This window comes from Diaphorobacter sp. MNS-0, assembly GCF_019602835.1.
GTDB lineage: Bacteria > Pseudomonadota > Gammaproteobacteria > Burkholderiales > Burkholderiaceae_C > Diaphorobacter > Diaphorobacter nitroreducens.
In genome coordinates this window covers 2,672,199-2,726,399 of record NZ_CP080761.1, presented here as the reverse complement: position 1 = coordinate 2,726,399, position 54,201 = coordinate 2,672,199, and the positions used below count along the sequence as shown (strand labels likewise).

The 54,201-nt window shown below is 63.8% G+C and carries 54 protein-coding genes and 11 pseudogenes (2 of these 65 running past the window's edge); 39 read left to right on the top strand and 26 right to left on the bottom strand.

Annotated features, from left to right (window positions below; all coding sequences use genetic code 11):
* A protein-coding gene (gene folK, locus K2L43_RS13025) for a 2-amino-4-hydroxy-6-hydroxymethyldihydropteridine diphosphokinase (protein WP_253940027.1) crosses the window boundary here: on the top strand, positions 1-401 show its 3' portion. 118 nt of this gene lie to the left of the window's left edge; only the last 401 of its 519 coding nucleotides appear in the window; the start codon falls outside the window, past its left edge; its stop codon occupies positions 399-401.
* 263 nt (positions 402-664) lie between these two features.
* On the opposite strand, the gene K2L43_RS13020 is transcribed toward folK, so the two are convergent.
* Entirely contained in the window at positions 665-1,636 is a 972-nt protein-coding gene (locus K2L43_RS13020; protein WP_015913806.1) for a tripartite tricarboxylate transporter substrate binding protein, read from the bottom strand.
* Between the two features lie 132 nt (positions 1,637-1,768).
* On the opposite strand from K2L43_RS13020, the gene K2L43_RS13015 reads away from it, so the two are divergent.
* On the top strand, positions 1,769-2,119 hold the full coding sequence (locus tag K2L43_RS13015; RefSeq protein ID WP_103738818.1) for a four-helix bundle copper-binding protein: 351 nt from the start codon (positions 1,769-1,771) through the stop codon (positions 2,117-2,119).
* Between the two features lie 187 nt (positions 2,120-2,306).
* Here the strand turns inward: K2L43_RS13015 and K2L43_RS13010 are convergent, their stop codons facing one another.
* Positions 2,307-3,359, bottom strand: a complete 1,053-nt coding sequence (locus tag K2L43_RS13010; protein WP_220637714.1) for a CDP-6-deoxy-delta-3,4-glucoseen reductase — start codon at positions 3,357-3,359, stop codon at positions 2,307-2,309.
* Between the two features lie 45 nt (positions 3,360-3,404).
* On the opposite strand from K2L43_RS13010, the gene K2L43_RS13005 reads away from it, so the two are divergent.
* A complete protein-coding gene (locus tag K2L43_RS13005) occupies positions 3,405-4,361 on the top strand; it encodes an SDR family oxidoreductase (RefSeq protein WP_220637713.1) in 957 nt (318 codons plus the stop codon).
* Here K2L43_RS13005 and K2L43_RS13000 read toward each other — a convergent pair.
* From K2L43_RS13000 to K2L43_RS12990, 3 genes and pseudogenes are all read right to left on the bottom strand, one after another.
* The gene (locus K2L43_RS13000) at positions 4,358-5,005 is read right to left on the bottom strand and encodes a DUF4124 domain-containing protein (protein WP_011806126.1); all 648 of its coding nucleotides are present in this window, start codon (positions 5,003-5,005) and stop codon (positions 4,358-4,360) included. The genes K2L43_RS13005 and K2L43_RS13000 overlap by 4 nt on opposite strands.
* A gap of 9 nt (positions 5,006-5,014) precedes the next feature.
* Positions 5,015-5,614 carry a hypothetical protein gene (locus K2L43_RS12995; RefSeq protein WP_220637712.1) on the bottom strand — a complete coding sequence of 200 codons (600 nt, stop codon included), beginning with the start codon at positions 5,612-5,614 and terminating at the stop codon, positions 5,015-5,017.
* Between the two features lie 247 nt (positions 5,615-5,861).
* Positions 5,862-6,644: pseudogene (locus K2L43_RS12990) on the bottom strand (methyl-accepting chemotaxis protein); the annotation flags it as partial.
* A 338-nt stretch (positions 6,645-6,982) separates the two neighbouring features.
* Here K2L43_RS12990 and K2L43_RS12985 point away from each other — a divergent pair.
* A complete protein-coding gene (locus K2L43_RS12985) occupies positions 6,983-7,945 on the top strand; it encodes an IS110 family transposase (RefSeq protein WP_370632952.1) in 963 nt (320 codons plus the stop codon).
* A gap of 16 nt (positions 7,946-7,961) precedes the next feature.
* On the opposite strand, the gene K2L43_RS12980 is transcribed toward K2L43_RS12985, so the two are convergent.
* From K2L43_RS12980 to K2L43_RS12970, 3 genes are all read right to left on the bottom strand, one after another.
* Positions 7,962-8,930: a tripartite tricarboxylate transporter substrate binding protein BugE gene (locus K2L43_RS12980; RefSeq protein ID WP_015913802.1), complete on the bottom strand. Its 969-nt coding sequence runs from the start codon at positions 8,928-8,930 to the stop codon at positions 7,962-7,964.
* Positions 8,931-9,020: 90 nt separating this feature from the next.
* Positions 9,021-10,280: a CaiB/BaiF CoA-transferase family protein gene (locus K2L43_RS12975; protein WP_220637711.1), complete on the bottom strand. Its 1,260-nt coding sequence runs from the start codon at positions 10,278-10,280 to the stop codon at positions 9,021-9,023.
* 136 nt (positions 10,281-10,416) lie between these two features.
* Positions 10,417-11,613, bottom strand: a complete 1,197-nt coding sequence (locus K2L43_RS12970) for an acyl-CoA dehydrogenase (RefSeq protein WP_047350724.1) — start codon at positions 11,611-11,613, stop codon at positions 10,417-10,419.
* A gap of 164 nt (positions 11,614-11,777) precedes the next feature.
* On the opposite strand from K2L43_RS12970, the gene K2L43_RS12965 reads away from it, so the two are divergent.
* Positions 11,778-12,731 (top strand): LysR substrate-binding domain-containing protein, encoded by a 954-nt coding sequence (locus tag K2L43_RS12965; RefSeq protein WP_123676005.1) that lies wholly within the window; start codon positions 11,778-11,780, stop codon positions 12,729-12,731.
* A 21-nt stretch (positions 12,732-12,752) separates the two neighbouring features.
* On the opposite strand, the gene K2L43_RS12960 is transcribed toward K2L43_RS12965, so the two are convergent.
* Together K2L43_RS12960 and K2L43_RS12955 are read right to left on the bottom strand one after the other, a co-directional pair.
* The gene (locus tag K2L43_RS12960; RefSeq protein WP_370633114.1) at positions 12,753-13,442 is read right to left on the bottom strand and encodes an LrgB family protein; all 690 of its coding nucleotides are present in this window, start codon (positions 13,440-13,442) and stop codon (positions 12,753-12,755) included.
* Between the two features lie 32 nt (positions 13,443-13,474).
* Entirely contained in the window at positions 13,475-13,849 is a 375-nt protein-coding gene (locus tag K2L43_RS12955) for a CidA/LrgA family protein (protein WP_220637709.1), read from the bottom strand.
* A 225-nt stretch (positions 13,850-14,074) separates the two neighbouring features.
* Here K2L43_RS12955 and K2L43_RS12950 point away from each other — a divergent pair, with 225 nt between their 5' ends.
* The 3 genes from K2L43_RS12950 to K2L43_RS12945 all read left to right on the top strand — a co-directional run bounded on the left by K2L43_RS12950 (position 14,075) and on the right by K2L43_RS12945 (position 15,491).
* The gene (locus tag K2L43_RS12950; protein ID WP_220637708.1) at positions 14,075-14,302 is read left to right on the top strand and encodes a hypothetical protein; all 228 of its coding nucleotides are present in this window, start codon (positions 14,075-14,077) and stop codon (positions 14,300-14,302) included.
* A gap of 613 nt (positions 14,303-14,915) precedes the next feature.
* Positions 14,916-15,050 carry a hypothetical protein gene (locus tag K2L43_RS19115; RefSeq protein ID WP_255580449.1) on the top strand — a complete coding sequence of 45 codons (135 nt, stop codon included), beginning with the start codon at positions 14,916-14,918 and terminating at the stop codon, positions 15,048-15,050.
* 111 nt (positions 15,051-15,161) lie between these two features.
* Positions 15,162-15,491, top strand: coding sequence for a hypothetical protein (locus K2L43_RS12945; protein WP_220637707.1), 330 nt, complete (start codon positions 15,162-15,164; stop codon positions 15,489-15,491).
* 130 nt (positions 15,492-15,621) lie between these two features.
* Here the strand turns inward: K2L43_RS12945 and K2L43_RS12940 are convergent, their stop codons facing one another.
* On the bottom strand, positions 15,622-16,230 hold the full coding sequence (locus K2L43_RS12940) for a lipocalin family protein (RefSeq protein ID WP_011806116.1): 609 nt from the start codon (positions 16,228-16,230) through the stop codon (positions 15,622-15,624).
* A 25-nt stretch (positions 16,231-16,255) separates the two neighbouring features.
* Positions 16,256-17,206 carry a cobalamin-dependent protein gene (locus K2L43_RS12935; RefSeq protein WP_220637706.1) on the bottom strand — a complete coding sequence of 317 codons (951 nt, stop codon included), beginning with the start codon at positions 17,204-17,206 and terminating at the stop codon, positions 16,256-16,258.
* 168 nt (positions 17,207-17,374) lie between these two features.
* Between K2L43_RS12935 and K2L43_RS12930 the strand changes: the two genes are divergently transcribed.
* The 9 genes from K2L43_RS12930 to K2L43_RS12890 all read left to right on the top strand — a co-directional run bounded on the left by K2L43_RS12930 (position 17,375) and on the right by K2L43_RS12890 (position 26,227).
* Positions 17,375-18,679: an NAD(P)/FAD-dependent oxidoreductase gene (locus tag K2L43_RS12930; protein ID WP_220637705.1), complete on the top strand. Its 1,305-nt coding sequence runs from the start codon at positions 17,375-17,377 to the stop codon at positions 18,677-18,679.
* Positions 18,676-19,494, top strand: a complete 819-nt coding sequence (locus K2L43_RS12925) for a DUF1365 domain-containing protein (RefSeq protein ID WP_011806113.1) — start codon at positions 18,676-18,678, stop codon at positions 19,492-19,494. Before K2L43_RS12930 ends, K2L43_RS12925 begins: the two co-directional genes overlap by 4 nt.
* A 2-nt stretch (positions 19,495-19,496) precedes the next feature.
* On the top strand, positions 19,497-20,717 hold the full coding sequence (locus K2L43_RS12920) for a cyclopropane-fatty-acyl-phospholipid synthase family protein (RefSeq protein ID WP_103738829.1): 1,221 nt from the start codon (positions 19,497-19,499) through the stop codon (positions 20,715-20,717).
* A 74-nt stretch (positions 20,718-20,791) separates the two neighbouring features.
* Positions 20,792-22,468 (top strand): methyl-accepting chemotaxis protein, encoded by a 1,677-nt coding sequence (locus K2L43_RS12915; RefSeq protein ID WP_220637704.1) that lies wholly within the window; start codon positions 20,792-20,794, stop codon positions 22,466-22,468.
* 27 nt (positions 22,469-22,495) lie between these two features.
* Positions 22,496-23,092 carry a chalcone isomerase family protein gene (locus tag K2L43_RS12910; protein WP_220637703.1) on the top strand — a complete coding sequence of 199 codons (597 nt, stop codon included), beginning with the start codon at positions 22,496-22,498 and terminating at the stop codon, positions 23,090-23,092.
* Positions 23,089-24,408 carry an MFS transporter gene (locus K2L43_RS12905; RefSeq protein WP_220637702.1) on the top strand — a complete coding sequence of 440 codons (1,320 nt, stop codon included), beginning with the start codon at positions 23,089-23,091 and terminating at the stop codon, positions 24,406-24,408. The genes K2L43_RS12910 and K2L43_RS12905 overlap by 4 nt, the downstream gene beginning before the upstream one ends.
* A complete protein-coding gene (locus K2L43_RS12900; RefSeq protein WP_011806108.1) occupies positions 24,405-24,941 on the top strand; it encodes a DUF3833 domain-containing protein in 537 nt (178 codons plus the stop codon). Before K2L43_RS12905 ends, K2L43_RS12900 begins: the two co-directional genes overlap by 4 nt.
* A gap of 11 nt (positions 24,942-24,952) precedes the next feature.
* Positions 24,953-25,735: an SDR family NAD(P)-dependent oxidoreductase gene (locus K2L43_RS12895; RefSeq protein ID WP_220637701.1), complete on the top strand. Its 783-nt coding sequence runs from the start codon at positions 24,953-24,955 to the stop codon at positions 25,733-25,735.
* A gap of 3 nt (positions 25,736-25,738) precedes the next feature.
* The gene (locus tag K2L43_RS12890) at positions 25,739-26,227 is read left to right on the top strand and encodes a nuclear transport factor 2 family protein (RefSeq protein ID WP_220637700.1); all 489 of its coding nucleotides are present in this window, start codon (positions 25,739-25,741) and stop codon (positions 26,225-26,227) included.
* Between the two features lie 246 nt (positions 26,228-26,473).
* On the opposite strand, the gene K2L43_RS12885 is transcribed toward K2L43_RS12890, so the two are convergent.
* Together K2L43_RS12885 and K2L43_RS19110 are read right to left on the bottom strand one after the other, a co-directional pair.
* Positions 26,474-26,782, bottom strand: coding sequence for an RNA-binding protein (locus K2L43_RS12885; RefSeq protein WP_196995282.1), 309 nt, complete (start codon positions 26,780-26,782; stop codon positions 26,474-26,476).
* Between the two features lie 76 nt (positions 26,783-26,858).
* Positions 26,859-27,002, bottom strand: a pseudogene (locus tag K2L43_RS19110) (translation initiation factor IF-1); the annotation flags it as partial.
* A gap of 57 nt (positions 27,003-27,059) precedes the next feature.
* Between K2L43_RS19110 and K2L43_RS12875 the strand changes: the two are divergent.
* The 6 genes from K2L43_RS12875 (at position 27,060) to K2L43_RS12850 (ending at position 32,489) form a co-directional block, all read left to right on the top strand.
* Positions 27,060-28,286 carry an IS256 family transposase gene (locus K2L43_RS12875; protein ID WP_103738104.1) on the top strand — a complete coding sequence of 409 codons (1,227 nt, stop codon included), beginning with the start codon at positions 27,060-27,062 and terminating at the stop codon, positions 28,284-28,286.
* A 586-nt stretch (positions 28,287-28,872) separates the two neighbouring features.
* Entirely contained in the window at positions 28,873-30,234 is a 1,362-nt protein-coding gene (locus K2L43_RS12870) for a site-specific integrase (RefSeq protein ID WP_086913968.1), read from the top strand.
* Positions 30,235-30,332: 98 nt separating this feature from the next.
* The gene (locus K2L43_RS12865; RefSeq protein ID WP_086911660.1) at positions 30,333-30,692 is read left to right on the top strand and encodes a type II toxin-antitoxin system RelE/ParE family toxin; all 360 of its coding nucleotides are present in this window, start codon (positions 30,333-30,335) and stop codon (positions 30,690-30,692) included.
* 2 nt (positions 30,693-30,694) lie between these two features.
* Entirely contained in the window at positions 30,695-31,015 is a 321-nt protein-coding gene (locus K2L43_RS12860; RefSeq protein WP_086913969.1) for a helix-turn-helix domain-containing protein, read from the top strand.
* 37 nt (positions 31,016-31,052) lie between these two features.
* On the top strand, positions 31,053-31,229 hold the full coding sequence (locus K2L43_RS12855; protein WP_220639024.1) for a hypothetical protein: 177 nt from the start codon (positions 31,053-31,055) through the stop codon (positions 31,227-31,229).
* 61 nt (positions 31,230-31,290) lie between these two features.
* A protein-coding gene (locus K2L43_RS12850; protein ID WP_103738857.1) for an IS3 family transposase occupies positions 31,291-32,489 on the top strand; the annotation gives its coding sequence in 2 pieces (ribosomal slippage) (positions 31,291-31,558 and positions 31,558-32,489; 1,200 coding nt in all).
* 25 nt (positions 32,490-32,514) lie between these two features.
* Here K2L43_RS12850 and K2L43_RS12845 read toward each other — a convergent pair.
* Positions 32,515-33,075: pseudogene (locus K2L43_RS12845) on the bottom strand (IS30 family transposase); the annotation flags it as partial.
* A gap of 54 nt (positions 33,076-33,129) precedes the next feature.
* Here K2L43_RS12845 and K2L43_RS12840 point away from each other — a divergent pair.
* From K2L43_RS12840 to K2L43_RS12830, 3 genes and pseudogenes are all read left to right on the top strand, one after another.
* The gene (locus tag K2L43_RS12840; RefSeq protein ID WP_041835871.1) at positions 33,130-33,537 is read left to right on the top strand and encodes a transposase; all 408 of its coding nucleotides are present in this window, start codon (positions 33,130-33,132) and stop codon (positions 33,535-33,537) included.
* A gap of 20 nt (positions 33,538-33,557) precedes the next feature.
* A complete protein-coding gene (tnpB, locus tag K2L43_RS12835) occupies positions 33,558-33,869 on the top strand; it encodes an IS66 family insertion sequence element accessory protein TnpB (protein WP_011804029.1) in 312 nt (103 codons plus the stop codon).
* Positions 33,870-33,937: 68 nt separating this feature from the next.
* A pseudogene (locus K2L43_RS12830) lies at positions 33,938-35,143 on the top strand (IS66 family transposase); the annotation flags it as partial.
* Between the two features lie 38 nt (positions 35,144-35,181).
* On the opposite strand, the gene K2L43_RS12825 reads toward K2L43_RS12830, so the two are convergent.
* The 4 genes and pseudogenes from K2L43_RS12825 to K2L43_RS12810 all read right to left on the bottom strand — a co-directional run.
* Positions 35,182-36,735 (bottom strand): IS66 family transposase, encoded by a 1,554-nt coding sequence (locus tag K2L43_RS12825; protein ID WP_015913892.1) that lies wholly within the window; start codon positions 36,733-36,735, stop codon positions 35,182-35,184.
* A gap of 80 nt (positions 36,736-36,815) precedes the next feature.
* Complete coding sequence (gene tnpB / locus K2L43_RS12820) at positions 36,816-37,148, bottom strand: IS66 family insertion sequence element accessory protein TnpB (RefSeq protein ID WP_015912732.1); 333 nt, start codon at positions 37,146-37,148, stop codon at positions 36,816-36,818.
* Entirely contained in the window at positions 37,145-37,483 is a 339-nt protein-coding gene (locus K2L43_RS12815) for a transposase (protein ID WP_015912731.1), read from the bottom strand. Before K2L43_RS12815 ends, tnpB (K2L43_RS12820) begins: the two co-directional genes overlap by 4 nt.
* A 99-nt stretch (positions 37,484-37,582) precedes the next feature.
* A pseudogene (locus tag K2L43_RS12810) lies at positions 37,583-37,735 on the bottom strand (helix-turn-helix domain-containing protein); the annotation flags it as partial.
* 320 nt (positions 37,736-38,055) lie between these two features.
* Here K2L43_RS12810 and K2L43_RS12805 point away from each other — a divergent pair.
* From K2L43_RS12805 to K2L43_RS12795, 3 genes and pseudogenes are all read left to right on the top strand, one after another.
* A pseudogene (locus K2L43_RS12805) lies at positions 38,056-39,508 on the top strand (IS5 family transposase).
* Positions 39,509-39,769: 261 nt separating this feature from the next.
* Complete coding sequence (locus K2L43_RS12800; RefSeq protein ID WP_210570766.1) at positions 39,770-39,931, top strand: hypothetical protein; 162 nt, start codon at positions 39,770-39,772, stop codon at positions 39,929-39,931.
* Positions 39,932-40,035: 104 nt separating this feature from the next.
* The gene (locus tag K2L43_RS12795) at positions 40,036-40,938 is read left to right on the top strand and encodes a tripartite tricarboxylate transporter substrate-binding protein (protein ID WP_370632955.1); all 903 of its coding nucleotides are present in this window, start codon (positions 40,036-40,038) and stop codon (positions 40,936-40,938) included.
* Between the two features lie 260 nt (positions 40,939-41,198).
* On the opposite strand, the gene K2L43_RS12790 is transcribed toward K2L43_RS12795, so the two are convergent.
* A complete protein-coding gene (locus K2L43_RS12790) occupies positions 41,199-42,170 on the bottom strand; it encodes an IS481 family transposase (RefSeq protein WP_210570768.1) in 972 nt (323 codons plus the stop codon).
* A 178-nt stretch (positions 42,171-42,348) separates the two neighbouring features.
* Between K2L43_RS12790 and K2L43_RS12785 the strand changes: the two genes are divergently transcribed.
* From K2L43_RS12785 to K2L43_RS12765, 5 genes are all read left to right on the top strand, one after another.
* Positions 42,349-43,275 (top strand): NAD(P)-dependent oxidoreductase, encoded by a 927-nt coding sequence (locus K2L43_RS12785; RefSeq protein WP_086913976.1) that lies wholly within the window; start codon positions 42,349-42,351, stop codon positions 43,273-43,275.
* A gap of 3 nt (positions 43,276-43,278) precedes the next feature.
* Complete coding sequence (locus K2L43_RS12780; protein ID WP_086911698.1) at positions 43,279-44,217, top strand: amidohydrolase family protein; 939 nt, start codon at positions 43,279-43,281, stop codon at positions 44,215-44,217.
* A 63-nt stretch (positions 44,218-44,280) separates the two neighbouring features.
* The gene (gene ligA / locus K2L43_RS12775) at positions 44,281-44,724 is read left to right on the top strand and encodes a protocatechuate 4,5-dioxygenase subunit alpha (protein WP_086911699.1); all 444 of its coding nucleotides are present in this window, start codon (positions 44,281-44,283) and stop codon (positions 44,722-44,724) included.
* Position 44,725: 1 nt separating this feature from the next.
* The gene (locus K2L43_RS12770) at positions 44,726-45,592 is read left to right on the top strand and encodes a class III extradiol dioxygenase subunit beta (RefSeq protein ID WP_086911700.1); all 867 of its coding nucleotides are present in this window, start codon (positions 44,726-44,728) and stop codon (positions 45,590-45,592) included.
* Positions 45,593-46,549: a Gfo/Idh/MocA family oxidoreductase gene (locus K2L43_RS12765; RefSeq protein WP_086911701.1), complete on the top strand. Its 957-nt coding sequence runs from the start codon at positions 45,593-45,595 to the stop codon at positions 46,547-46,549.
* 537 nt (positions 46,550-47,086) lie between these two features.
* Here the strand turns inward: K2L43_RS12765 and K2L43_RS12760 are convergent.
* The 5 genes and pseudogenes from K2L43_RS12760 to K2L43_RS12740 all read right to left on the bottom strand — a co-directional run.
* Positions 47,087-47,452 (bottom strand): annotated as a pseudogene (locus K2L43_RS12760) (IS5/IS1182 family transposase); the annotation flags it as partial.
* A 260-nt stretch (positions 47,453-47,712) separates the two neighbouring features.
* Positions 47,713-48,486: a hypothetical protein gene (locus K2L43_RS12755; protein ID WP_086911703.1), complete on the bottom strand. Its 774-nt coding sequence runs from the start codon at positions 48,484-48,486 to the stop codon at positions 47,713-47,715.
* 38 nt (positions 48,487-48,524) lie between these two features.
* Complete coding sequence (locus K2L43_RS12750; protein ID WP_157896430.1) at positions 48,525-48,854, bottom strand: hypothetical protein; 330 nt, start codon at positions 48,852-48,854, stop codon at positions 48,525-48,527.
* Positions 48,855-48,992: 138 nt separating this feature from the next.
* A pseudogene (locus K2L43_RS12745) lies at positions 48,993-49,799 on the bottom strand (IS5 family transposase); the annotation flags it as partial.
* A gap of 16 nt (positions 49,800-49,815) precedes the next feature.
* A pseudogene (locus K2L43_RS12740) lies at positions 49,816-50,112 on the bottom strand (IS110 family transposase); the annotation flags it as partial.
* A 78-nt stretch (positions 50,113-50,190) separates the two neighbouring features.
* On the opposite strand from K2L43_RS12740, the gene K2L43_RS19105 reads away from it, so the two are divergent.
* Together K2L43_RS19105 and K2L43_RS12730 are read left to right on the top strand one after the other, a co-directional pair.
* Complete coding sequence (locus K2L43_RS19105; RefSeq protein WP_236748516.1) at positions 50,191-50,535, top strand: FAD-dependent monooxygenase; 345 nt, start codon at positions 50,191-50,193, stop codon at positions 50,533-50,535.
* A 140-nt stretch (positions 50,536-50,675) separates the two neighbouring features.
* A complete protein-coding gene (locus K2L43_RS12730) occupies positions 50,676-51,695 on the top strand; it encodes a universal stress protein (RefSeq protein ID WP_086911705.1) in 1,020 nt (339 codons plus the stop codon).
* On the opposite strand, the gene K2L43_RS12725 is transcribed toward K2L43_RS12730, so the two are convergent.
* A complete protein-coding gene (locus K2L43_RS12725) occupies positions 51,664-51,870 on the bottom strand; it encodes a hypothetical protein (RefSeq protein WP_157896431.1) in 207 nt (68 codons plus the stop codon). The genes K2L43_RS12730 and K2L43_RS12725 overlap by 32 nt on opposite strands.
* Before the next feature lie 183 nt (positions 51,871-52,053).
* On the opposite strand from K2L43_RS12725, the pseudogene istA reads away from it, so the two are divergent.
* The 3 genes and pseudogenes from istA to K2L43_RS12710 all read left to right on the top strand — a co-directional run.
* Positions 52,054-53,584, top strand: a pseudogene (istA, locus tag K2L43_RS12720) (IS21 family transposase).
* Positions 53,574-53,918: a hypothetical protein gene (locus K2L43_RS12715; RefSeq protein ID WP_007179249.1), complete on the top strand. Its 345-nt coding sequence runs from the start codon at positions 53,574-53,576 to the stop codon at positions 53,916-53,918. The pseudogene istA and the gene K2L43_RS12715 overlap by 11 nt, the downstream one beginning before the upstream one ends.
* Positions 53,919-54,192: 274 nt before the next feature.
* A pseudogene (locus K2L43_RS12710) lies at positions 54,193-54,201 on the top strand (IS4 family transposase) (its annotated part continues 117 nt past the right edge of the window); the annotation flags it as partial.

Below are 54,201 nucleotides of genomic sequence, written 5' to 3'. Positions count from 1 at the left end.
TGCGGCAGGTCTCGTCGCTGTACCGCAGCGCGCCGGTGGATGCCGGCGGGCCCGACTATCTCAATGCCGTGGCGCAGTTGCAGACCACCTTGGCGCCACTGGCGCTGCTGCATGCCCTGCAGGCCATCGAGCAGGCCGCGGGGCGCGAGCGCCCCTACCGCAACGCGCCACGCACGCTGGACCTGGATCTGCTGTTGTACGGGGAGGAGCGCCTGGACGGCGCCGAACTCACGCTGCCCCACCCGCGCATGGGCGAGCGGGCCTTCGTGCTCCTTCCTTTGGCGGAACTGGCGCCCGGCCTGGCCCAGACGTGTGGCACAGCCGCCCAGCGCGCCCTGGCCAGCGGCCAGCGCATCGAGCGCCTGGCCGAAGCCACCGAATGGCTGGGCGCAAACTCCTGAATTAATAGCTGCTTGCGCTGGTCGTGCGGACGTTTGAAGGTGAAAGCACCTGCAAACCGCCATATGGAAAGCGTGAGGCGCTCTTATTTTTGATGTGAGCGCGCCGCCGATTGCGAGGCGTCACCGCCGTGGCGGCGGGTGCGGCAGCGCAACAGGGGGCGCCGTTGGGGCGGCTTGGCCCCAGGCTGACGACGACACGCCCGGACAGTCGCGCCGTGCGCCGCCCGCGGCACTCCGGTGGCACCCGGAATGCCGCGTTCCGGTCAGTCCACCTTGGCGCCGGAGGCCTTCACCACCTGCTGGTACTTGGCGCGCTCGGCGGCCATGAAGGCGTCGAACTGCTCGGGCGTGGTGGCCACGGGCTCGGCCATCAGCGCGGAAAAGCGCGTCTTGGTTTCCGGTGCCTTGAGTGCCTCTGTGAAGGCCTTGTTGAGCTTGGCGATCACGGGCTTGGGCGTGCCGGCGGGTGCCACCAGACCCCACCAGGTGTCGATGGCAAAGCCCTTGAAGGTTTGCGACAGCGGGGGCACGCCGGGCAGCATGGGGCTGGCTTCCAGCGAGGTGACGGCCAGGGCCTTGAGCTTGCCCGACTTGATGTTGGGCGCGGCGGCGGCCAGGTTGTCGATGTTGAAGTCCACCTCGCCGGCCAGCAGGGCCAGCTGCGCGGGGCTGGCGCCGCGGTAGGGGATGTGCAGCGCGAAGATGCCGGCCTTCTGCTTGAACATCTCGCCCGCCAGGTGGCCGGCGCTGCCGTTGCCGCCGCTGCCGTAGTTGAGCTTGGCGGGGTTGGCCTTGGCGTAGGCGATCAGGTCCTGCAGGGTGTTGATCTTGAGCTGCTCGGCCCGTGCGGCGTTGACCACCAGCACGTTGGGCACGCGCACCATCTGCGTGATGCCGGCGAAGTCCTTGGCCGCGTCATAGGGCATGCGGTTGTACAGCCAGGGGTTCACGGCGTGCGTGGCCGTGGCGGCGATGCCGATGGTGTGCCCGTCGGGCGCGGACTTGGCGATCAGATCGGCGCCGATGTTGCCGCCCGCACCCGCCTTGTTGTCGACGACCACCACGCCGAGCGTGTCGCGCACGCGCTCGGCCAGCGCACGCGCCGTCACGTCCAGCGGGCCGCCAGGCGCGTAGGGCACGACCAGGCGGATCGGCGCGTCCTGCGCGTGGCTCAGGGGGGCTGCGAGTGCCACGCCAATGGCAGCGGCCGAAAGAAGAAGGTGTCTGCGGTTCATAGGCCTCCATTGTGCAAAAAATGGAAGACGCTTCCGTGGCGCCGCAATGCTGCCCTGTCCTACGAAAAGGCGCGGCGCATCTTTCTACGATGGGCCCGGGCCTTGCCTGCCCCCACCCATGAAAGGACTGACATGCTGGACGCCCCCACCATCCTGGACGAATCACGCTACTCCCACTGCATCGCGGCCTGCAACGCATGCGCTGCCACCTGCGATTTCTGCGCCGCGGCGTGCCTGCGCGAGCCCGACCCGCGCCACATGGCCAAGTGCATCGCGCTGGACATGGACTGCGCCGACATCTGTCGCCTGGCCGCTGCCACCATGGCCCGCGAGAGTCCGCACGTGAACTATGTCTGCGAGCTGTGCGCGCGCATCTGCGAAAGCTGCGCACAGGAATGCATGAGCCACGCGGCGGATCATTGCCAGGACTGCGCGGAAGCCTGCAAGCGCTGCGCCAGCCTGTGCCGCGACATGATCGCTTGAGCGAAGCACGCTCCCTGAGCGGCGGCGCTTATCGCGGCCCTGTTGCAGCACTTCGCGGTGCCGTGCGCCGCGGATCGCGCACGGCGCCCGTGGTCTGGCAGATCCCGTTCCACGACACCTGCTGGCCGGGCGCAACGCCCGTTGCGTGGCGCAGGGTCGTGCGCGGTGCGCCGCGGGGAAGCGCCCGTCAGCCGCCGTGCTTGTCGGCCTCGGACGTGAACGCGTCGGCGTAGAACTCGTCGGGCGGCAGGCCACGCTCCGCGCTGTAGGCGGCGCGGGCCGAGTCCACCACGATGGGCGCGCCGCAGGCATAGACCTGATAGCCCGAGAGGTCGGCAATGTCCTCCATGACCGCCTGGTGCACGAAGCCCGTGCGGCCAGCCCAGCCGTCCTCGGGCAGGGCGTCGGAGACCACGGGCACGTAGCGCAGGTTTGGCAGCGCGGCCAGGCGCTCGCGGATCCAGCCGTCCATGTACAGGTCCGCCGGGCGGCGCCCGCCCCAGTAGAGCGTGGCCGGGCGCGTGATGCCCTTGTGCTGCATGTGTTCGATCAGCGCCTTGATGGGCGCAAAGCCCGTGCCCGAAGCCAGAAACACCATGGGCTTGTCGGAATCCTCGCGCAGGAAGAAGCTGCCGAAAGGGCCCTCCACGCGCAGGATTTCCTTCTCCTTCATGGCGTTGAACACATGGTCGGTGAAGCGCCCGCCGGGCATGTGGCGGATGTGCAGCTCCACGCCTGGCGCGCCTTCCTGCGTGTGGGGTGCGTTGGCCATGGAGTACGCGCGGCGCGCGCCGTCACGCAGGATGAATTCGATGTACTGGCCTGCGTGGTAGCGGAAGGTGTCGGCCGCGGGCAGTTGCAGGCGCACCTGCATCACATCGTGCGATGCGCGCGTGAGCGCCGCCACGCGCACCGGCAGCTTCTTGATGGGATAGGCGCTCTCGTCGGTCACCTGGCGCGATTCCAGCACCACGTCGGTCAGCGGCTGGGCACAGCAGGTGAGCACGAAGCCGGCTTCTTCCTCCTCGGTGCTCAGCGCCTTCTGTTGGTGATCGCCGTGCACCACCGAGCCGCTGAGCTTCTTGCACTTGCACGAGCCGCAGGCACCGTCCTTGCAACCGTAGGGCATGCCCACGCCGCCGCGGATGGCCGCGGACAGGATGGTTTCGCCAGCCTGCGCCTCGAAGGCACGGCCACTGGGCTGCACGGTGATCTGGAATGCGGTCTCTGCGCTGGTCATGACAGTGGGTATCCTTGGAGTTGTCTTCAAGCAAACCGACCGATTTTGCCCTCAATCCAAAACCCTCTCGGCGCCCTGCCGGCGCGCTTTCGCCGCCAGCGCGTGCTCATCATTGGCTGCGGCGACGTGGGGCTGCGCGTGGTGCGCAGCCTGACCGGACCCCAGGGCGGGAGTGGCCGCCCGCGCGTGCTTGCGCTCACGTCCTCGCCCACGCGCGTGCCGCAGCTGCGTGGGGCGGGCGTCACGCCGCTGCTGGGCAATCTGGACGATGCGGCCACGCTGGCGCGCCTGGCGGGCGTGGCCACGCGGGTGCTGCATCTGGCGCCGCCACCTGGCGAGCGCGAGGTTGGTCCGCGCTGGTGGCTGGACCCCCGCAGCACGGCGCTGGCGCGTGCGCTGCGCCGGCGCACGCTGCCGCAATCCCTGGTGTATGCCTCCACCAGCGGCGTGTATGGCGACTGCGCGGGGGCCTGGGTGCCCGAGTCGCGGCCCGTGGCGCCCGCCACGCCGCGCGCGCAGCGCCGCGTGAATGCCGAGCGCGCCATGCGTCACCTGGGTCGTGCGGGCGTGCCCGTGAGCATTCTGCGCGTGCCCGGCATCTACGCCCCTGACCGTGAGGGCGGCACGCCCGAAGCGCGCCTGCGCCGCGGCACGCCCGTGCTGGCCGAGCCTGACGACGTCTATACCAACCACATCCATGCGGATGACCTGGCGCGGGCCTGCATGCTGGCGCTGTGGCGCGCTCGTGCGCAACGTATCTACAACGTGGCAGACGACAGCCAGCTCAAGATGGGAGACTACTTCGACTTCGCGGCCGACCTCTATGGCTTGCCGCGTCCGCCGCGCGTGCAGCGCAGTACCGCGCAGGAGCAGCTACCGCTGTCGCTGCTGAGTTTCATGGGCGAATCGCGGCGGTTGACCACTACGCGCATGGCGCGCGAACTGCGCCTGCGTTTGCGCTATCCGACCGTGCGCGAAGGGCTTCAGGCACCGCACCCTTAGCGGGGGTAGGTGTTGCCCTGCTTGTCGTAGCAGCGAAACACGTTGCAGTGCGTGATTTCGCGCCGCGGCGGCGGCGCGGGCCGTGGTGGCACCACCACCACCGGCGGGGCGTAGTAGGGCGAGGGATAGACGGTGCGGCTGGAGCGCGCGCTCTCCGCGCGTGCATAGTCCGCCGGACTCAGGCACGCGAGGTCAGCCTGGCGCTGCGCCGCATCCAGCCGCGCCTGCTCGTCGTACATGCCGCGGCCCATGGTGGAGAGCACCTCCTGCAGGTTGCGCCGTGCGCGCTGGCAGTCTACGGATTGCGATGGATCGGCCGGGGTGGCGCGAGGGCGCGCTGCACGCGTCGCGGGCTCGGCGTCGCGCTGTTGCTGGCGCTCCCATTGCTGTCGCTCCTGCTTGCGCTCCAGGGCTTCGGCGGCTTGCTCGCGCTCCTGCTGGATTTCCTGGGGGGTCTTGCGGGCTTCGACTTCGCGTGCGGACTGGCCGCGGCCGCAGTCGCCATCGGTGTAAGTCACCTTGCCCGTGGCCGGGTCGGTGCAGCGCACCACCTGGGCCATTGACGGCAGGGGCAGACAGGTAACCAGCGTCAGCGCCAGCGCGGCACTGACGGTGCCAAGGGAGCCAGGCAGGGCTCGGGTCATGGGCGGCCTTCAGCGCCAGTCGGGGCGCGGGTTGGGGCGGTCGCCGGGCTGGGGCTGGAATGCCTGGTTGCGTCGCTCCCGCTCGGCTTCGCGCTCCGCGCGGCGGTCACGTTCGAACTGCAGCTGCCGTTCGCGTGCCACGTCGGGGTTGGGGTGGCGCAGCAGTTGGTCTTCCTTACGGCGCTGGTCCCAGTCGCGGCGGCGTTCGGCCTCCCAACGTTCGGCGTCGCGGCGGCGTTCCGCTTCGCGCCGGTCGGCTTCACGGCGGTCCGCATCGCGGCGGCGGTCGGCTTCGCGACGACGGTCCGCCTCACGGCGTTCGCGCTCCTGGGCCTCGCGCCATTGGCGCTCACGCGCTTCCCGCCACTGGCGCTCGCGCCACGCGTCTTCACGCCAGCCGGAAGGCGGCGGGGGGTAGTCGCGCCAGCCTAACGGCGGGGCGGTATAGATCACGCCGGGCTGCTCGTACACCGTCATGGACGATGGCGCGGGATAGTAGCCGCCCCCATCGTAGTAGGGGTCACCCGGCACAGCCGCGCAGCCGACAGCCAGCGAGGCGAACACGCCGGCGGTGAGGATGCGCACAGAAGTCCAACGCGAAAGAGGCATGGAGAGGTCTCCCGGGTAAGCACGCCGGGCGGTCCGGGCCGGCGCTGTGATGGTAAAAGCGGTGGTCTCGCTGCCACCTCTTGTGTGTCAGACGCGCGTCGGGCCATTTTGGTTGACCCTACCGGACCGGCTTTGTCAGGCTTTGCCGCCTCTTCACCATTGTGACGGGGTGTTTCGCCGCCAGCGCAGGGCCTGGCGGCCGCGCGGCGCGCGATGATTCCGCCTGGCGCAAGAGCGCCGACGCTGCCTATCCGTGCTGTTGTGCTGCGGGCACGGAGCCGTCGGCGCGCAGGCGGAACAGGGCCACGGACTGCACCAGTTGCTCGGCCTGCAGCTTCAGGCTGTCGGCGGCGGCTGCGCTTTCCTCCACCAGTGCGGCGTTCTGCTGCGTGGCCTGGTCCATCTGCGCCACGGCATCGCTCACCTGGTGCACCCCGGCGCTTTGCTCCTGGCTGGCGGTGCTGATCTCGGCCACGATGCCGCTCACCCGCTGAATGGCTGTCACCACCTCCGTCATGGTGGCGCCGGCTTGGCCGACCAGTGCGGACCCCTGCTCCGCCCGCTCCACGCTGGTGTGGATCAGTTGCTTGATCTCCTTGGCCGCGGCGGCCGAGCGCTGGGCCAGCGCGCGCACCTCGCCGGCCACCACGGCGAATCCGCGGCCCTGCTCGCCGGCGCGTGCGGCCTCCACCGCGGCGTTCAGCGCCAGGATGTTGGTCTGGAAGGCAATGCCGTCGATGACGCCGATGATGTCCGCGATGCGGTGGCTGCTTTCGTTGATGCCCTGCATGGTGGTGACGACCTGGGTCACCACTTCGCCGCCCTGGCTGGCGACCTGCGAGGCGTTGGCGGCCAGCTGGTTGGCCTGGCGCGCGTTGTCGGCGTTCTGGCGCACGGTGGAACTCAGCTCCTCCATGGAGGCGGACGTTTCCTCCAGCGCGCCGGCCTGCTGCTCGGTGCGGGCCGACAGGTCGTTGTTGCCCTGGGCGATCTCGGTGCTGGCCAGTGCCACTTGGCGCGCGTTGACTCTTTCTTGTATTTTGTTTCAATAGGTAATTGCCCTGTAATGCTTGGGCATGTCAGGAAGGCCTGCCGTTGCACTCATGGCGCAAACGAAAAAGCCCCGCGGGTGGCGGGGCTGGTGAGGGTGGAGGCGGTGCGCGCTTGTATCTTTAAACCAGACCAGCGCGGTAGAGTCTGAACGCCGTTGAGGCGGCCAGACCGGCCCGTGCAGTTTGGTAGGCGCTGGGGTGATAGAGCCCGTGACTGAGTACAGAACGCATGGCCGCCGCGCTGGTCTTCGTGAAGCCCGAACGGTTACGCGCGCCTTGATTGAGCGCGCATGCACAAGCAAGGGATCTGAAGATCATGTCTGTTACCTCAGTGACGGTGGGCATCGACGTGGCCAAGGCGCACGTGGATGTCTGTGTGCTGGGTGCCAAGAGCAGCGCCCAGCGGTTTGACAACGATGCCGAAGGCCACTCGGCGCTGGCGGCTGTCCTGCAGCCCCTGGACGTGGGTCTGGTGGTGATGGAGGCCACCGGCGGCTACGAGGCCGCGTTAGCGTGTGCCCTGCAGGCCACAGGCCTGCCCGTGGCGGTCATCAACCCGCGCCAGGCGCGCGACTTCGCCAAATCCATGGGACGCCTGGCCAAGACCGACGCGGTGGATGCGCGCACGCTGGCCGAGCTGGCAGCGGTGCTGCTGCGCCGCGACGATCTGCAGCGCTTCTTGCGCCCCCTGGCCGATGAGCGCCAGCAGTGGCTCGCGGCCCTGGTCACGCGCAGGCGCCAGTTGCTGACCATGCTCCATTCGGAGCGCCAACGGCTGCAGATCACGCCCAAGAAGCTGCACGCCAGCATCGAGGCCATCGAGGCGGCGATCAAGGCGCAGCTCGATGAGATCGAAGAGCAGATGGTCACGCATGTGCGCGAGCACTTTGGGGAGCTCGACACGCTGCTGCAGTCGGCTGCGGGAGTCGGCCCGGTGGCCAGTGCCACGATGATTGCCGAGCTGCCAGAGCTGGGCCGGCTGAACCGGCGCGAGATCGCTGCATTGGTGGGCGTGGCGCCCATGGCCAATGACTCCGGCGGCAGCAAGGGCAGGCGGCGCGTACAAGGCGGGCGCTTCGAGATCCGCCGCGTGCTGTACATGGCAACGCTCACGGCCACCCGCTACAACCCGGCCATCAAGGCCTTCTACGAGCGTCTGAAGGCCGCTGGCAAGTTGCCCAAGGTCGCCCTGGTCGCTTGCATGCGCAAGTTGCTCACCACGCTCAACGCCATGGTGCGCACTGGAAAACCTTGGGACAAGTCGCTTCATTGCGCTTGACTTCGAAGACGGTTACTCAGTCCATGGTGAGCTTCTGCTTGTCCACCACGTTTTTGTAAGCCGTGTACTCCGCCTTGATTTCCTGGGCGAACTTCGCCGGCGTGTCGGCCACGATCAGCGAGCCCGTGTCCTCAATGCGCTTGCGCACCGCAGGGTCCTTCAGCACCTTGTGCACTGCGGCGTTGACCTTGTCCACGATGTCCTTGGGCAGACCCTTGGGTCCGATGATGCCGTAATAGGCCATGCGGTTCACGTTGGGCAGGCCCACTTCGGCCAGTGTGGGCACGTCGGGCAGCACGGCCAGGCGCTGCGGGGCGGCCACCACCAGGGCGGTCAGGCGCTTGTCCTTGATGAAGGGCAGGGCGGACGGCAGGTTGTCGAAGATCAGCGGGATCTGGCCGGCGACGGCGTCGTTCAGTGCCGGGCCCGAGCCGCGGTAGGGCACGTGCACCAGCTGGGTGCCGGTCTCCAGCATGAACATTTCCATCATCAGGTGGCCGATGCTGCCGGTGCCGGGCGAGCCGAACGAGTACTTGCCTGGAGTCTTCTTGACTTCGGCCAGGAAGCTCTTGTATTCCTTGCCGACGAACTGCGGGTTGGCCGCAATCACGTTGGGCGTGGCGGCGATGTTCACGACCGGGGTGAAGTCGGTGAACACGTTGTAGGGGATCTTGGGGTTGATGGCCGGGTTGGTGGCCGTGGTGGACACGGTGGCCACGCCCAGGTTGTAGCCGTCCGGCGTGGCGCGCGCGGTTTCGGCCGCACCGATGGCGCCGCCGCCGCCGCCCTTGTTCTCCACCACCACGGGCTGGCCCAGCTCGCGGCCCAGGGGCTCGGCCACCACGCGGGCGATCAGGTCGGTGGTGCCGCCCGCGGCGAAGGGCACCAGCAGGCGGATGGGCTTGTTGGGGTAGCCGGACTGGGCCTGGGCGGCCGTGCCGAGCAGGGCCAACAGGCCCAGGGTGAGTGCGCTGCGACGAATCATGCTTTTATCTCCTGTTATCGATGTGGTGAAGCAATGGCGTGCCAGTGATGGCGGGAAGGAAGCACCGGCGGGGCCGGTGCGGGAAAAGGGTCAGATGGCACCCCCCGCTTTGAGCGCTGCGATGGCCGAAGCATCCAGGCCCAGGTCGCGCAGCACCTCGTCGGTGTGCTGGCCGAGCGCGGGTGGCGCGCGATGGTAGCTGACGGGCGTGCCCGACAGCCGCATGGGGTTGGCCACCGTGGCCACGTGGGCGATGCCGTCGCCGGCGTCGCGGGGCAGCTCCCTGCGGATGCCGCGCGCGCGCACCTGTGGGTCGTCGAAGGCCTGGGCGATGGTGTTGATGGGGCCGCAGGGCACGGCCTTGTCCTCCAGCAGGGCGATCCACTCGGCGGTGCTGCGGGTCTGCAGGACGGGCTCCATCAGCGCCAGCAGCGCAGCGCGGTGCTGCACGCGTGCGGTATTGGTGGCAAAGCGTGCGTCCTGTGCCCATTCGGGGTGGCCGCACGCCTGGCAAAAGTGCGCGAACTGTCCGTCGTTGCCGATGGCCAGCAGCACGTTGCCGTCGCGGCTGCGAAAGTCCTGGTAGGGCGCCAGGCTGGGGTGGATGTTGCCGGCGCGTCCGGGCGCCTGCCCGGTGGCCAGGTAACCCGCCGCCTGGTTGGCCAGCACGGCCATGCCCACGTCGAGCAAAGCCATGTCGATGTGCTGCCCTTCGCCGGTGCCGTTGCGGGCGTTGTCGCGCGCGTTCAGCGCGGCCAGGATGGCGTTGCTGGCGTACAGGCCGGTGAACACGTCCACCACGGCCACGCCGACCTTCAGAGGCCCGCCACCGGGCTGCCCGTCGGCATGGCCGGTGATGCTCATCAGGCCGCACATGGCCTGCACCATCAGGTCGTAGCCGGCGCGTTCGGCATACGGCCCGTCCTGGCCGAAGCCGGTGATGGAGCAGTAGACCAGGCGCGGGTTCAGCGCCTTCAGGCTGGCGTAGTCCAGCCCGTATTGCGCCAGACCGCCGACCTTGAAATTCTCGACCACCACGTCGGCCTCGGCGGCCATGCGGCGCAGCAGCGCCTGGCCCTCGGGATGGGCCATGTCCACGGTGATGCTGCGCTTGTTGCGGTTGCAGGCGGTGAAGTAGCTGGCCTCGCGCGTGTCGCGGCCAGCGTCGTCCTTCAGGAAGGGCGGGCCCCAGTGGCGCGTGTCGTCACCGGCCTGGGGGCGCTCGACCTTGACCACGTCGGCGCCCAGATCGGCCAGCATCTGGGTGCACCAGGGACCGGCGAGCACGCGCGAGAGGTCCAGCACCTTGATGCCGGCAAGCGCGCCGGCGGGGGCGGTGGGTGGGGTCATGGCTGCAGAGTGGGTGCTATGAAAAAGTGAGCTGCTTGCGCTTGTCCATGCTTGATTTGGTATTTAAAACAATTTGAAATCAAGCGTGGCCAGGCGCAGCGTGCTCCTATTTTTGAGGTGCGCCGCGGCGCTTGCCTCAGTTGGCGAACGCGGCGATGCCCGTCTGCGCGCGGCCCAGGATGAGCGCGTGCACGTCGTGCGTGCCCTCGTAGGTGTTGACCACCTCCAGGTTCACCAGATGGCGCGCCACGCCAAACTCGTCGCTGATGCCGTTGCCGCCCATCATGTCGCGCGCCAGGCGGGCGATGTCCAGGGCCTTGCCGCAGTTGTTGCGCTTGATCAGCGAGGTGATCTCCACCACGTTCTGGTGCTCGTCCTTCATGCGGCCCACGCGCAGCGCGGCCTGCAGGCCCAGCGTGATCTCGGTCTGCATGTCGGCCAGCTTTTTCTGCACGAGCTGGTTGGCGGCCAGCGGGCGGCCGAACTGCTTGCGGTCCAGCGTGTACTGGCGCGCGGTGTGCCAGCAGAACTCGGCCGCGCCCATGGCGCCCCAGGCGATGCCGAAGCGTGCGCTGTTCAGGCAGGTGAACGGGCCCTTCAACCCGCGCACTTCGGGGAAGGCGTTTTCCTCGGGCACGAACACGTCGTCCATCACGATCTCACCGGTGATGGAGGCGCGCAGGCCCACCTTGCCGTGGATGGCGGGGGCGGACAGGCCCTTCATGCCCTTGTCCAGGATGAAGCCGCGGATCTGGCCCACGGTGCCGGATGCCTCCACTTCCTTGGCCCAGACGACGAACACGTCGGCCACGGGGCTGTTGGTGATCCACATCTTGTTGCCCTTGAGGCGATAGCCGCCGTCCACCTTGTAGGCGCGCGTGGCCATGCTGCCGGGGTCGGAGCCGTGGTCGGGCTCGGTCAGGCCGAAGCAGCCGATGAATTCGCCGGAAGCCAGCTTGGGCAGGTACTTCTGCTTCTGCGCCTCGGAACCGAACTCGTTGATCGGCACCATCACCAGCGACGACTGCACCGACGCCATGGAGCGATAGCCCGAGTCCACGCGCTCGATCTCGCGCGCCACCAAGCCGTAGCTCACGTAGTTCAGGCCGGCGCCGCCGTATTCGGTGGGGATGGTGGGGCCCAGCAGGCCCAGCTCGCCCATCTCGCGGAAGATGGTCACGTCGGTCTTCTCGTGGCGGAACATGTCCAGCACGCGGGGCGCCAGCTTGTCCTGGCAGTAGGCGCGCGCGGCGTCACGGACGGCGCGCTCGTCCTCGGTGAGCTGCTGGTCGAGTTGGAAGGGGTCGTCCCATTGGAAGGCGGTGCGGGTCATGGTGTCTCCAGTGCTGGAATGCGGGGTGGGTGGTAGGACCCAAGCATGCACAAGGTGCATTGCTTGGTTAACGGAGGTGATCGTATGGCGTCTGAGTAAGTGACGGCAAGCGAGTTATTCGCATCCAGATATTTGATTTAAGAATATCTGGCTAAGATGCTGCGATGCGACGACACCTGCCATCCACCCAGGCGCTGGCCTGCTTCGAAGCCGCTGCGCGTCACGAGAGCTATACCCGGGCCGCGCAGGAGTTGGCGCTGACGCAAAGCGCGGTGTCGCGCCAAATCCTGGCGCTGGAGGAGCAACTGGGCGTGCAACTCTTTCGCCGCACGCGCCACGGGGTGGTGCTCACCCCCGCGGGGCGGCATTACGGGCAGCAGGTGGCGCGCTGGCTGCAGGGGCTGGAGCGCGACACGCTCGACGTCATGGCCCACCAGGGGCATGGCGGCGCCATTTCGCTTGCGGCAGTGGCCACCTTTGCCACGCGCTGGCTGATCCCGCGCCTGCCTCTGCTGGCCGCGCGCCACCCCGAGATCGTGGTGCACATCGAGACGCAGACCCGGCCCTTCCTGTTCACCGATACGGCCTTCGACGCGGCGCTGTACGCGGGCACGCCCGAGCAGGTCGCCAACTGGCCCGGCGTGCAGGCGCAGCTGCTGATGCAGGAGGACGTGGTGCCCGTATGCAGCCCGCGCCTGCTGGAGACGGCGGCGCAGCAACTGGGCATGCCGCGCGGCACGGGCCGTGCACACCAGGGCCTGCCGCCACCGGCGCTGGCGCGGCTGCCGCTACTGCAGCAAAGCACCCGGCCCTATGGCTGGCGACAGTGGTTCGATGCCATGGGCGTGTTGGATGCGCCGCGCGCGCTGGAAGGGCCGCGCTATGAACTGTTCTCCATGACGGCCGCCGCGGCGGCCCACGGCCTGGGGATTGCGCTGATGCCGCCCATGCTGATCGAGGCCGAGATCGCCCGGGGCGAGCTGGTGGTGGCCTGCCCGCGTCCGTTGCGTGGCGAGCGGGGTTACTACCTCGTGAGCCCCGCGCAGCCCCAGCCGCCGGTGCTGGCCGCGTTCGCTGGCTGGCTGCAGGACATGGCGGTGGCCGGGCCGCTGGCGTAGCCGCTCTTCAGCATCTGTCGATCAGCGTCCACCCATCAACGCGACGCATACCGGCACCAGCACGGCAGTGGCCACACCGTTCAGGCCCATCGCCAGCGCGGCGAAGGCACCGGCCGTGGGATGCACCTGCAGTTCGCGCGCCGTGCCGATGGCATGGGCCGTGAGGCCGATGGCAAAGCCGCGCACGGCCGGGTCGTGCACGCGCAGCAGGCGCAGCAGCGGCCCCGCCAGCACCGCCCCCGCAATGCCCGTGATGGCCACGGCCACCGCTGCCAGCGATGGCGCGCCGCCGATGCGCTCCGCCACGGGCAGCGCGATCGGCATGGTGGCGGATTTGGGTGCGAGCGCCATCAGCGTCTCATACGATGCGCCCAGCGCCCAGGCCAGCAGCAGGGCGGAGACGATCGCCACCGTGCAGCCCACGAGCAGCGCCACGCTGATCGGGCGCCAGAGCTGGCGAATGCGCTCGCGCTGCGCGAACAGCGGCACGGCCAACGCCACCGTGGCGGGGCCGATGAGAAAGCTCAGCAGTTGCGTGCCCTCGCGGTAGGTGGCGTAGGGCGTGCCCGTGAGCAGCAGCACCGCCACGACGAGCGCCGTCGCCGTCAGTGGTGGGATCAGCAGCGGGTGTGCGCCGCTGCGCCGATACAGCGCCAGCGTCAGCGTGTAGGCCGCCAGCGTCAGCGCCAGCCAGGGCAGGGGCGACGCCATGAGCCATGCGGCCAGCCCGGGGAGAGACGCGCTCACTGGTCCTGCTCCTGCTCGCGCGGGCGTGCGGCGGCGCTGTCGCGCAGCAGCCAGCGCAGCGTCCAGGCCGTCACCACCAGCGTGATGGCCGCCCCCACGATGCCGGCCACGAGGAACGGCAGCCATTCGCGCGCGATGCGGTCAAAGTGCAACATGACCCCGGCGATCGCCGGGATGAACAGCAGCATCATGTTCTGCAGCAAGCTGCCCGCGGTGCTCTCCAGCGCCTGCGGGACGCGCCCGTATGCCAGCAGCGCCGCCAGTAGCAGCAACATGCCTGCGAGAGCGCCAGGCAGGGGCAGACCCAGGAGTTGGACCAGAAGTTCTCCCAGCAACTGGAGGATGAAGAGGGCGGTCAGGGCGTAGAGCATTGAAGGCGGGCAGGGCGGCGCGCAGGCGCAAAAACCATGATCATCCCTGATACCCACCGCCCCGCGCTGGCGCTCGGGTGATGCCGCCTCTTTGCGGGAGGTCGGGGGCTCCGCCGGTTGCGCGCAACGGCCATCCGCAATACCCTGGTGTGCAGCGGTCGCCCGGCGAAGCACTCTCCGGTGCAACGTAACGGTCGCCGCACCACTGCACCAGGAGGACTTGCCATGGCTACCGCCCAGCCCCTGTACCACGCGCCCACGTTTGAACCTACCGTGGATGAGATCGCCACGCTGAAGCAGCTCGAAATGGGCCAGGCCCTCAGCGTGCCCGACGCGCTCAAGCACCACCTGTCCGGGCGCTTGCTGGAATGGGCCTACATCGGCAAGACGGCCACGGGCGAGTTCCACATCACCGACCTGGGCCGCCAGCTCATCAAGCGCCAAAACAACTGAGCCGGGTCACCGCTGCGGGTTGGATTCGCCTCCGTCCTACACGGCGTCCAGTGCGGGCGAAGGTACCTTACGGCCACCGCGGCAAACACCCGACGGGTGCGCATCGCAGCTTCGCTGCCATGCCCAGGCGGCGCGGGCCGCGCTTCTCGGCTCCCATTGCGGGAGCCCTTGCGTCCGGTCTGGGCCGAACGCTGTGGCCGCATGCATGGCAAGGGTGGCGTCCTCTTATCGCCGCCCGGCGGCATGTGGCTACCACCCGTAAGCTTTGCCCTTTGGCAGCGTCCCGTGCTGGCCAGTCCTCACGGGGCCCCGCGTACTCGATTGCCGAGGCGCGGGCGGCAGGCACATCGTCCTGCCGCTGCCGCTGGCGCGGTATGCCACAGACCCGGAGATGGCTGACATGATTCACCGCACCGCTCTCGCTCACCGCCAACCGGCCGATCCCCCCGTGGAGCCGGATGTGCCCGCACCGCCCCCGGAGCCCGCTGACACGCCTCCGCGCCTGGGCTGAATGGCGGTACGTACGGGCAGTACGCGCACTTGCGCGGGTGGCTGTCTTACAAGGCAGGCCCCCCCAGGCGCTTATGGTGGACCGCAACTACCGGAGCGTGACATGCCACCTACCAAACCCGCCTCAGGCGAAGTACCCCATTCTTCAGGCCGCAACCGTGTGGCCACCTCCAGGACTGTGACACTGCTGCTCATCGCCGTGGCGGTGATGCTGCTGTTCCTGTGGGCGCCGTGGTAGCGCCGGGAAAGACCGATGGTTTTTTTGCGCTGTTGAACGCGGCATTCGTCTGACAGTGGCCGTGCCCCAGCGTTCCTAACGTGGTGCTTCATGTAACACAGGAGCTTCACCATGAACCGCACCCCTAACCGTCCGGGCGCTGCACCATCCCCGGGCACCACCCCACCGAGCCAGCGCGACGACAAGCGCGCCATTCGCATCGCCCTTGTCACCGCCCTGATCGCGCTGGTAGCCGTTGTCGTATTCAACTTGCGCGCTCCAAAGGATCGCCTGAGCGCGCCCGGCGAAGGGGCTCCCGCAGCCATCCAAGGTGCCCCCGGAATGGCCGGGCCGTCGGTGGATGCTCCCCAGCCCTCAGCGCCCCAGCGCGGCGACACGCCTACCACCCCGGGTCGCGAAGGCATGGGCGCACCTGCCGGGGGCGCGCCCGCGGCGCAGTAGACGATGCGGGCACGCGCATTGCCGCACGACTGACCGGCTACGAATGTGGGTCAAAGAAGGCCGCACGCCACTGAGCGCGTATTCGATCCCACGTAGGCTTCTTTTTCCCGCTGCTCGCTGGTACATGCAGTCAATGGGGCGGCTGCGCAGGATCCTGGCGCTTGTGCGTGACCCAGATCAGAGCGTGCGTATCCACCCCCAGCGCCTGGGCGCGAGCCACGATGGCATCGCGCTGCGCAGCGTCCAGTTGTTTGTCGCGCGCCAGAATCCAGCAGTAGCTGGTATCAGGCCCCAACACCAGCGCCCAGCGGTAGTCAGGGTCAAGCGCCGCGACGTGGTAGCCGCCGTAGAACGGGCCGAAGAAGGACACCTTGAGCGATCCGGTGGTGGGGGCACCCGTGAACAGCGCCCTGCCAATGGCTTCGCGCCATTGGCCCGATGCGGCGGCAAACCCGCGGTTGACCACGCGCACGCTGCCATCCGCCTGGGGGGTGTAGGTGGCGGACACATCCGTCATGCCGCGCTCGAATGAGTGGTCGAGCCGGGCCAGCTCATACCAGCGCCCCTGATAGCGCTGTAGATCGAATGGCGTGACCGCTTCTACGCCCGGCGGGGGGCTGGTGTTTGCACAGCCGGCCATTGCGGCGACGCCCGCCATCCACAGGGCCCACAGGCCTGCGCGGCAGGACGGGATGAGTGCACGCCGCACAGAAAATAGAAAAGCCGAGAGCAGGTACATGTGATGTCCTTGACCAAGTGGTGGATCAGTGTGTGTGGCGCCATTGCGCCACCAAGGGTTGAAGCCCCGTCAGGTGCTGGACGGGAGTGATCCCTTCCAGGGGCTTTTGGTACAGAGCCGTGCACGAGCCGCCGACCCACAACGCGGTGGTGGGAGACAACTGGGCCCGCAACTCACGCAGGCTGGCGTGAACGACTGTCCCGTTATGCACATTGCTGAAGCTCAAAGCCACCACATCCGCCCGATGGGCCACGGCGGCTTGGGCCACGTCGCCCATGGGTGTCTGCGTACCCAGCGAAACACAGGTACAGCCCTCCAGTGCCAGCAGTGCTTCAACCATGAGCAACCCCAAGCTATGCAATTCCTGGGGTAGCGTGGTGAGCAGGACCTTGGGACCTTGCGGTATGGGCAGCGGCGCCAGGGAAGCAATGGCGTTGCGCAGAACCCCGGTGATGACCTCGGTGAAGAGGTGTTCCTCGAAGACCTCGAAGCGCCCTTGCACCCAGGCCTCGCCCACGGCCGTGGTCAGGGGAGCCACCAGGTCGGTGACAAACGGAGCGAGCCCCATGCGCAGCTGCGCGTGACTCAGGGCATGCCGCAGGGCTTGCGGATCGTGCGCTCCGATGGCGTCAAGAAGCGGAGCCAGGGTCGCAGGTGAGGGGAACGCCTGAAGATTTGTCTTGGACAAAGATGAACTGGGGGATGAAGGTCTCTGGTTCAGCAAGGACAGCAGTTCTGCACTGTCCAACCCCACTACCTTGCCGGGCCTGGCCCCTGTGTCGAGCAGGCGGCGAATCAGTTTCAGCCGTTGCACCTGCTCGCTCGGATACAGGCGGTCCCCCGCCCCGTCGCGCAAGGGTTGCGGGAAGCCATAGCGTTTTTCCCATACGCGCAAGGTGTCCTTGGCTACGCCGGTTTCGCGCTCCACGGCGGCGATGGGCAAACCTACGCTATCGGGATGGTCTGGCGTGCTCATGCGCCAACCTTTATGCGGCGTACAGGCCTCAGGAGGGTATCGAAAGTCATGGACAAACTGTGGGAATTGGTGAAATTGTCTAGGACAAAATCTGTTTTGTCTAATACATTACGACCATTGTCTGCGCACAGCGCTGCCTCTGGTATTTCGCCGAGGGTTGGAGTGATCATGAAAATCGCCATCATTGGTTCGGGAATTTCAGGTTTGGCCGCAGCCCACCGCTTGCGGGCGCAGGCGCGTGTCACGGTGTTCGAGGCGGGGCATTACTTCGGCGGCCACACCCACACGGTGGACGTGTGCCTGCCGGACGCGGCCGGAGAATTGGTAACGCATGGCGTCGACACCGGCTTTCTGGTCTTCAACGAACGGACCTATCCCGGGCTGATTGCCTTGTTTGACGAGCTGCAGATACCCACCGCGCGCTCGGACATGTCGTTCTCGGTGCAGGTGCCTGGCGCCGGCGCACTCGGCACCGGGACGCTGGAGTGGAGCGGTGCCAACCTGGCAACCGTGTTTGCCCAGCGCCGCAACCTGCTGCGTCCGCGTTTCTGGGGCATGCTGCACGAGCTGCTGCGTTTCAACCAGCTGTGCACCACCCTGGCGGAGTCGGGCGAAGAGGCCGCGCTGGCCCAGCCCCTGAGCGAGTTTCTGGCGCGGCATGGCTTTGGCACAGCGTTCCGCGACTGGTATTTCCTGCCCATGCTGGGCTGCATCTGGAGTTGCCCCACCGACCAGATGCTGCGCTTTCCCGTGGCCACCATGATCCGTTTCTGCCACAACCACGGGCTGATTCAGGTGAGCCACCGCCCGCAGTGGTTCACGGTGGCGGGTGGCGCACGCCAGTACGTGCACCAACTGCTGCGGGGGCTTGATGCGCGACTGGCCACGCCCGTGGAGCGCATCGTGCGCGATGCCGCTGGCGTGCAGGTGCATGCAGGGGGGCAAAGCGAGCGCTTCGACGCCGTGGTGCTGGCGGTGCACAGCGACCAGGCCCTGCGCCTGCTGGCGCAGCCGACAGAGCAGGAAACCCAGGTGCTGGGTGCCATCCGCTACCAGCCCAATCGCGCGGTGCTGCATACCGACGCGCATGTGATGCCGCAGCGGCGCAGCGCCTGGGCTGCCTGGAATTACGAGCGCGCGGCCAGCAAGGAACGTGAATCGGCGCGCGTGTGCCTGCATTACTGGCTGAATCGCTTGCAGCCTTTGCCTTTTGCAGACCCCGTGCTGGTCTCTCTCAATCCGACGCGTTCGATTGCGGCGGAGAAGGTGTTGGCCGAATTCGACTACGAGCACCCCGTGTTCGATCTGGCCGCCATTGCCGCCCAGGACCAGGTGCCGCAATTGCAGGGCGTGCAGCGCACGTGGTACTGCGGTGCTTGGACGGGGTATGGCTTTCATGAAGACGGCCTGCAGTCGGGCTACCGCGCCGCCGATCTGCTGCTGGAGCAGTTGCGTCAGCGGGAGGCCGCATGAACCTTCCAGTCACCGCGGTCGCCGGCAACCGGCCGCACATCGGCTTCGGTCATGTGTGGCACACCCGGCTGCGCCCGCGCCGTCACCGTTTCATCGTTCCGACCTTCTTCTTGCTGCTGCCCATGCGCACGCTGCGCGCGCAGCCGCAGGCCGCGGGCGTGCTGGCGCTGAACCGGCGGGGTGCTCTGGCGTTTCGCGATGCCGACCACGGCGATGGCCGCAGCCCGCAAGCCGGGGGGGCATTGGCCTGGCTGGAAGAGCTGCTACGCGGCGAAGGCATTACCGATGCGCAGGGTGAGATCTGGCTGCACTGCTATCCGCGCATCCTGGGCTACAGCTTCAAGCCGGTGAGTTTCTGGTACTGCCACCGCCGCGACGGCAGCCTGCGCGCCATCGTGGCCGAAGTGAACAACACCTTCGGCGAGCGCCATGCCTACCTGCTCGACACACCAAGGTACGGCGAGGAATTACGCGCGCGCAAGGTTTTCCATGTGTCGCCGTTTTGCCCGGTGGAAGGCGGCTACCGCTTTGAATTCAAGCGCAGTGGCACACAGGGGCTTGAGTCCACGCGCGTGCGCATCGACTTTGACGATGCCCAGGGCCCGCTGGTGCTCACCGGCGTGGCAGGGCGCCTGCAACCCTTGGACGCCAGCAGCCGCCGCCGGGCGCTGTGGCACTACCCGTTTCTGACGTGGGGCGTCATTGCGCGCATCCACTGGCATGCACTGCTGCTGTGGATCAAGCGTGCGCCCTTGCATTCCAAACCCACGCCGCCTGCACGGCCCGTGACCCGATCTTCCTCGCCGAGCACCTGACCATGAACACCACCACTGTCTCGCCGTCCGCGCTCCCCTTGCCTGACATGCCTACCGCGGCACGCCATGGACTGCGCCTGTTGCAGCGCCTGCAGCGTGGCACGCTCCATCTGGAGCTGCCCGACGGCAACGTCGTGCAATTGGGTAGCGGCCAACACCCGCATGCCAGCATGCGCCTGCACAACTGGAAGGTGTTTGGAGCCGTCCTGCGCTCGGGTGATATTGGCCTGGCGGAGAGCTACATCACCCAGGATTGGAGTACGTCCCACCTGGCCGACTTGTTGCGGCTGCTGATGGACAACCGCGATGCGCTGGAGTCTCTGGTCTATGGCGGCTGGTGGGGGCGGCTTGCGTACCGTCTGCGTCACCTGCTCAATCGCAACACCCGTGCCGGGAGCCGGCGCAACATCCACGCGCACTACGACCTGGGCAACGCCTTCTACACGCTGTGGCTGGACCCGAGCATGAACTACTCCAGTGCATGGTTCGAGGGCAACCTGGGGGGAGACCTGACCCAGGCGCAGCACGCCAAAGTACGCCGCGCCCTGCACAGCGCGGGCGTGCAGCCCGGGCACCGGGTGCTGGAAATCGGTTGTGGCTGGGGTGCCCTGGCAGAGATGGCCGCTGGCGAGTTCCGGGCGCAGGTGACAGGGGTGACGCTGTCCACCGAGCAACTGGCCTGGGGCCAGGCACGCATGCAGGCCGCGGGCCTGGCCGCCCAGGTGGATTTACGGCTGCAGGACTACCGTGATATCCAGGAAGGCCCGTTCGATGCCATCTGTTCCATCGAAATGGTCGAGGCTGTGGGGCAGGCTTATTGGCCTAGTTACTTTGGTGCCATGGCGCGCCTGCTCAAGTCGGGCGGGCGCGCCTGCGTGCAGAGCATCGTGATCGACGACGCGCTGTTCGACCGCTATGTGCGGGGTACCGATTTCATCCAGCAGTACATCTTCCCAGGGGGGTGTCTTCCCAGTCCATCGCGTTTTCGCGCCGCCGCACAGGGCGCGGGGCTGCGGGTGGTGGAGGAGTTTGCCTTCGGCCGCGACTACGCGGAAACCCTGCGCCGCTGGCACCAACGCTTCGTCCAGCAGCGAGCCCAGGTACAGGCCCAGGGATTTGATGCGTCTTTCCAGCGCACCTGGGAGTTCTATCTGGCGTACTGCGAGGCCGCATTCGACGCACGCAGCATCGACGTCGTGCAGTACACGCTGGTGAAGGACTGAAGCGCCCCTCACGGGCAACGATCCCCGCTTTTCATGGCCCCGTACGGCCCCCTTTTTTCAACAAGAAAATCATCATGTTCTTATCTCGAATGACGGTCGCCGCCCGCTTGTACGCGGGGTTCGGATTGATCCTGGTCCTTTTGGTGGTGCTGACGGGTATCGCCCTGGTGAAGGTGAACCGCATTGACCAGGCGCTGCGAGCCAACAACGACATCCACGTGCAGGTGCAGCGCTACGCCATCAACTTCCGTGGTTCGGCCCATGACCGCTCCATCGCCGTGCGCGACGTGGTGCTGAGTCCGTCCCCCGCCGAGCGCGACCGGGAGATCGCCACCATCGCTGCGCTGGCGGACTTTTACGCCCAGTCGGCTGCGCCGCTGGAAAAGCTCATCACCCGCAAAGGCGCAGCCCCTGAACTGGGGCAGTTGTATGCCGATATTCGCAGCGCCGAATCCAAGGCCGTGGCCACCACACAGGCCATCATTGCCCAGGTGCAGGCGGGCGACACCGCTGCGGCACAGACCCTGTGGACGCAGGCCAAGCCGCAATACGTGCAGTGGCTGGCAACGATCAACAAGCTCATCGACTTCAAGGAAGCGCGCATCCAGTCGACCAACCAGGGCGCCATGGACGAGGCGGGTGGCTTCCTCGGCGTCATGTTCTCGGCGCTGCTGCTGGCGTTGGTGCTCAGCGTGGCGGTGGCCTGGAGCGTGGCGCGCAGCATCGTGCGCCAGCTCGGGGCCGAACCCGCAGCGCTGGCCGATGTGGCCAGCCTCGTGGCGCAGGGCAACCTGCAGCCGGTGACCGGCGCCGCCCAGGCGCAGCCGGGGAGTGTGCTGGCATCGCTGGGGGCGATGCAGGCCAGCCTGGCGCGCGTGGTAGGTCAGGTGCGCCAAGCGTCAAACGCGGTCACCGTCGGTTCCCAAGAGATTGCCGGCGGCAATGCCGGGCTGCTGCAGCGCACCGAAGAGCAGGCCGCGAACCTGCAGCAGGCCGCCGCGTCAATGGAGCAGATGACCGCCTCGGTGAGGAACAACGCCGACTCGGCCCGCCAGGCCACGCAGGTCGCAGCCTCGGCCAGTCAGGCGGCTCACAAGGGGGGGGCGGTGGTGGCCCAAGTGGTCAGCACCATGGAGGAGATCACGGCCAGCAGCCACAAGATGGCCGACATCATCGGCGTGATCGACTCGATTGCGTTCCAGACCAACATTCTCGCGCTCAACGCCGCCGTAGAGGCTGCGCGCGCCGGTGAGCAGGGCCGCGGCTTTGCCGTGGTGGCCGGTGAAGTGCGGGCGCTGGCGCAGCGCAGTGCCGACGCTGCCAAGGAGATCAAAGGACTGATCGACGGCAGTGTGGCCAAGGTGGAGCAGGGCGCGCGCCTGGTGGGCGACGCAGGAGCCACCATGACCGACATCGTGGAACAGGCCCAGCGCGTGGCGGGCCTGATTGCAGAAATCAGCACCGCCACCGCCGAGCAGACCGACGGCATTGCCCAGGTGGGCAACGCCGTGACCCATCTCGACCAGGCCACCCAGCAAAACGCGGCCATGGTGGAGCAAAGCGCCGCGGCTGCACAAACCCTGAAACAGCAGGCCGCGCAGCTGGCCGAGGCCGTCAGTGTGTTCCGCTTGGCGCAGGAGGCAGGCGGCGGTGCATTGATGCCGGTGGTGCGCCGCGCTTCCCCCGTGGTGACTGCTGCACCCTCTGCCTTGCGGCTCGGGGGCGAGGCTTCGCCTTCTGTTGCATATTAAAACGATAGCGGCTAGCGCTTGACCCATATGCCCTGGAGCCGAATTTCATCCTTGAAGCGCTGTGCTCTCGCAGGTGGTGCGGCCCTGGTCTTGGCGGCGGCTTCGGCCAATCCCACGGCCGGGCAGGACGGTGGCGCTGCCCCGGCCTGGGTGCGGCAATCCCTCATGGGGGCCACCCTGGCGGGGGAAGGGCAGATGCGGTTTTTGGGCTTGCGCATCTATGACGCGCGGTTGTGGGTCACGCCTGGTTTTGACGCCAGCCGCTTTGGTGCGCACCCGCTGGCGCTGGAGTTGACCTACCACCGGGGCTTCACCGGCGCGGCCATTGCACAGCGCTCGGTGGAGGAAATGCAGCGCCAGGCCAGCGTTCCTTCTGACCAGGCCGAGCGCTGGCAGCAGCGCCTGGCGGCCGTAATTCCCGACGTGCAGCCGGGCGAGCGGCTCACCGGCCTGTACCAGCCGGGCCAAGGCATGCGTCTGTGGCGTGGCAGCCAGGAACTGGCCGCGATTGACGATGCGGAGCTGGCGCGCCTGTTCTTTGGCATCTGGTTGTCACCGCAGACCTCAGAGCCGGGCCTGCGCAGTGCCTTGCTGGCCCGAACCGCCGGCGGAGCGGCCCCATGACTCCCCTGGCTGCCCCCGGGCGTGCGGTTCCGCTGCCTCGTTGGTGGTCCGGACCGGCCTATGGCTTGCTCGGTCTGCCGCTGGCCTTTGTGGCATTGCCGCTGTATGTGGTGTTGCCGCATTACTACGCCACGGAGTTGGCTTTGCCGTTGGCCAGTGTGGGCGCTTTGCTGATGCTGGTGCGCGTGCTGGATGCGGCAGCCGAGCCCCTGCTGGGGCGCTTGAGCGACCGCCTGTACCAGGGCCCGCTGCGTGCGGTCCTGTGGGTGGCTGGGGGCTCGGCCTTGGTGCAGGTGCTGGGGCTGTCGGGGCTGTTCTTTCCCGCAGTGCAAGGACCGCAGCCGTTGGCGGCGTGGATGGTGGCAGGGTTGTTGGTGACCTGCCTGGCGCACAGCCAGTTGGTGATTGCGCACCAGGCCTGGGGCGTGCGTCTGGGCGGCGATGCGCTGCAGCGCAGCCGTGTCGTGGCCTGGCGCGAAGGTCCGGGGCTGATCGGCGTGGTCACGGCCAGTGCGCTGTCGGTGGCCTGGGGAGCCGGGCCCATGCTGCTGGTGTTCGCGCTGAGCTTGCTGGCCGGGTGGCTGGCCCTGTGGCACGCCCCACGCCCTGCAGCGCCTGCGCAGCAGGACTTGCCTGCTGCCTTCGCCTGGGCCACGGTCTGGCAACCCTTGCGCCAGCCAGCCTTTCGTCGCCTGCTGGCGGTTTTTTTGTGCAACGGCATTGCCAGCGCAGTTCCGGCGGCGTTGATGCTGTTTTTTGCCCAGGACCTGCTGCAGGCCACACAGGAGCAGATTGCCTTGTTTCTGGTGCTGTACTTTGTCAGCGGGGCGCTGTCCATGGCTGGGTGGCTGCGCGCGGTGCGCCGCTGGGGGCTGGAGCGCGCCTGGCTGGGCGGCATGTTGCTGGCGGTGGCCTGTTTTGGCTGGACGACGCTTCTGGGCAGCGGGCAGATTGCGGCCTTTGCGTGGATCTGTGCGTTGTCCGGTATCGCCTTGGGGGCGGATCTGGCCTTGCCCGGGGCTTTGCTGGCGCGCTTGGTGGAACGCCAGGGGGCTCAGGGGCGCAGCGAAGGGGCGTACCTGGGATGGTGGAACCTGGCCACCAAACTGAATCTGGCCCTGGCCGCGGGGGCGGCGCTGCCGTTGCTGCAGTGGCTCGGTTACAGCCCCGGCATCCAGGATGCCCACGCGCTGCAGCGCCTCTCTTGGGCTTACGCGCTGCTGCCTTGCGCCCTCAAGCTTCTGGCGGCAGGTTTGCTGTACCACCTGCTGATTCGTCCATCCCCGCCGTTGCATGAACAAGGAGTTTCCCCATGAACACCCGCCGCCACGCCTTGCTGGCCTTTCTCGCGGGCACTGCCGTGTTGACCGGCTGTGCCAGCCCCCAGGTGACCGACTATGCCCAGGAGCGTCCACAGCTGGAGCTGGACCGCTACTTCAACGGCCGCATCCTGGCCCACGGTATTTTTCAGCAGCGAGGCGGCGAGGTGGTGCGCCGCTTCACCGTGGTGATGGATTGCCACTGGGAGGGCCATCAAGGCGTGCTGGACGAGGCTTTCACCTATTCGGACGGCAGCACCCAGCGCCGTATCTGGCGCCTGACCAAGCATGCCGATGGGCGCTACACCGGGACCGCTGACGATGTCGTGGGTGAGGCCCAGGGCCAGACCGCGGGCAATGCCTTCCGCTGGAACTACACGCTGCGCCTGCCGGTGGACGGCAAGGAATATGAAGTGCAGTTCGACGACTGGATGTTCCTGGTCGATGACCGGGTGATGCTCAATCGGGCCACGATGCGCAAGTTCGGCGTCACCCTGGGCGAGGTACTGCTGTCGTTCACCAAGACATAAGGAGCCGCACTGTGCCTTTGAACCCCGCGATCACCGACTGGCGCGGCAAGCGCGTGTGGCTGGTGGGCGCCTCCAGCGGTATTGGCCGGGCCGTCGCAGCGCAATTGCACGCCCAGGGCGCGCAGGTGATCGTGTCGGCACGCCAGCAGGCGCTGCTGGCGGCGTTTGCGCACGAACACCCTGGCAGCCAAGCAGTGGTGCTGGATGTGACCGACGCCCAGGCGGTCCTGGACGTTGCCGTGCGCCTGCAGACCGAGTCACCACTGGACCTGGTGTGCTACTGCGCCGGCCACTACACCCCCATGCGAGCCGACGCGCTGGCGCTGCCCGAGCTGCTGCGCCACCAGCAGGTCAACCTGACGGGCGCGCTGCATGTGCTCGCCGCCGTGGTGCCAGGCCTGTTGGCTTCGGCCCAGGCCGGGCGTGCGCCCCACCTGAGCCTGGTCGCCAGCGTAGCCGGCTGGCGCGGCCTGCCGCAGAGCCTGGCCTACGGACCGACCAAGGCGGCCCTCATCAACCTGGCCGAGACGCTGTTCCTTGATCTGCGCCCGCAGGGCGTGGGCGTGAGTGTGGTGAACCCCGGCTTTGTCGATACGCCCCTGACGCGCCAGAACGACTTCACCATGCCCGCGCTGCTCACGCCGGAGCAGGCGGCCCAGGCCATATTGCGCGGCTGGGGGAGGGGCGCGTTTGAACTGCATTTTCCACGCCGCTTCACGCTGTGGCTCAAGCTGCTGCGCGTGCTGCCGTACCGCTGGTACTTTCCGCTGGTCCACCGTATGACCGGGCTGTGACGTATGCACCCACCTATAGACACCCACGCTTGCGTCGCCCGGCTGGTCCAGCTGTACGAGCAGCTAACCCCAGCGCAGTTGCCCCTACTGGGGGACTACTACGCGCTTGACGCACGGTTCAAGGACCCCTTCAATGATGTGCACGGAGTGCCCGCCATCCGTGCCATCTTTGCCCACATGTTCGAGAACCTGGAGCAGCCGCGCTTTATCGTCACCCAGCGGCTGGTGCAGGACGACCGGGCCTTTTTGCAGTGGGAGTTTCACTTCCGCATGAAGCGCTGGCGGGCACAGGTGCCTCAGTGCATCCACGGCGCGACCCTGGTGCATTTTGATGCCCAAGGCCGCGTGACGCTGCACCGCGATTACTGGGACCCGGCTGAAGAGCTGTATGAGAAACTGCCTGTTTTGGGGGCTCTGATGCGCTGGCTGCGCAAGGCTGGCGCGGCGCCCCTGCCGCATCCTCATCGCTGTTCACCCCCTAGCGACCGTTAGGGTGGAGAAGGGGAGAGGTTCATGCCGATGAACGTCCATGAAGCCACGATGCTCCCCACCACAAAGACGAACACCCCGACGACTTTCGTCATCGGGGTGTTCGAGGCCAAGAAGGAGATGGGGCGACCATCTCGTCAATGGCATAAGACGCGGCGGAGGGCTCTGCGGGAGGTGGTCAGCGTCCAAAACACGGACTCACCCGGATGGTCCGGAGCACTCTAAGGCAATTGCCGCGGCAAGGCCCTATCAGTAGCGGCCACCGCGGTAGCCACCACGGTCTGTGCCGCCGCCAAAACTTGGGCGAGCTTCCATGGGGCGTGCGACGTTGACCGTCAGTGCACGTCCATCGACAGAACGGCCGTTCAGACCGTTAATGGCATCCTGTGCCTCGGAATCGCTGCCCATTTCTACAAAGCCGAAGCCCTTGGATCGGCCTGTATCGCGCTCCATCATCACCTTGGCGGAGGTGACGGAACCAAATTGGGAAAACTGCTGGTGCAGCGATTCATCACGCACGGAATAGGCCAAGTTGCCCACGTACAGTCGGTTGTTCATGTCAGTGTCTTTCTTTCGGGAAATGAAGGGACGGCTTGTAAGCGCATCCCAGAGGAAATGAGTGGGGGAACCAAAATCAATGGCGCCGGCGCGCTGGAGGGGTGGTGCGCGTGCGGTTCTCGATATGCCGAAATGTCACTCGCCCCTTGTTGAGGTCGTACGGAGACATCTCCAGGGTCACCAGGTCACCGGCCAGAATGCGGATGCGGAGGGTGTGCAGAATTTTGTGTAAACGGACAATCCACCGCCGGCGTAAGCCGGCCTGTCCGTAAGCACAATGAACACCAAGAAACACGACGTACCCGAAGAACTGCTGTCTGGCCTGCTGGCCAACTACAAGAAGCCCGAAGACCTCATCGGCGAGAACGGTCTGCTCAAGCAACTTACCAAGCTGCTGGTCGAGCGAGCCCTGGACGCTGAGCTGACTGAGCACCTGGGCCATGAACGCAACGAGGCGGTGGCCAACCCCGCTGGCAACACCCGCAACGGCAAGAGCAAGAAGACCCTCAAGGGCGAGTTCGGCGAATTGCCCATCGAAGTGCCACGCGACCGCCATGGCAGCTTCGAGCCTCAGCTCATCCCCAAGCACCAGACCCGCTGGGCCGGCTTCGACGACAAAATCATCTCGCTGTACGCCCGTGGCATGACGGTGCGCGAGATACAGGCCCACCTCGAAGAGATGTACGGCACCGAGGTCTCACCCAGCCTGATTTCCTCGGTGACAGATGCCGTGGCCGACGAGGTCAAGGCCTGGCAGGCCCGACCGCTGGAGCCGATTTATCCCATCGTCTATCTGGACTGCATCCATGTGAAGGTGCGCGAGGGCGCGGTGCGGGTCAAGGCGGTGTACCTGGCCATCGGCATCACCATGACGGGCGACAAGGAGGTGCTGGGCCTGTGGCTGGCCCAGACCGAGGGCGCCAAGTTCTGGCTGCAGGTGGTCACCGAGTTGCGCAACCGGGGCGTGCAGGACATCTTCATCGCCTGCGTCGATGGGCTCAAGGGCTTCCCTGACGCCATTGAGGCCGTCTTTCCCAAGGCGGTGGTGCAACTATGCATCGTTCACATGGTGCGCCACAGCCTGAACTACGTCTCATGGAAGCGCCGCAAAGAGGTGGCTGCCGACCTGCGCCGCATCTACACGGCCGCCACCGCCGAGGAGGCCGAGCTGATGCTCGGGGAATTCGAGGAGCGCTGGGATGCCGAGTACCTGCCCATTGGCCAGTCCTGGCGCAGGAACTGGAGCCGACTCATCCCGTTCTTTGACTACCCGCCGGAAATCCGCAAGGTCATCTACACCACCAACGCCATCGAGTCGGTGAACATGGGCCTGAGGAAGCTGACCAAGAACCGGGGCTCATTCCCCAGCGATGAGGCGCTGAGCAAGCTGTTCTACCTGGCCCTGCGCAACATCAGCCAGAAGTGGACCATGCCCATCCGGGATTGGAAGGCTGCGCTGACCCGCTTTACCATTCAGTTCGGAGACCGCATCTCCGTCAACTGAAGTCCGAACCGTTTACACAAAAATTCGGACACGCCCGTTGAAGGTCTGCGATGAGCTTGCTGCTTTGGAGAGTGACGGCCGACACTTTGCAAGAAGTGCGGCGCAAGGCGCATCAGCCAGGATGCTGTCAGGCAGGCGCTATCGAAGCAAGCAGTGGGTAGCGCGTTGGCGGATTATTACTCACCGAAATGAAAAAAGCAAACTTAATTCTTGTGGATGTGCCCGATACCGACCAGCAGGCGTCTTAGGGCCCCGGATTGCTGCACAGTCCCCCGCACCTTTGCGCACGACGCTATCGAGGGTTTCGGAGGAAAAAGAAAGGCCGCACGTTCTGGGAACTGTGCGGCCTTGTATGTGGTGCCCGGGGCCGGAATCGAACCGGCACGCCTTGCGGCGGGGGATTTTGAGTGCTGACTTTTCCGATACGCTGGCCTTTGCCAGGGCACGATACAGTGCTTTGCGCTCAGTTCCCCCGAATGGGCCTTAGCGCTGATCATACCTTGGCCTAGTACCGCATTCGACCTGATTGACTTTTGCCCGGCTCCTAGCTGGCTCCTGCGTTCAGGTCGCAACCCAAGGAGATCAGATGGCCAAAATCAAGCTTACCAAGACTACCGTAGACGCAGCGAAGGCTGGCGTGCAGGATATTGAACTGCGTGACACGCTGGTGCCCGGTTTCCTATGCAAGGTGACGCCGACCGGGCGCAAGGTGTTCATGGTCCAGTATCGGACGAATGCAGGAGAACGCCGGAAACCCGCTATCGGGCTGTTCGGGGAGTTGACTGTGGAACAGGCCCGATCAATCGCTCAGGATTGGTTGGCCGAGGTGCGGCGCGGCCAAGACCCGAGCGCACTCAAGGCGGCGGCGCGGCAAGCGCCGACCGTGAAAGAACTGTGCGTGCGCTTCATTGAAGACTATTCAAAGCCGCACAATAAGCCGAGCACAGTTGCCAGCAATCGAAAATACATCTCGCTGCATATTGGCCCCGCCTTGGGCAGCATGAAGGTCCCGGATGTCACGCGCCAGGATGTTGTCGCTCTGATGAAGAAGCGGGAAAAGGGGCCGACGGGGGCAAATCGCGTGCTCGCCTGCCTGCGCAAGATGTTCAATATGGCCGAGGTATGGGGCTACCGGCCGGACGGCTCTAACCCTTGCAAGCATGTCCAGAAGTACCCGGAGAAGGGCAAAACCCGGCTTATTACCGACGTGCAGCTGTCTCAGCTGTATGCATACCTGGAGCGATCTGACGCTGAAGGCTTGGAGCACCCGACCCTGACCCTTGCGATCCGGTTGCAGTTTGAGTGTGCCGCGCGCATGTCCGAGATCCTGACGCTTCGCTGGGAGTGGGTCGATTTCCAGAATCGGCGGATTGTCTGGCCCGACAGCAAGACCGGGGGCATCTCCAAGCCTATGAGCGAGGAGGCAGTGCGCCTGCTGACGAATGCGCCGCGCTTCGGAGAGTCGCCGTTTGTCTGCCCGGCGATTTTCAAGCCCTCGCGCCCACTGCCGAAGCACACCTACTACCAGGGCTGGAAGCGCATCCTCGACCGAGCCGGTGTTCCGCACATCGGAACGCACGGCATCCGGCATCGGGCGGCCACAGACATCGCCAATTCCGGGGTGCCGGTAAAGGTCGGGATGGCGTTGACAGCGCACAAGACGGTCACAATGTTCATGCGGTACGTACACACGGAGGACGACCCGGTGCGCAACGCCGCCGATCTGGTGGCCGCCAGACGCAAAGGCCTGGTGGAGGATGGTCGAACTGCGGCGACAGTGCCCACACCGTCTTATGGCGGTATTGAGGTTCCGGTAGCAGCAACTGGCGTTGTATCGAAAGCGTCGGCGGGAGCCTATCGTCCGTTTCGCCATCGGCGCACCGAGGAGCGGGCAGTGCCGCCTGGGACAAAGCGCACAGAGGCCCAGGCAGGCACAGAGGGAGCTTGAAATGCCTTGCCCCATCACACAAGGTGCCTGGCAAGGCGTCTCCATTCGCGGGCGTACAAATTCAGGTTGCCCGATCTATTCCCGAACGGATATAATTCATGACTGAAAAGCGACGACCATTGTTCTGGGAAGGCTCCTCGAAGAAGGATTTCAAAGAGTTTCCCATTCCAGCCCAGAAGGATATGGGCGTTGCGCTGTTTGTGGTGCAGTTGGGTCGCATGCCGGATTCTTCGAAGCCCTGGAAAGGGCTGGGGTCAGGCGTGTACGAACTGGTGGAAGACCATCGGGGCGATACTTTTCGCGCGGTCTACACTGTGCGGGTAGGTGATGCCGTTCATGTGCTGCATGCGTTTCAGAAGAAGTCCAAATCCGGTATTGCGACGCCGCAGCCGGATGTGGACCTGGTTGAAAAACGGTTGAAGGCAGTTCTTGCCCGGTACGGGCTCAGCGGGAGATGACGATGCGAAGCAAAGACAGCCACAAGGGCACGGACAACGTTTTGACTGATCTCGGGTTCGAGGACGCGGAGGAGTTGTCGGCGAAGGCCGTGCTCGCCGTGAAGCTCAATGAACTAATCGAAAAGCGGAGCTTGAGCCAAACCCAGGCGGCGGGCATCACCGGCATGACGCAGCCTAAGGTGTCACAGGTGCGTCAGTACAAACTCCAGAACATCTCACTCGAACGCCTGATGCAGGCGCTCGTGTCGCTTGATCAGCAGGTGGAGATCGTCGTTCGTCCTGCTCGCCGCGCACACGGCGCAGGCATTACGGTGGCGGCTTGATGTTCAGGCGTGAACAAACGCCAGGCGTGGCGGTGCGATGAAGTTTGCTTACGAAGACTTGAGCGACGACCAGTTTGAGAAGCTGGTCGTGTTCTTGTGCCAGCGCCTGCTTGGCATCTCTGTGCAGGGGTTCGCCAAAGGGCCTGATGGCGGGCGTGATGCGAAGTTCGTCGGGACGGCTGAACTCCATCCGAGCAAGGCTGCCCCCTGGTGAGGTTGCCCCTGAAAAGTGGAGTTCTTAACCCTTGTTGAAGATACCGACAAGGAGTTCAGAGATGAGTGACAAGCAGGTGCGTGCGCAGTACACGCGAGAGTTCAAGCAGGAGGCTGTTCGGCAGGTCCGCTCGGGTCAGGCGATTGCGGTGGTGGCCAAGGTACTGGGCATCCCCAAAGCGAGCCTGGGCAACTGGGTGCGGCTGTCAGCCAAGGGAGAATTGGACGGTGCGGGCGGTGGTGACAAGGGCATCCAAGTCTCGCCCGAGCAGATGGAGATAGCCCGGTTGCGTGCAGAGAATGCTCGCCTTCGCATGGAGCGCGACATCGCAAAAAAAGCCGCGGCGTACTTCGCGCAGGACACGCTGCGAGGTACGCCTGGATTCACCAAATGAGAAAGCTGTACCCGGTGAGTGTGTCCTGCGGGGTGCTGGAGGTCAGCGCGAGCGGGTACTTCAACTGGCTGCGCCGGCGTGAGTCTGGCCACGGTGGACCTGCCCGGCGTCACAGCGACGAAGCCCTGCTGGCGTACATGCGCGCCATCCACGCCGAGGTGAAGGGGGAATACGGCTGGCCACGCATGCACAAGGAACTGCTGGCCCGGGGCATCCGAGTGGGCAAAGACCGGGTGCGCAAGCTCATGCAGCAGCACGGCATCAGGGCCAAGACCAAACGCAAGTTCGTGGTGACCACCGATAGCCGCCACAGCCTGCCGGTGGCGCCCGACTTGGTACAGCGGCGCTTCAACCCCGAGGCGCCCAACCAGCTCTGGAGTGGCGACATCACCTACATCCAAACCGACGAGGGCTGGCTGTACCTGGCTGCGGTCATCGACCTGTTCAACCGTCAGGTGGTGGGCTGGAGCCTGCAGCCGCACATGCAGGCCAGCCTGGTCAAGGACGCGCTGGCCATGGCGTGGTGGCGCCGCAGGCCGCCTCCTGGGCTGATATTCCACAGCGACCGGGGCAGCCAGTATTGCAGCCATGAGTTCCAGGATGCCTTGAAGGGCTGGGGCATGCGTTCATCGATGAGCAGAAAGGGTAACTGTTGGGACAACGCACCGACCGAGAGCTTCTGGGGCCGGCTGAAAACAGCCAGCGTACATGGGTGCAAATTTGCTACCCGTGAGCAGGCCAGGCAGGCGGTGATGGACTGGATGGCCTTCTACAATCACCGAAGGCTGCATTCGTCGCTGGGCTACCTCAGCCCGATGCAGTACGAGCAGCGCTGGTACGAGGCACAGCGTAAAAAGGCCGCGTGAACCGTGGGTTAAGAGCTACACGAAACAGGGGCAAGGTCAGGCGCAGCTTGTTGGTGAACGCAGCCAGTGCACTCTCAGCCGATGCGTCAGGCATCTTGCACAGCAGCACCAGGCGCGTTGAGCGCTCGACCAGCACACCCACCGCCGACTTGTTGCCAGCGCCCTTGATCAAATCCCCCTCCCAATGCCCCGGCATCACGCGATCATTGACCTCGGGTGGGCGAACATGGATAGAGACCATGTCTGGAATCTGACCGCGCCGATGAGAGCCTGCTGAACGCGGGCGGCGTGTACTCTTGCCCTGGCGCAGCAGTGCGATGAGCTGGCGGCGCAACTCGCCGCGTGGGTATGCATAGATGGCGGTGTAGATGCTCTCGTGCGAGGCATGCTTGCTTGGCTCTTGGGGATACATGCGCTGGAGTGTGTGTGTAATCTGCTGGGGCGACCACAGCCAGCACAGCATGGTGGTGACAAGCATCCACAACGCCCCGGAGCTGTGCAGTTTGGGGCATGGCCTGACCTGAATGCGACGCTGCTGGCACAGGCGCTGCGCAGGCGCGCTGTATCCGTCCGGTGACCCCATATTGAACGCGCCGTGAGAAGCGGGCATCGTGCCCACGATTGGAGGATCGTGGAGACGATGGAACAGGTTTCAAGCGAAGGCCGGCCGCGCCGGCGTGAATACAGCAAAGCGTTCAAGGCACAGTTGGTGGCTGCGTGCGCGCAGCCCGGTGCCAGTGTCGGTGGTGTGGCCTTGTCGCACGGGCTGCACGCGAACATGGTGCACCGATGGATTCGGGAGGCGGGCCCTGTGCGCGCTCAACCGGGCGTTTGTTCGGATGCTGAGCCCGGCTTCATCTCGCTGCCGCTGACGGCAATGGCGGACAGCACCCATGAGGAGCAGGCGCTGGCTGCATTACCGCCATCCGCGCCTTTACCGCTGCCGTCTGCGCCAGTCCATGTGCGCCTGCAACGCGGCGAACTGGTGGTCAGCCTGCAGTGCCCACTGGGCCAGTGCGGGGCGCTCTTGCGCGAGGTGTTGCGGTGATCCGGGTCGATGCGGTCTGGATGTCCACGCAACCGCTGGACATGCGCGCCGGCCCCGAGACGGCCCTGGCCAGAGTGGTGCAAGTCTTTGGCGCGGCCCGCCCGCACCACGCTTATCTCTTTGCCAACGCACGGGCCAACCGCCTGAAGGTACTGGTGCACGATGGCTTTGGCGTCTGGCTGGCCGCAAGGCGCCTGAACCAGGGCAAGTTTGCCTGGGGCGATGAGCGCCTGGGTCCTCGGCTCACACTCAGCGTCGAACAACTGCAAGCCCTGGTCACGGGCTTGCCCTGGCAGCGCCTGGGAGAAGACGCTGTGATCACGGTGCTGTGATGTTGGTCGCCCCTGGGGCGGCGTTCAATTCGTGGATATGCCAGTAGGCGGCTGCCCACCCATCAGGGATGATGACGGCCATGAACGAACCGGTGGATCTGCAGAGCATGGACGAGGCGCAAATGCGCCAGATGCTGCAGCACCTCATGAGCGAGCTCAAACACAAGCAGACGCTGCTGGACAAGCTCAGCTACGAGATGGCCATCCTCAAGCGGCTGAAGTTCGCCGCCAAGACCGAGGCATTGAACGCCGATCAGCGCAGTCTGCTGGAAGACGCGCTCGAAGAAGACCTGCAGGCGGTGGATGAGGAGATCGAGCAGCTGCGCTCGGCTGAAGAGCGCAGCCCACGCCAGCAACCCAAGCGCCTGCCATTGCCGGCACAACTGCTGCGCCAGGAATTCACACACGAGCCCGAGGTGACTGAGTGCTGCGGCCAGGCCATGCGCCGCATGGGCGAGGACGTGGCCGAGAAGCTCGACTACACGCCCGGCGTGTTCATGGTGCACCGCCATGTGCGCGGCAAATGGGTGTGCGCGTGCTGCCAGACGCTCAAGCAGCAGCCGGTCGAGGCGCACATCATCGACAAGGGCCTGGCCACCACCGGCTTGCTGGCCCAGGTGCTGGTGGCCAAGTACGCGGACCACCTGCCCCTGTACCGCCAGGAGAGCATCTATGCCCGTGCTGGGGTGCCGCTGGCACGCTCGACCCTGGCGCAGTGGGTGGGCAGCTGCGGCGTGCAACTGCAGCCGCTGGTCGATGCGCTGCGTCAGGAGGTGCTCGCACACAGCATCGTGCACGCCGATGAGACCCCGGTGCAGATGCTCAAGCGCGGCAGCGAGCGCGATGGCAAGACGCACCGCGCCTACCTGTGGGCCTACACCCCGGGGCGGCACGAAGACCTCAAGGCCGTGGTCTACGACTTCTGCGAAAGCCGCGCGGGCAAGCACGCCGGTGAATTTCTCAACGGCTGGCGCGGCACGCTGCTGGTCGATGACTTTGCGGGCTACAAGCAGCTCATGGGCGAGCACATCACCGAAGCGGCTTGCTGGGCGCACGCCCGGCGCAAGTTCTTTGAGCTGCACGCAGCCAACAAGAGCCAGATCGCCGAGCAGGCGCTGGTGCAGATCGGGCAGCTCTACGAGGTGGAGAGGCAGGCGAGCAATGTCGATGGCACCGAGCGGCTGCGAATGCGCCAGCAGCACAGCCGCCCGATCGTGGACAAATTGCACGCCTGGCTGAGCGAGCACCGCAGTAAGGTACCCGAGGGTTCAGCGTAAGCGTCCGGCAAACCCAGGCCTACCGAGGCCGGTGATCAGGCGTCGGCGGGTTTCCAGCGGTGTGGCAGGAGCTCGACGATGCGGCTGGCCTTGTGCGTGGGCAGTCGCGTGAGCACGTCCTTGAGGTAGGCATACGGGTCGTGCCCGTTCATACGGGCCGACTGGATCAGGCTCATGACGGCGGCCGCTCGCTGGCCCGCACGCAGGCTGCCGGCAAACAGCCAGTTGTTACGACCGATGGCAATGGGCCGGATCTGGTTCTCGATCCAGTTGTTGTCGACCGGCAGTTGTCCGTCATCCACGAATCGGGTCAGCGCATCCCAGCGCCGCAGGCTGTAGTCCAGCGCCTTGGCGGTTGCTGATCCGTCGGGCACCTGGCGCCGTTGCAGCGTCATCCACTCGTTAAGAGCGTCCAGGATCGGCCGGGTCTGCTGCTGCCGAACGGCTTGCCGTTGCTCGGTGTCCAGCTCTTTGACGTCCCGCTCGATCTCATAGACCCGGGCGAACTGCTGCAGGGCGAACTCGGCGATCTGGCTCTGGTTGGCCGCGTGCAGGTCGAAGAACTTGCGCCGGGCATGGGCCAGACAGCCCACCTCGGTCACGCCGCTGGCGATCAAGGCCTTGTAGCCGCTGAAGTCGTCGCAGGTCAGGCAGCCCTTCCAGGCCTTGTCGGTGCCGTGGCCCAGGAAGCGCCGGGCGTGTTCGCCCGAGCGGGATTCGCAGAAGTCGTAGACCACAGCCTTGATGCTCTCGAAGGCCCCCGGCGCATAGGCCCAGAGGTAGGCGCGGTGCGTCTTGCCATCGCCGGGCTTGAGCATGGCCACCGGCGTCTCATCGGCGTGTAGCACCCGGTGGCTGAGGATCTCGGTCTTCAGGGCATCGACCAGCGGCTGCAGCCGCACCCCGCAGGTGCCCACCCACTGCGCCAGGGTCGAGCGAGGGATGGCCAGGCCAGCGCGGCCGAAGATCGCCTCCTGCCGGTACAGCGGCAGGTGATCGGCGTACTTGCCCACCAGCACCTGGGCCAGCAGGCCGGTGGTGGGGATACCTTTGTCGATGACGTGCGCCTCGACCGGCGCTTGTTGAATGGTCTCGCACCGGGCGCAGGCCCACTTGCCGCGGATGTGGCGCTCGACACTGAAGACGCCGGGCACATAGTCCAGCTTCTCGGCCACGTCCTCGCCCACGCGTTTCATCTGGCAGCCACACGCGCACGTGGTGGACGTGGGTTCGTGGCGGATCTCGCGGCGTGGCAGGTGCGCCGGCAAGGGCATCCGCTTGGCCTGTCTCTTCTCGGGGGTGGCCGGTGCTTGCGTCTGCGCCAGCGCGTCGATCTCGCTGGCCACGGCCGCCAGGTCCGCTTCGATCTCGTCGTCGAGCAGGCTCTTCTGCTCAGGGCTGAAGCGCTCTGATTGGGCGGCGAACTTCATGCGCTTCAAGAGCGCGTTCTCGTGCGTGAGCTTGTCGATGAGGGTCTGCTTGAAGGCAAGCTCCTGGTCCTTGGCAGCAGCGGCTTGCAGCATGGACAGCAGCGCCGAGCGCAATTGCTCGGGACTCAGACTATCCAGGGATTGCGGCTCTACGACCATGGGCATGACTGTGCCAGCGCCGGTAACGCCACGCCATTGGCACATGCACCGATTGGCAGGCCGCATGTCAGCGATCAGATTCAGAGCACGGTGATGAGGCCACCATCGCCCAGGCGCTGCCAAGGCAACCCGAGCACCAGAGCGTCGAACTGCGAGCGGCTGAGCGTGGTGGTCAACGCACCGTCACGCGGCCAGACGAACTTGCCGCTGTTCAGGCGCCGCGCCGCCAGCCACACCCCAATGCCGTCGTGCACCAACACCTTCATGCGGCTGGCTCTCCGGTTGGCAAACAGGTAGGCGTGATGCGGACGCGCAGCACCGAAGACGGCCACCACACGGGCCAGCGCGGTGTCTGTGCCGGCACGCATGTCCAGCGGCTCGGTAGCCAGCCACAGGGCGTCGATGCGGATCACTTGAGCAGGTCCCGCATCCAGGCCGCGCAGTGCTCGGCCGCGCAGACCGGCCAGGTCAGCGAGATGCTGGTAGCGCCACGGCGCAACTCGATGCGGATGTCTGGGGCCGGCGCACAGCTGGGCGCAGGCAGCGTCACCGGCACGAAGGTGGGAACTTGCATATCTGTGCTGGGGGCATGGGCCAGTCGGCGCCATTTGTGCACGACGTTGGCGTTGATGCCGTGCGAGAGCGCCACGCTGGCCACCGATGCACCGGGCTGGGCGCACTCGGCCAGGATCTGCTGCTTGAGCTCGGCGCTGTGGCGCCGACGGGTCTTGTTCTGGGCTTCGGTCATGGTGTCCACCTATCTGGTTTGGTGGACACCATCGTTGCCGCTTACGCCGCCGCCCTCAAGGGTGGGATGACCGTGCGCTTACGGCGCGCTGGCGTAACTGCCATTGCAGGCGTTGCGCCGCAACTCACGGCTGATGGTGCTTGGGCTGCGGCCTTGAAGGCGGGCTATGGCCCTGATGCTCCAGCCCTGCTGGCGCAGCGATGCCAACGTCACCCTATCTTCTGGCTGCAAGTGTTCGTATCTCTTTCTCATCTGCATACATTACCCTCGGTGAGGGTGTTGCACTTCAGATTTGAGACCGCCCAGCCAAATGGTTGCCAAAGCGGCGACAAGGGCCCCGGGGCCGCATAAAAGCAGGCCCATCTGCAGGGAAAAAATGGCGTCCTCTACGCCATCTGAAAACTGCGGCCTTGTAGCACTCGCGAATTCGAGTTGTTCAGGACATCCCTACCTGGTCGCCCCTGATTTATTCGTAAGCCATTGATTTTGCTGGATATTTTCTTCATTCCGGCGTATAATTTCTCCCGTTCTGATAGCGCATCCGCCTTGATTTCTGGGAGTTTCGTGCCGTGATGTTCACCTGCCCCGCCACCGACGATTTCTTCCGCTCGCGCATCGACCAGATGATCGATCTGCGCCATCCGCTGGCGGTGCTGTCTTCGCGCATGCCCTGGCAGGAGATCGAGGCGCGGGTGGCCCACCTGCTGGTGCGCAAGGCCCACGCCGGGCAGGCCATGCCCGATCTGGATTTGTTCGGCGAGAAGCCCCAGCGCCAGGCTGCGGCCAGCAAGGCCGGGCGCCCGCGCGTGGCGCTGCGCATCATGGTCTCGCTGCTGTACCTCAAGCACGCGTTCAACGAATCCGATGAGGGCGTGGTGGCCCGCTGGGCCGACACCCCGCGCTGGCAGTTCTTCTCGGGCTGCGCGTACTACGAAGACCGCCAGCCCTGCGACGCCACCACCCTGGTCAAGTTCCGTCAGTTGCTGGGCGAAGAAGGCGTGGAAGAGCTGCTGGCGCAGACCATCAACGTGGCCGTTGAACTCAAGCTGATCAAGCCGCAGGAGCTCTCTCGCGTGATCGTGGACAGCACGGTGCAGCACAAGGCGATTGCGCACCCCACCGACAGCCGCCTGCTGGAGACAGCCAGGGTCAAGCTGGTCGAAGCAGCCAAGGGTGCCGGCATCGACTTGAAGCAGACCTTTGCCAAGGAAGGCAAGGAGCTGGGCCGCAAGGCCGGGCGCTATGCCCACGCGCGCCAGTTCAAGCGCATGCGCCGCGCCATCAAGCGCCAGCGCACCATCGTCGGGCGGCTGCAGCGCGAGATCGAGAGGAAGATCGCCACTGGGGCCAGCGCCATCGGGCAAGCCGTGCGCCAAGCGCTCGCCCAGACATTGAGCAAGGCCGCGCGCATCGTGGCCCAGAGCGGCCAGCGCAAGGCGGTGGATGGACAGCCCAAGCTGTACGCCTGGCATGCCCCGGAGGTGGACTGCATCAGCAAAGGCAAGGCCAAGCAGCCCTACGAGTTCGGCGTGAAGGTGGGCATTGCCAGCACGCTCAAAGGCAACCTGATCGTGGGCGCCCGGGCCTTCCACGGCAACCCGTACGATGGTCACACCCTCACAGAGCAACTGGAGCAGGCCACGATCCTGATGCAGGACAGCGATGCAAAACCAGCGACAGCGTTCGTTGATCTGGGCTACCGGGGGGTGGATGCGGACAACCCGGATGTGCACATCGTGCACCGGGGCAAGGCCAAGCGGATCAGTGAGCAGGAAAGAAAGCTGCTCAGGCGGCGCCAGGCTATTGAACCCATCATCGGGCACCTCAAGGCCGATCACCGCATGGGTCGCTGCCACCTCAAGGGCGAACAGGGCGACCGCCTGCACGCGGTGCTGTGCGCGGCCGGCTACAACATCAAGTGGCTGCTGCGCATGATCGTCAAGAAGGGGGTGGCCTTCTTGCAGGTGGTTTTTTTGTGCCTGCTGCAAGCCAGCACACAGGAGCGTTCTTGGCTGGCCGCTGTGATGGACATGCGCTCTTGGGCTGCTGATGCCCGATCAACCCTGTGCACAGCCCTGGCCAACCGGCTGACCTTGGGGGCTGGCAGGCTCTCCCAGGCTTGAAATGAATATTTCAGGGCCGACTACCTGATGACGCTCGGGGCTCCAACTTACTATCGGTATGACCAATACTTGGCATCCAAATTCTCCGTTTTACTGACATCGGTAGTACTCCTAGAGTAGGCAGTGTTTCTCGCAATATGACCAAACTCAGGAGAAGCCAAGAATGGAGACCCAGCTCATAATCGACAATCAGGCCTTGCCTGCGTCCGGCAACGCCACCTACGTCAGACACCATCCAACCACAGACTTGGCTGCGCGCCTGAACTCAGACCTCCAGCGCTGGCGCGGCGTGGTGAAGCAAATTGGATTCACCGCCCAATCATGAGAGGAGACTTCAGCAGAATGCTCAACCGACGTTCGATAATTCATTCAATCGGCGCTATCGTCGCACTTGGTTCCACATCCCGCGCAATGGCGCAAGGGACAAGTGTGCTGAAGGTGATCAACGGGTTCCCGGCGGGTGGCGTTGTCGACACGGTCAGCCGACGTGTTGGTGGAGGCATGGTCAATGCGGGTTACGCAAATTCAGTGGTCGTTGACAACCGGTCAGGCGCTGGAGGGCGCATCGCCTGCACGGCTGTCAAGACCGCCGCGCCCGACGGCCACACTCTGCTGCTGACACCCGACGGGGTGTTGTCGCTTTACCCGTTCATATACAACAAGCTCGACTACGATCCTTTTAGAGACTTCCTCCCAATCTCCGTTGTGGCATTGACCACAGATGCTCTGGCAGTTGGACCCATGGTGCCGGATCAGGTCAAGACACTGAGAGACTACATGGCCTGGGCGAAGGCCAACCCACAGCAGGCAAGTTTCGGCTCTCCGAGCACGGGCTCCTCCTCGCATTTGCTCGGATCATTGCTGAGCAGAGAAGCAGGAGTCCCACTTACCCATGTGGCTTACCGTGGGGCGGCGCCTGGTGTAGCCGATTTGGTCGGAGGGCAGATCAGCGCCATGATCGCCCCAACGGGAAATTTCTTGAGCTTTCAGCGATCGGGTAAGTTGCGGCTTCTAGCCACATCAGGCGTGCGACGCACACCGTTCACACCAGAAACCCCCACCTTCGCCGAACAGAAATTTGGTGACGGCTATCCTGCCGAGGAGCAGTGGTACGGCTTCTTCGCCCCGGCGTCTACACCTGATGACCTGATAGCGAAGGCAAACAAGAGCATCATCCAGTCCCTAGGAAGCAGGAATGTAGCCGAATCACTTGCCAGCTTCGGCCTTGTCGCAAAGGGTTCCAGCGCTGCCGAGATGAGCGAAAGCCTTCGAAAACAGCACGACGTCTGGGGTCGGTTGGTCAAAAAACTCGGATTTACGGCGGAATCGTGACAAGACCTATTCGCAAATTATTTGCGCAGCTCGAGATGCGAAAGAGCGGTATTCCGTTCATCAACACGCGGGACGGCTTGCTGGCATACATCAAGTGCCAGCAGCATTAGGCCAAGGTAATTGCTGAAGCCAAGCTTGAAAAGCTGGACTAACCCTTGCTTTAACGGCACTCGAGCCCGGAATGAGGAGCGTACAACTCGCCTTCCGGGCTTTTTTATGGGTCTTGCTGCGCAAGCTACTGATTCCCGAGTGGAGTCGTCCTAACTGTCGCATCCCGGACGATCATATGGTCGCTTGTTAAACAGATGCGGGTGCGACTGATACCACTGTTTCATGGCCTGCATGGGCGTACTGCTCTTGAGCGCTGATTGCGGCAATTGGTGGTTGTACAGCGCCACATAGCGCAACAAGGTTTGCTCCATGTCCTCGCGGCTGTTGAACCTGTGGGTCTTCAGGACGTCTGCAATACGCCCATTGAACCGCTCCACCATACCGTTGGTTCTCGGTGTTCTGGGCTTGGTCAGCCGGTGCTCTATGCCCAGCTCCTGGCACAGTTGATCGAACTCATGGTTGCCGCTGGGTTCGCGTTCCCGGCTGGCAAACAGGCGGTCTGTGAACTCCTTGCCGTTGTCGGTCAGCAGCTTGGTGATCCTGAGTGGACAGGCCTTGTGCAATGCCTTCAGGAAGGCTTGCGCACTGGCGGCCGTCTTGTTGGTCTTGAGCTGCACAAACACCCAGCGCGTAGCCCGATCAATGGCCACGAACAGATAGCGCCTGCTGCTCTCGTCCTGCATCTGGGGCAGGTACTTCACATCCATGTGCACATAGCCAGGCTCGTAGCTCTTGAAGGCCTTGTGTGCTACCGCAGGCTCCTGGGGTTTGAGGGCGTTGAGGTTGCCCGCGCCATGGCGGCGCAGACAGCGGTCCAAGCCAGAGCGTGAGACATGGGGGCAAATGAACTCGCGCGTGACCGCCAGCAGGTCATCCAGGGGCAGCAGCAGGGTACGCCTGAGGTGGAGCACCACGGTCTCTTGCGCAGGCGTGAGCACGGTCTGCAGGTGATGGGCCGTATGCGAGCGGTCTGCAAAAACATCGCGCTTCTTCCATTTGTAAACCGTCTGCTCAGTGATCCCGAAGCGCAGGGCCAGGACGTTGGCTGGCTCGTTGCTGGCTGCGATCTCGGCACGCACCGCGGGCGTGGTGCGGGCGTTCTTGTGCAGGGCAATCAACATGGCTTTACTCCCTGGGTAGATTGCAAGGACTCTATCAACTCTTGCAGGACCGCTCTGGCCATGAAGAGAGGATAAGAACTCCACTTTTCAGGGGCAACCTCAATCCATGGTTGCCTGAGTCCTGGATTGCCGCGCTGCGCTCGCAATGAAACCATGCTTCATGTTGACAGAAAAAACGATGAAAACAAACCCCAAACAATGGCGCGTCGGACTGGTCGGTTATGGCGAGGTGGGCCGCATCCTGGCCGAAGACCTGCGCGCCCAGGGCATGGCCGTCAGTGCCTATGACCTCAAGTTGGTCAACGCGTCCACCGCCGGGCCCCTGCAGACCCACGCGGCACAGCATGGTGTGGGTTTTCTCGGCTCCAGCGGTGAACTGGCTGCGGGCGCTGACCTGATCATCAGCGCGGTCACGGCCAGCCAGACCGTGCGGGTGGCAGAGGCCTGCGCCGGTTCGGTTCAGCCAGGCAGCTTCTTCCTTGACTTCAACTCGGCGTCTCCCGGCGCCAAGCAGCGTGCTGCCGCCTTGATCGACGCAGCTGGTGGCCGTTATGTGGAAGGCGCCGTCATGACCAGCATCCCGCCGTACCGCATCAAGGTGCCGCTGCTGCTGGGGGGAGCGCACGCCAATGCCTTATGCACGCTGCTCAACACGCTGGGCTTCGCCAGCAAGGTGGCCAGCGACACACTCGGCGTGGCCAGTGCCACCAAGATGTGCCGCAGCGTCATGATCAAGGGATTGGAAGCCATGGTGATCGAGAGCTTCACCACAGCCCGCCACTACGGCGTGGAAGACGCGGTGGTGGCGTCCCTGTACGAGACCTTCCCCGGCATCGGCTGGGAAAAACAGGCGGCCTATTTCTTTCAACGCGTCATCGAGCACGGCCGACGCCGCAGCGAGGAAGTGCGCGAAGTTGCCGAGACCGTGCGTGATGCCGGTCTGACGCCCTGGTCGGCGTCGGGAACCGCCGAGCGCCAGGCCTGGGTGGCCGATCTGGCCGACAGCGGTGTGTTCGGAACCAAAGGCACGCCTGAATTCGCCCGCAGCACCGACTGGCGCGTGGAAGCGGACCGTATGTTGGCGCAGGTCAATCAAAAGAAATAAACCATGAACCAAAGCACTCCCGGTGATTTCACCAAAACCCCCGGCTGGCTGGACTGGTACGCCGGTCCTGCCAAACCCACGTTCAAATTGCCCGCCGGCGCGGTCGATGCGCATTGCCATGTGTTCGGTCCGGGCGCCGAGTTTCCCTACGCGCCTGAGCGCAAGTACACACCCTGCGACGCCTCCAAGGCCCAGTTGTTTGCGCTGCGCGACCACCTGGGGTTTGACAAAAACGTGATCGTGCAAGCCACCTGCCACGGAGCCGACAACCGCGCCCTGGTCGACGCGCTGCTGCACGCCAACGGCAGGGCGCGCGGCGTGGCCACGGTCAAGCGCAACGTGAGTGACGCCGAATTGCAGGCCATGCACGAGGCCGGTGTGCGTGGCGTGCGTTTCAACTTCGTCAAGCGCCTGGTGGACTTCACGCCCAAGGACGAGTTGCTGGAAATTGCAGCGCGCATCAAAGCCTGGGGCTGGCATGTGGTGATCTATTTCGAAGCGGTGGACCTGCCCGAACTGTGGGACTTTTTTACCGCCTTGCCCACCACCGTGGTGGTCGATCACATGGGCCGCCCCGATGTGTCACTGCCCGTCAACGGACCGCAGTTTGAATTGTTCCGACGCTTCATGCGCGAGCACCCCAACGTCTGGAGCAAGGTGAGCTGCCCGGAGCGCTTGAGCCTGACCGGTCCGAAGGCCCTGAACGGCGAGCAAAACGCCTACCGCGACGTGGTGCCATTTGCCAAAACCATCGTTGAAGAGTTCCCGGACCGCGTGCTCTGGGGCACCGACTGGCCACATCCCAACCTGAAAGACCACATGCCCGACGACGGCCTGCTGGTGGACTTTATTCCACACATCGCCACCACCGCAGCGCTGCAGCACAAGCTGCTGGTGGACAACCCGATGCGCTTGTACTGGCCAGAACTGTCTCCGCCTTGATGTGTCATTGCGAGCGTAGCGTGGCAATCCAGGTTTTTATTTGATTCGATCTGAAGGAAATTTATGGCACTCGACAAACCTTACCTCGACGTCCCAGGTACCACCATCTTCGATGCCGAGCAAAGCCGCAAGGGTTACCACCTGAACCAGTTTTGCGTCTCACTGATGAAGCCCGAGAATCGCGCGCGTTTCAAGCAGGACGAGCGGGCCTACCTCGACGAATGGCCGATGACCGAAGAGCAGAAACTGGCCGTGATGGCGCGCGACCTGAACCGCTGCATGGCGCTGGGCGGCAATATCTACTTTTTGGCCCGTATTGGCGCCACCGATGGCCTGAGCTTTCAGCAAATGGCCGGTTCCATGACCGGCATGACCGAGGCCGAGTACCGCGACATGATGTTGCACGGCGGTCGCAGCATTGAAGGTAATCGCTTTGTCGGCGAAGACGGCGACGCCCAGCCCCAACATCAACCCCAGGGCCGTGCTGGCCAGAAAGTGCAGGCCTGACATGGCGCGTATCACCGCTTCCGTTTACACCTCGCATGTGCCCGCCATTGGCGCGGCGCTCGACCTCGGCAAGGACAAGGAGCCTTATTGGCAGCCGGTTTTTGCCGGCTACGAGTATTCCAAACAATGGATGAAAGACAATAAGCCGGACGTGATCTTTTTGGTCTACAACGACCACGCCACCGCGTTCAGCCTCGACATGATTCCCACCTTTGCCATTGGCACGGCGCCCCAATTTCCGGTGGCCGACGAAGGCTGGGGCCCGCGCCCGGTGCCACCCGTCATCGGTCACCCTGAGCTGGCCGCGCACATTGCCCAGTCGGTGATCCAGCAGGACTTTGACCTGACCATTGTCAACAAGATGCCGGTGGACCATGGCCTGACGGTGCCGCTGAGCCTGATGTGCGGCCAACCACCCGCGGATGCGTTTCAATGGCCGTGTCCGGTGATTCCGTTTGCGGTGAACGTGGTGCAGTACCCGGTGCCATCGGGCCAGCGCTGCTTTCAACTGGGACAGGCCATTCGCAAGGCGGTGGAGAGTTATGACCAGGACCTGAATGTGCACATCTGGGGCACCGGCGGCATGAGTCATCAGCTGCAGGGCCCGCGCGCCGGCCTGATCAATCGTGAGTGGGACAACGCCTGGCTCGATCAAATGATTGCCGACCCCGCCGCTTGTGCCCAAGTGCCGCACATCGACTACGTGCGCGAAGCCGGCAGCGAGGGCATCGAGCTGGTGATGTGGCTCATCGCACGCGGCGCCATGGCCGACGTGACCGGCGGCAAGCCGCCCGCAGTCAAGCACCGCTTTTACCATGTGCCCGCGAGCAACACCGCCGTGGGCCACCTGATCATGGAGAATACCTAAATGACAAAACCTATCAAAGTCGCCCTGGCGGGCGCAGGTGCCTTCGGCATCAAACACCTCGACGGCATCAAGAACATTGAAGGCGTTGAAGTGGTCTCACTGGTCAGCCGTGAGCTGGAAAAAACCCGAGAGATCGCGGCCAAATACGGCATTGGCCATGTCACCACCGAGCTGGCCGAGAGCCTGGCGCTGAAAGCGGTGGACGCCGTCATTTTGTGTACCCCCACGCAGATGCACGCCGCGCAAACACTGGCCTGTCTGCGCGCCGGCAAACATGTGCAGGTGGAGATTCCGCTGTGCGACGTGCTCAACGACGGCGAAGAGGTGGCGCAGCTGGCGGCGCAATCGGGCCTGGTCGCCATGTGCGGCCACACCCGGCGCTTTAACCCCAGCCACCAGTACGTGCACAAGGAGGTTACGGCGGGCCGCTTCAACATCCAGCAAATGGACGTGCAGACCTACTTTTTCCGGCGCAGCAACATGAACGCGCTGGGCCAGCCGCGCAGCTGGACCGACCATTTGCTGTGGCACCACGCGGCCCACACGGTGGACTTGTTTGCTTATCAGTGCGGCAGCCCCATCGTCAAGGCCAATGCGATCCAGGGGCCGATTCACCCCACGTTGGGCATTGCCATGGACATGAGCCTCCAGCTCAAAAGTGCCAATGGCGCCATTTGCACGCTGAGCCTGAGCTTCAACAACGACGGCCCGTTGGGCACTTTCTTTCGCTACATCGGCGACACCGCCACCTACATCGCCCGCTACGACGACCTGTTCAATGGCAAGGAAGAAAAGATCGACGTGTCCCAGGTGGCCGTCAGCATGAATGGCATTGAGTTGCAAGACCGTGAGTTCTTTGCCGCCATCCGCGAGGGTCGCCAGCCCGACTCCAGCGTCGCCAGCGTGTTGCCGTGTTACCGGGTGCTGCATGCGCTGGAGCAGCAGTTGGGTGGGTGAGGTAACTCATGTCGGACTGCGGTCAAGTCAAATATACGTCCAGACGCTGGGCGCGCAGGGTATCCGGATGGTGCTCATGTCTCCCGGCCCGGGCTTGCGCCCAGGCCTCCTCCTATAATGAGTTCGCAAGCTCTTTGTCGCTACGCTCGATGATTAATAAATATCGAGATAACGCTGATAATAAGTTTTTTACACTCTGCATTGACCCCATTAACCTCATTCATTATTTGGTTACAAAGGTGTTCAACGGCTATTCTCGAAGCCTTCAGCTTCGGGCTTCGCCCTAAGCAGCTTTCCCCGTTGAAGATCAATTCAAGAATTCCAATTCAAAGAGGGAGGAAACGCAGACTACCCGCTATAGTTAGTCGGCCCTGCAAAATTCATTTTTCAAAATCCAGCCCATGCGGTCTGGCCAAAATTCGGTTTTTCGACCGCCCCGGCGCCGTTGCTCAAACACCAAGTCCCAACGCAAGCATGAGAGCGCTGTAATGTTCCCTTCGTCCATGGCGGTGACAACGCAGCCTGCAACAGGCGCAAAAAAACCGCCCCTATGCCCCGACGGGCAATGGCGCGCAGCAACCAGCGCAGGTTGTAGCCAGCAGCACAACTGATGGAGTGCAAAGCGTCGCCCAGCGCGCCTTGCAGCCAGCAGCGATCCATGCGGTGATCAGACTTCAAGTGGCCTATGGCTGGCTCGATGGCCGGGCGCCGTCTGAGCCAGCCCTTTTGCTTGGTGCTCAGGCGCTTGTACTTGCCCCGGTGAATGATCTCTTTGTCCGGGTTGTCGGCGTCCACGCCGCGAAAGCCCAGATCGACCACGATGTGCTTGAGCTTGACAGGCAAGTCTTGCATCAAGTTCGTTGCCTGTTCCAGGACTGCGCTCAGGATGTGGCCGTCGTAGGGTGCGATTCAAACTGATGTGGTGAGTTGATCATGCTGGTTGTTTGAAATTCGCTGCCAATAGCTGTCCCACTGACGGTTTGCGCGATTGAGCCGCAATGCCAGCATGTGCTCGGCATTGTGCGCACGCCACCAAGCGCCCGGGCGTTTCATGCGCTGTTGAACAATGCATGCCTATCCGGTTGGCACCCAAGGACACTATAGGTGGTAGCTTGACCCGGCGCCAGACGCTACCTGTAGTGGCCGCACCGAGCTTTTGGGCGTTAACCGGATAGGCATGGAACAATGTAGCGGTGGGCGCTTTCAATTTCCCCCGAACCAATGGGTAAATCGCGCTTGATTGCGTCTTGGTAATTGAGTTGGTCTGGTCTGTTGAACAGGTAGCGGTGGCACTGCCTTACCGGGGCCTCGCTGTCCTGAACCTGTGGCGATTCAAGATGCGTTTGCAGCTCGTGCAATACGTCGTTTGCCTGGTTTGTTTTGAGTCGCGTTTTTTGCTTGTCCATCCACGTTTTGTGTTCCTGCCCTGAGCTGATGATGGCCTTGCCGGCTGCACTGAGGTAGTCACACGCATGAAAGAAATCAACCAGGTAGCGGCCCTGTGCACCAAATTTCTTTTCAACCTGATCGGCTATCCATGGCGCTCCATCGCCTACGCCATGAATTGGCGTGCCGGTACCAAAGCCGGCCTGAACAGCACACTCAAAGAGGCATTGCCCGGCTGTGTCAACGTCTCCCAGCAGCGTGCCGGCGAAGGCCAGTGTCTTGCTCCCCTGCGGGTGTGCAAGGCATATTTTTGCCTCTCTCCACTGAAGCTTCTTTCCTTTGCGCTTGTCTGCACTGTTGACATCAGGCTCCATGATGGGCACCATGCCCCCGTCTGTCTGCACAATGACTGCGGTGCTGGTGCCCGGTTGTGTGGGCCAGCCTTGGGGTGGCGGGGCCGACTCAAATATCTTTTTGGCATGGCCCTCGGTGATGCGGGCAATGGTGCTTTCACTCAACACGACGCCATAGTGCTCAACGAGTTTGTCCATGGCTTGGGCAAAGGGTTGGTCAGCACCGAAGTCGGTGACTACGCGCTGTAGCGGGCGTGAGCAGCCGCGGTTGCTGACTTGGGCGCTTTGCGCAAACGGGCGGACTCTTTTGGTGGCGTTGCGGTATTGAGGCTCGTCAATGCAGATGTCACCAAAGGTGGTGTGCCAGCAGAGTTTTTTTTACCCTCGCTCCATACGCCAGCGGTTTGCTTGAGCTCTTGCGAGGTCTGCATTACCTGGCGTGTCGCCCATGATTGAAGCGCAACTTGGCCGGTGCGTCGCATTTCCTCGATTACCCGCATTTCAGCCGCATCGGCAGTCTTGAGCTCTCCCGTCTCATCTTCGACGGCCAGCAGCAGGGACTCCATTCGGCTTCGCAGATCAGGATGCGCCCCTAATCTTCTTACCAACTCCGCGTCACTCATTAATGGCTCAGTCATGTCGTCGCCCCTTGGTTGGATGGATAGATGGCCGAGAATAACGCCACATCAGTTTGAATCGCACCCGCCGTCGTAGGGGTTGCCGGGGAAGGTGCGTGCACCCAGCATCAGGCCATGCTGGTGTGAGACCACCACCGCACTCTTGACACCGAACTCGTAGGGCTTGCGTGCCTTGCCCTTGCCAATGCACTCGACCTCCGGCGCGTGCAGCGCGTAGAGCTTGTTCTTGCTGTGACGCTGTTGCGTGCGGATGCGTTCAGCTCGCGCAAGCCACATCGACAAGTCACTTGCGGCCTTGGGGTGCTCAGGTGCGAAGCCCTCGCCTTGCATTTTGCGTTGCACCTCGCGAATGACGATGCCAAGAATCGTGCGCTGGCGTTTGAGTACGCGTCTGAGACGCCGGAACTGCTTGGCGTGGGCGTAGCCGCCGGCCTTCCAGCGCAAGGCCTTGCCTTCCTTGGCAAAGGTCTGTTTGAGCCCGATGCCTGCGCGCTTGGCGGCACTGACCACCTTATGGCGAGCGATCTCCAGCAAGCGGCTGTCCACCGGATGGGCGATGGCCTTCTCCTGCACAGTGGTGTCAACAATCACGCGCTCCAGGTCTTGAGGTTTGACGGCCTCCATGGCAACGGCCGTGTCGATGGTGGCCTTGAGCAGCAGCTCCAAGCCCTCCTCGCCCAGGTCGCGGCGAAAGCGTCCAATCTGCGTGGCGTCGCAGGGCAGGCGATGCTCGTAGTAATCCATGCCGCTGAAGAACTGCCACAGGATGTTCTCGCTCCAGCGCACAACGAGTTCTTCGTCGCTGAGGTTGAAGCTGTGCTTGAGGTACAGCAGGCTGGCCATCAGGCGAATGGGCAGCTTGGGGCGTCCGGCATTGCTGCGGCGACACGCAGATGGCTGTTGCATCGTTGGCATCATTTTTTCCGCGTTTGCCAGACATCCGATACGGCGCCACGAATTTGGGGGCCATCAGGCGAACTATGTGCCCGTGCTTCTCGAACTCGCGCGCCCAGTGATGGGCACCAGAACACGTTTCCATTCCGATCAGGCATGGCGGCAAGGACGCCACAAGCTCCAGCAGCTTGCTGCGGCGAACTTCAGGGCGGACAAATTCAGGTTTCCCTGAGGGTCCAACGCCGTGGACCGCAAAGACGTTCTTTGCCAAATCAATACAAATAGTCCGTATGTAAGGTTGCAACCCCTTGAATTTTCACACCGCTGACTCTTGCATTCCTAGAGATGTCCATGTAATGCGCGATTAGGTGTGCGGTCGGAACTCGCCGATCAGGGTTTGTACTATGTAGCCATTCTGGCTCTAGCCATACACTACATAGGTTCCTATACATATTCGCCTTGTAATGGGCGCTCATTCGCCCGCAGGAGAGCACCGTTGAAGTCGATCGCCGTAGATGTATTCGTCGTTGGCGCCGGGCCCACAGGTCTGGCCTGTGCTGCGTTGCTGGCCCGCCAGGGCGTTGACATCCTGGTCATTAAAGGCTTTGGGGGAACTCGGATGACGTGCCCGTTGGGCAAAATCGTCCGACGCTCTCAGATCAGACAAGTCCTGCAAAAGATACTTTATAAATTCAAAATATCGAGATTATCATGATAAATGATGATACAAATTAACAAGTTACAGGCGATTTTCTACCTTGGCTCACTAAAGCTCGGTGCATTGGACTGACATCTCAGCTAACTCATATTTCTTACGCATGTAAACGATAACGACACGAATAGATAAGGAACACGATGTACTCACATATCTTAGTACCCGTAGATGAATCAATGCTGTCCGCTGCAAACGTAAGCTCGGCTGTGCGTTTGGCATCTCAACTCGGCGCAAAAATTACATTTTTCCATGCAACTCCAGATCTTTCTGCAACTGGTGAGGGTGCATTGCTAAGAACCATGGCACCCAGCGAGTTCCTTGATGCGGCGATCGGGGATACCAACGCGGTATTGTCAAAGGCCAAGATCATTGCACTGGTCGCAGGGGTTTCGTGTGAAACTGAGCACAAGGTATGTGACCATCCAGCAGAAGCCATTTTGGAAGCAGTCAAACTGCACGGCTGCGATCTAATTGTCATGGCTTCGCGCGGTGTACGCGGGCTTGCGAGTTGGTTGCACAGCTCACAAACAGAACGCGTGCTGAAGAAATCTCCAGTGGCGTTACTGATTACACGTGTAGCTGCCAGTGATCCGATCAAAGCAAGTGAGCGAGCACTTTCTGTCATACAGGATGAACATCGTTCAATTGCTGTGGTGGTGCGGGGCATGCTAGATTTGGTCCAACAAGCCTATGAGCCCGAAGGCAGTTTGGATATTCGCAGCCTTGAAGCCATGTTGGCCTACCTGCAGGCATTTCCGCTACAGAAGCACCATCCCAAGGAAGAGCTCTTTATTCACCGCCGTCTGCGTCAACGTGCACCTGAGAGCGAGAAATTGTTGCTTGAGCTTGAAGCCCAGCATGTCCGTGAACATTCCTTGGTCAACGAGGTCGTTCGTTTGGCGAATGATGTTAAGTCAGGAGACTCTGCGTCTGATCAAGTACTGAAGGATCAAATCCGCACACTGGGAGATGCAGTGTGGGCGCACATGCAGCTTGAGGAGACTGTAGTATTGCCATTGGCGAAAGATCGTTTCCAAGAGTCTGATTGGGATGAGATCGCAGTTGCTTTCGAAGGCAATAACGATCCAAGTTTTGGTGACTTACCCTCTGCGGAGTTCAGTCGATTGTTTACGCGGATAGCGAATTTGTTACCAGCGTAGTAATAATAACTGATACTGGATCGAGAACCAGATTCGCCCGATTGCCATCGGCCGCAATAATGTGCATTCCCGTTTTATGCGAATTCGAGTCCAAACGTTCTGCAAGCAGCAAATCCTCCAGCAACTCAGCCACCGCCACCACCTGCTCGGTGCTCCAGTCATCGTCAATCACCATCGGCAGACCCGATTGCAGACCTGAAGGCAATTGCTAATGGCGTGCTTCATGATTTGACCCGTTTGCGTGTTGCCGCCGACCGAAAACTGAGCCACTTTTTAGAGGTTGTGCCGACCCAAAACTGAGCCAGGTGTTTTACTCGCTCTGCCTACTTTTTGGGCAGGAGCAAACAAGGTGATCACCATGGAAATGTTTGGAAAAGTCAGACGGATGTACAAGCGCGACAAGAGGTCGCTGCGTGAGATAGCCAAAGGCACGGGGCTATCGAGAAACACGATCCGTAAATGGGTGCGCGATGCAAAAGAGGGCGATGAGCCCGAGTACCGGCGCAAGGCGGCACCAGGCAAGCTCACGGCGTTTCACGCGGCGCTGGAGATGGCACTCAAGGCTGATGCATTGCGCACCAAGCAATACCGTCGCACAGCCCGGGCATTGTTTGTCGAAATCAAAAAGCAGGGCTACAGCGGCGGTTACAGCCGCGTCACCGACTTTGTGCGAGAGTGGCGAGGCAACGCTGGCAAAGCCCCCCGCGCCTTCGTGCCTTTGAGCTTTGCGTTGGGTGAAGCGTTCCAGTTTGACTGGAGCACCGAGGGTCTGCTGGTGGGAGGCATCTACTACAACAAGGTCCAACTCTCGCACATGAAACTGTGCGCCAGCAGGGGCTTCTGGCTGGTGGCCTACCCCAGCCAGGGCCATGAAATGCTGTTTGATGCCCACACCCGCTCGTTTGCGGCGCTGGGAGGCATCCCTGGGCGGGGCATCTACGACAACATGAAGACGGCTGTCGATAAAGTCCAAAAGGGCAAGCAGCGTGTGGTCAATGCCCGCTTCACGGCCATGTGTGCGCACTACCTGTTTGATGCCGACTTCTGCAATGTTGCCAGTGGTTGGGAGAAAGGCGTGGTCGAGAAGAACGTCCAAGACAGCCGCAGGCGCATCTGGCTGGATGCCCAAAAGCGCAAGTGGAGCTCTTTCGATGAACTCAATGCCTGGTTGGGCCAGCGCTGTCGCGATTGTTGGAGCGAACTGCGCCACCCTGAGTTTGGCCATTTCAGCGTGCTGGAAATGCTGGAACAGGAACGCCTGGCGATGATGCTCATGCCCACCCCCTTTGACGGCTATGTGGAGAAGTCTGCCAAGGTCTCAAGCACCTGCCTGGTCAGTGTGGATCGCAACCGTTACTCGGTACCCTGTGAATGGGCCAACCACAGGGTCAGCACCCGGCTCTATCCCAGCCGAGTCTACGTCGTCGCTGGTGACTTGGTGGTGGCCAGCCACGAGCGGGCCTCAGACCGGGGTCATACCTGCTACGACTGGCAGCACTACATCGCGCTGGTGCAGCGTAAACCGGGAGCGCTGAGAAACGGTGCGCCGTGCCGACATGCCTGAATCTCTGCAACGACTGCGCCTTGGGCTGATGAAACACGCCGGAGGTGACCGGAGCATGGCGCAGGTATTGGCCGCTGTGCCTACAGCCGGATTGGAGGCCGTGTTGGTGGCAGTGGACTTGGTTGTTGAATCTGGCGCACTCAGTGCCGAGCATGTTCTCAACGTGTTGGCCCGCCTCAATGCCAAGCCTGTGCCAGATTCTGTTGAAACCACCCTGGCGCTTAAGGCACCACCGCTGGCCAATACCCAACGCTACGACAGTCTCAGAGAACTGGGCGCTGATGTACAGGTAGTACAGACCCAGGAGATCAGCCATGCGTTGTGATGTCAGCACTGAACTCAAAGAGCTGCGCCTGCACGGCATGGCGCATGCGTGGGATGAATTGACAACACACGAGGGCAAACCAAATGATGTGGGCATAGGGGGTTTTGCCCACCGCAACGACCACACGCTTTTCTACCGGATAAGGATTCGCAGGCAAGGCCAGCAGGCATGGCTTCTCTTGTTCAAAGGCCTGTCCCACCGTCAGGGTTTTGTCTTCCGGGCAAGGTCGCTCATCGGCGGGGCCAGCGAGAAGCGCAAGAAGATGTGCCGTGACCAGGACAAGACGGCCACGAACGCCATCAGGGGGCGTTTGGCTTTACCGATTTGCAGGTGACCAAAGTGACCCAAGTCAATTTGGCCTTGTTCACCGGTGAGGGTGACCAGTCGCAGATACGCCTCAGGGATGGGGCGGGGTCGATGGTGGGCGATGAGGTGGCGAAAGTGGTCAGGTCCGCCTTGGTAGCCGCGCACTTTGACCATGGCGTACAAGCGGCTGGCCCTGAGGTCAGGGAACTTCTTCAAGGTCTCCAGAATGAACGGCAGGTACCTGTCTATAACGTTTGACTCCTGTCGCGGTTGGCAAATTCTGCGAATAAATCTGCGTTTCCCTAGCACCC

Excerpts from the sequence above, each read along its gene's own strand:
- K2L43_RS12755 (WP_086911703.1), bottom strand. The coding sequence starts at position 48,486 with ATGGACAAACTCGTTGAGCACTATGGCGTCGTGTTGAGTGAAAGCACC.
- K2L43_RS12750 (WP_157896430.1), bottom strand. The coding sequence starts at position 48,854 with ATGGAGTCCCTGCTGCTGGCCGTCGAAGATGAGACGGGAGAGCTCAAG.
- K2L43_RS12970 (WP_047350724.1), bottom strand. The coding sequence starts at position 11,613 with ATGACCCGCACCGCCTTCCAATGGGACGACCCCTTCCAACTCGACCAG.
- K2L43_RS12770 (WP_086911700.1), top strand. The coding sequence starts at position 44,726 with ATGGCGCGTATCACCGCTTCCGTTTACACCTCGCATGTGCCCGCCATT.
- K2L43_RS13020 (WP_015913806.1), bottom strand. The coding sequence starts at position 1,636 with ATGAACCGCAGACACCTTCTTCTTTCGGCCGCTGCCATTGGCGTGGCA.
- K2L43_RS12765 (WP_086911701.1), top strand. The coding sequence starts at position 45,593 with ATGACAAAACCTATCAAAGTCGCCCTGGCGGGCGCAGGTGCCTTCGGC.
- K2L43_RS12885 (WP_196995282.1), bottom strand. The coding sequence starts at position 26,782 with ATGAACAACCGACTGTACGTGGGCAACTTGGCCTATTCCGTGCGTGAT.
- K2L43_RS12935 (WP_220637706.1), bottom strand. The coding sequence starts at position 17,206 with ATGAGCACGCCAGACCATCCCGATAGCGTAGGTTTGCCCATCGCCGCC.
- K2L43_RS19115 (WP_255580449.1), top strand. The coding sequence starts at position 14,916 with ATGCCACCTACCAAACCCGCCTCAGGCGAAGTACCCCATTCTTCAGGC.
- K2L43_RS12980 (WP_015913802.1), bottom strand. The coding sequence starts at position 8,930 with ATGATTCGTCGCAGCGCACTCACCCTGGGCCTGTTGGCCCTGCTCGGC.
- K2L43_RS12870 (WP_086913968.1), top strand. The coding sequence starts at position 28,873 with ATGGCCAAAATCAAGCTTACCAAGACTACCGTAGACGCAGCGAAGGCT.
- K2L43_RS12715 (WP_007179249.1), top strand. The coding sequence starts at position 53,574 with ATGCGTTGTGATGTCAGCACTGAACTCAAAGAGCTGCGCCTGCACGGC.
- K2L43_RS12960 (WP_370633114.1), bottom strand. The coding sequence starts at position 13,442 with ATGGCGTCGCCCCTGCCCTGGCTGGCGCTGACGCTGGCGGCCTACACG.
- K2L43_RS12940 (WP_011806116.1), bottom strand. The coding sequence starts at position 16,230 with ATGTACCTGCTCTCGGCTTTTCTATTTTCTGTGCGGCGTGCACTCATC.
- K2L43_RS12875 (WP_103738104.1), top strand. The coding sequence starts at position 27,060 with ATGAACACCAAGAAACACGACGTACCCGAAGAACTGCTGTCTGGCCTG.
- K2L43_RS12780 (WP_086911698.1), top strand. The coding sequence starts at position 43,279 with ATGAACCAAAGCACTCCCGGTGATTTCACCAAAACCCCCGGCTGGCTG.
- K2L43_RS12920 (WP_103738829.1), top strand. The coding sequence starts at position 19,497 with ATGAACACCACCACTGTCTCGCCGTCCGCGCTCCCCTTGCCTGACATG.
- K2L43_RS12985 (WP_370632952.1), top strand. The coding sequence starts at position 6,983 with ATGTCTGTTACCTCAGTGACGGTGGGCATCGACGTGGCCAAGGCGCAC.
- K2L43_RS12825 (WP_015913892.1), bottom strand. The coding sequence starts at position 36,735 with ATGGTCGTAGAGCCGCAATCCCTGGATAGTCTGAGTCCCGAGCAATTG.
- K2L43_RS12815 (WP_015912731.1), bottom strand. The coding sequence starts at position 37,483 with ATGACCGAAGCCCAGAACAAGACCCGTCGGCGCCACAGCGCCGAGCTC.
- K2L43_RS12910 (WP_220637703.1), top strand. The coding sequence starts at position 22,496 with ATGCCCTGGAGCCGAATTTCATCCTTGAAGCGCTGTGCTCTCGCAGGT.
- K2L43_RS12905 (WP_220637702.1), top strand. The coding sequence starts at position 23,089 with ATGACTCCCCTGGCTGCCCCCGGGCGTGCGGTTCCGCTGCCTCGTTGG.
- K2L43_RS12995 (WP_220637712.1), bottom strand. The coding sequence starts at position 5,614 with ATGCCTCTTTCGCGTTGGACTTCTGTGCGCATCCTCACCGCCGGCGTG.
- K2L43_RS12950 (WP_220637708.1), top strand. The coding sequence starts at position 14,075 with ATGGCTACCGCCCAGCCCCTGTACCACGCGCCCACGTTTGAACCTACC.
- K2L43_RS13000 (WP_011806126.1), bottom strand. The coding sequence starts at position 5,005 with ATGACCCGAGCCCTGCCTGGCTCCCTTGGCACCGTCAGTGCCGCGCTG.
- K2L43_RS12730 (WP_086911705.1), top strand. The coding sequence starts at position 50,676 with ATGTACTCACATATCTTAGTACCCGTAGATGAATCAATGCTGTCCGCT.
- tnpB (WP_011804029.1), top strand. The coding sequence starts at position 33,558 with ATGTCCACGCAACCGCTGGACATGCGCGCCGGCCCCGAGACGGCCCTG.
- K2L43_RS12800 (WP_210570766.1), top strand. The coding sequence starts at position 39,770 with ATGGAGACCCAGCTCATAATCGACAATCAGGCCTTGCCTGCGTCCGGC.
- K2L43_RS12855 (WP_220639024.1), top strand. The coding sequence starts at position 31,053 with ATGAAGTTTGCTTACGAAGACTTGAGCGACGACCAGTTTGAGAAGCTG.
- K2L43_RS12865 (WP_086911660.1), top strand. The coding sequence starts at position 30,333 with ATGACTGAAAAGCGACGACCATTGTTCTGGGAAGGCTCCTCGAAGAAG.
- K2L43_RS12790 (WP_210570768.1), bottom strand. The coding sequence starts at position 42,170 with ATGTTGATTGCCCTGCACAAGAACGCCCGCACCACGCCCGCGGTGCGT.
- K2L43_RS12925 (WP_011806113.1), top strand. The coding sequence starts at position 18,676 with ATGAACCTTCCAGTCACCGCGGTCGCCGGCAACCGGCCGCACATCGGC.
- K2L43_RS12915 (WP_220637704.1), top strand. The coding sequence starts at position 20,792 with ATGTTCTTATCTCGAATGACGGTCGCCGCCCGCTTGTACGCGGGGTTC.
- K2L43_RS12965 (WP_123676005.1), top strand. The coding sequence starts at position 11,778 with ATGCGACGACACCTGCCATCCACCCAGGCGCTGGCCTGCTTCGAAGCC.
- K2L43_RS12840 (WP_041835871.1), top strand. The coding sequence starts at position 33,130 with ATGGAACAGGTTTCAAGCGAAGGCCGGCCGCGCCGGCGTGAATACAGC.
- K2L43_RS13015 (WP_103738818.1), top strand. The coding sequence starts at position 1,769 with ATGCTGGACGCCCCCACCATCCTGGACGAATCACGCTACTCCCACTGC.
- K2L43_RS13010 (WP_220637714.1), bottom strand. The coding sequence starts at position 3,359 with ATGACCAGCGCAGAGACCGCATTCCAGATCACCGTGCAGCCCAGTGGC.
- K2L43_RS12890 (WP_220637700.1), top strand. The coding sequence starts at position 25,739 with ATGCACCCACCTATAGACACCCACGCTTGCGTCGCCCGGCTGGTCCAG.
- K2L43_RS12860 (WP_086913969.1), top strand. The coding sequence starts at position 30,695 with ATGCGAAGCAAAGACAGCCACAAGGGCACGGACAACGTTTTGACTGAT.
- K2L43_RS12900 (WP_011806108.1), top strand. The coding sequence starts at position 24,405 with ATGAACACCCGCCGCCACGCCTTGCTGGCCTTTCTCGCGGGCACTGCC.
- ligA (WP_086911699.1), top strand. The coding sequence starts at position 44,281 with ATGGCACTCGACAAACCTTACCTCGACGTCCCAGGTACCACCATCTTC.
- K2L43_RS12930 (WP_220637705.1), top strand. The coding sequence starts at position 17,375 with ATGAAAATCGCCATCATTGGTTCGGGAATTTCAGGTTTGGCCGCAGCC.
- K2L43_RS12785 (WP_086913976.1), top strand. The coding sequence starts at position 42,349 with ATGAAAACAAACCCCAAACAATGGCGCGTCGGACTGGTCGGTTATGGC.
- K2L43_RS12955 (WP_220637709.1), bottom strand. The coding sequence starts at position 13,849 with ATGCTCTACGCCCTGACCGCCCTCTTCATCCTCCAGTTGCTGGGAGAA.
- K2L43_RS12945 (WP_220637707.1), top strand. The coding sequence starts at position 15,162 with ATGAACCGCACCCCTAACCGTCCGGGCGCTGCACCATCCCCGGGCACC.
- K2L43_RS12725 (WP_157896431.1), bottom strand. The coding sequence starts at position 51,870 with ATGGTGATTGACGATGACTGGAGCACCGAGCAGGTGGTGGCGGTGGCT.
- K2L43_RS12975 (WP_220637711.1), bottom strand. The coding sequence starts at position 10,280 with ATGACCCCACCCACCGCCCCCGCCGGCGCGCTTGCCGGCATCAAGGTG.